The sequence below is a fragment of the Bartonella schoenbuchensis R1 genome, assembly GCF_002022685.1.
Classification (GTDB): domain Bacteria; phylum Pseudomonadota; class Alphaproteobacteria; order Rhizobiales; family Rhizobiaceae; genus Bartonella; species Bartonella schoenbuchensis.
In genome coordinates this window covers 980,416-1,038,086 of record NZ_CP019789.1, presented here as the reverse complement: position 1 = coordinate 1,038,086, position 57,671 = coordinate 980,416, and the positions used below count along the sequence as shown (strand labels likewise).

At 37.9% G+C, this 57,671-nt stretch carries 54 protein-coding genes, 2 tRNA genes and 4 pseudogenes (2 of these 60 only partly in view); 48 read left to right on the top strand and 12 right to left on the bottom strand.

Annotated features, from left to right (window positions below; genetic code table 11):
* Nucleotides 1-618, top strand: a pseudogene (locus BscR1v2_RS04560) (DEAD/DEAH box helicase) (it extends 746 nt beyond the left edge of the window).
* Nucleotides 619-1,922: 1,304 nt separating this feature from the next.
* On the opposite strand, the gene BscR1v2_RS04555 reads toward BscR1v2_RS04560, so the two are convergent.
* On the bottom strand, nucleotides 1,923-2,750 hold the full coding sequence (locus BscR1v2_RS04555) for an outer membrane protein (protein WP_078689905.1): 828 nt from the start codon (nucleotides 2,748-2,750) through the stop codon (nucleotides 1,923-1,925).
* A gap of 819 nt (nucleotides 2,751-3,569) precedes the next feature.
* Between BscR1v2_RS04555 and BscR1v2_RS04550 the strand changes: the two genes are divergently transcribed.
* The gene (locus tag BscR1v2_RS04550; protein ID WP_236828979.1) at nucleotides 3,570-4,913 is read left to right on the top strand and encodes an AAA family ATPase; all 1,344 of its coding nucleotides are present in this window, start codon (nucleotides 3,570-3,572) and stop codon (nucleotides 4,911-4,913) included.
* A gap of 97 nt (nucleotides 4,914-5,010) precedes the next feature.
* Here BscR1v2_RS04550 and BscR1v2_RS04545 read toward each other — a convergent pair.
* A tRNA-Asn gene (locus tag BscR1v2_RS04545) sits at nucleotides 5,011-5,085 on the bottom strand.
* A 185-nt stretch (nucleotides 5,086-5,270) separates the two neighbouring features.
* Between BscR1v2_RS04545 and BscR1v2_RS04540 the strand changes: the two genes are divergently transcribed.
* The 6 genes and pseudogenes from BscR1v2_RS04540 (at nucleotide 5,271) to BscR1v2_RS04515 (ending at nucleotide 12,229) form a co-directional block, all read left to right on the top strand.
* A tRNA-Cys gene (locus BscR1v2_RS04540) sits at nucleotides 5,271-5,344 on the top strand.
* Between the two features lie 198 nt (nucleotides 5,345-5,542).
* Entirely contained in the window at nucleotides 5,543-6,217 is a 675-nt protein-coding gene (locus BscR1v2_RS04535) for a protein-L-isoaspartate O-methyltransferase family protein (RefSeq protein WP_078689904.1), read from the top strand.
* 58 nt (nucleotides 6,218-6,275) lie between these two features.
* Nucleotides 6,276-7,568, top strand: coding sequence for a TolC family outer membrane protein (locus tag BscR1v2_RS04530; RefSeq protein WP_194284939.1), 1,293 nt, complete (start codon nucleotides 6,276-6,278; stop codon nucleotides 7,566-7,568).
* 222 nt (nucleotides 7,569-7,790) lie between these two features.
* Nucleotides 7,791-8,357: a DUF2497 domain-containing protein gene (locus BscR1v2_RS04525; RefSeq protein ID WP_078689902.1), complete on the top strand. Its 567-nt coding sequence runs from the start codon at nucleotides 7,791-7,793 to the stop codon at nucleotides 8,355-8,357.
* A 174-nt stretch (nucleotides 8,358-8,531) separates the two neighbouring features.
* Nucleotides 8,532-11,246 (top strand): annotated as a pseudogene (locus tag BscR1v2_RS04520) (valine--tRNA ligase); the annotation flags it as partial.
* Between the two features lie 194 nt (nucleotides 11,247-11,440).
* The gene (locus BscR1v2_RS04515; protein WP_078689900.1) at nucleotides 11,441-12,229 is read left to right on the top strand and encodes a tetratricopeptide repeat protein; all 789 of its coding nucleotides are present in this window, start codon (nucleotides 11,441-11,443) and stop codon (nucleotides 12,227-12,229) included.
* Between the two features lie 100 nt (nucleotides 12,230-12,329).
* Here the strand turns inward: BscR1v2_RS04515 and BscR1v2_RS04510 are convergent, their stop codons facing one another.
* The 5 genes from BscR1v2_RS04510 to xth all read right to left on the bottom strand — a co-directional run bounded on the left by BscR1v2_RS04510 (nucleotide 12,330) and on the right by xth (nucleotide 16,525).
* The gene (locus tag BscR1v2_RS04510) at nucleotides 12,330-13,076 is read right to left on the bottom strand and encodes an amino acid ABC transporter ATP-binding protein (protein ID WP_078689899.1); all 747 of its coding nucleotides are present in this window, start codon (nucleotides 13,074-13,076) and stop codon (nucleotides 12,330-12,332) included.
* Nucleotides 13,077-13,088: 12 nt separating this feature from the next.
* A complete protein-coding gene (locus BscR1v2_RS04505) occupies nucleotides 13,089-13,805 on the bottom strand; it encodes an amino acid ABC transporter permease (RefSeq protein ID WP_078689898.1) in 717 nt (238 codons plus the stop codon).
* 2 nt (nucleotides 13,806-13,807) lie between these two features.
* Nucleotides 13,808-14,560: an amino acid ABC transporter permease gene (locus BscR1v2_RS04500; protein WP_010703888.1), complete on the bottom strand. Its 753-nt coding sequence runs from the start codon at nucleotides 14,558-14,560 to the stop codon at nucleotides 13,808-13,810.
* A gap of 140 nt (nucleotides 14,561-14,700) precedes the next feature.
* Entirely contained in the window at nucleotides 14,701-15,609 is a 909-nt protein-coding gene (locus tag BscR1v2_RS04495) for a transporter substrate-binding domain-containing protein (protein WP_078689897.1), read from the bottom strand.
* Between the two features lie 124 nt (nucleotides 15,610-15,733).
* Nucleotides 15,734-16,525 carry an exodeoxyribonuclease III gene (xth, locus tag BscR1v2_RS04490; protein ID WP_078689896.1) on the bottom strand — a complete coding sequence of 264 codons (792 nt, stop codon included), beginning with the start codon at nucleotides 16,523-16,525 and terminating at the stop codon, nucleotides 15,734-15,736.
* A gap of 516 nt (nucleotides 16,526-17,041) precedes the next feature.
* On the opposite strand from xth, the gene rpsL reads away from it, so the two are divergent.
* The 35 genes and pseudogenes from rpsL to alaS all read left to right on the top strand — a co-directional run bounded on the left by rpsL (nucleotide 17,042) and on the right by alaS (nucleotide 43,197).
* A complete protein-coding gene (gene rpsL / locus BscR1v2_RS04485) occupies nucleotides 17,042-17,413 on the top strand; it encodes a 30S ribosomal protein S12 (protein ID WP_007477052.1) in 372 nt (123 codons plus the stop codon).
* Between the two features lie 19 nt (nucleotides 17,414-17,432).
* Nucleotides 17,433-17,903 carry a 30S ribosomal protein S7 gene (gene rpsG, locus BscR1v2_RS04480; RefSeq protein ID WP_007477054.1) on the top strand — a complete coding sequence of 157 codons (471 nt, stop codon included), beginning with the start codon at nucleotides 17,433-17,435 and terminating at the stop codon, nucleotides 17,901-17,903.
* A gap of 27 nt (nucleotides 17,904-17,930) precedes the next feature.
* Nucleotides 17,931-20,015: an elongation factor G gene (fusA, locus tag BscR1v2_RS04475; protein ID WP_078689895.1), complete on the top strand. Its 2,085-nt coding sequence runs from the start codon at nucleotides 17,931-17,933 to the stop codon at nucleotides 20,013-20,015.
* Between the two features lie 63 nt (nucleotides 20,016-20,078).
* Nucleotides 20,079-21,254, top strand: a complete 1,176-nt coding sequence (tuf, locus tag BscR1v2_RS04470; RefSeq protein ID WP_007477058.1) for an elongation factor Tu — start codon at nucleotides 20,079-20,081, stop codon at nucleotides 21,252-21,254.
* A 65-nt stretch (nucleotides 21,255-21,319) separates the two neighbouring features.
* Nucleotides 21,320-21,628 (top strand): 30S ribosomal protein S10, encoded by a 309-nt coding sequence (gene rpsJ / locus BscR1v2_RS04465; protein WP_007477064.1) that lies wholly within the window; start codon nucleotides 21,320-21,322, stop codon nucleotides 21,626-21,628.
* A 27-nt stretch (nucleotides 21,629-21,655) separates the two neighbouring features.
* Nucleotides 21,656-22,396: a 50S ribosomal protein L3 gene (gene rplC, locus BscR1v2_RS04460; protein WP_078689894.1), complete on the top strand. Its 741-nt coding sequence runs from the start codon at nucleotides 21,656-21,658 to the stop codon at nucleotides 22,394-22,396.
* Nucleotides 22,396-23,016, top strand: a complete 621-nt coding sequence (gene rplD, locus BscR1v2_RS04455) for a 50S ribosomal protein L4 (RefSeq protein WP_010703883.1) — start codon at nucleotides 22,396-22,398, stop codon at nucleotides 23,014-23,016. The genes rplC and rplD overlap by 1 nt, the downstream gene beginning before the upstream one ends.
* Complete coding sequence (locus BscR1v2_RS04450; RefSeq protein WP_078689893.1) at nucleotides 23,013-23,306, top strand: 50S ribosomal protein L23; 294 nt, start codon at nucleotides 23,013-23,015, stop codon at nucleotides 23,304-23,306. Before rplD ends, BscR1v2_RS04450 begins: the two co-directional genes overlap by 4 nt.
* Nucleotides 23,307-23,327: 21 nt before the next feature.
* The gene (gene rplB, locus BscR1v2_RS04445) at nucleotides 23,328-24,161 is read left to right on the top strand and encodes a 50S ribosomal protein L2 (RefSeq protein ID WP_078689892.1); all 834 of its coding nucleotides are present in this window, start codon (nucleotides 23,328-23,330) and stop codon (nucleotides 24,159-24,161) included.
* Nucleotides 24,162-24,176: 15 nt separating this feature from the next.
* Entirely contained in the window at nucleotides 24,177-24,455 is a 279-nt protein-coding gene (gene rpsS / locus BscR1v2_RS04440; RefSeq protein ID WP_007477069.1) for a 30S ribosomal protein S19, read from the top strand.
* Nucleotides 24,456-24,457: 2 nt separating this feature from the next.
* Nucleotides 24,458-24,847, top strand: coding sequence for a 50S ribosomal protein L22 (rplV, locus tag BscR1v2_RS04435; protein ID WP_010703880.1), 390 nt, complete (start codon nucleotides 24,458-24,460; stop codon nucleotides 24,845-24,847).
* Nucleotides 24,847-25,557, top strand: a complete 711-nt coding sequence (gene rpsC / locus BscR1v2_RS04430) for a 30S ribosomal protein S3 (RefSeq protein WP_078689891.1) — start codon at nucleotides 24,847-24,849, stop codon at nucleotides 25,555-25,557. Before rplV ends, rpsC begins: the two co-directional genes overlap by 1 nt.
* A 36-nt stretch (nucleotides 25,558-25,593) precedes the next feature.
* The gene (rplP, locus tag BscR1v2_RS04425) at nucleotides 25,594-26,007 is read left to right on the top strand and encodes a 50S ribosomal protein L16 (protein WP_007477072.1); all 414 of its coding nucleotides are present in this window, start codon (nucleotides 25,594-25,596) and stop codon (nucleotides 26,005-26,007) included.
* A gap of 12 nt (nucleotides 26,008-26,019) precedes the next feature.
* Complete coding sequence (rpmC, locus tag BscR1v2_RS04420; RefSeq protein ID WP_007477073.1) at nucleotides 26,020-26,220, top strand: 50S ribosomal protein L29; 201 nt, start codon at nucleotides 26,020-26,022, stop codon at nucleotides 26,218-26,220.
* 11 nt (nucleotides 26,221-26,231) lie between these two features.
* Nucleotides 26,232-26,471 carry a 30S ribosomal protein S17 gene (gene rpsQ / locus BscR1v2_RS04415; RefSeq protein ID WP_010703878.1) on the top strand — a complete coding sequence of 80 codons (240 nt, stop codon included), beginning with the start codon at nucleotides 26,232-26,234 and terminating at the stop codon, nucleotides 26,469-26,471.
* A 150-nt stretch (nucleotides 26,472-26,621) separates the two neighbouring features.
* Nucleotides 26,622-26,990 (top strand): 50S ribosomal protein L14, encoded by a 369-nt coding sequence (gene rplN / locus BscR1v2_RS04410; RefSeq protein ID WP_010701323.1) that lies wholly within the window; start codon nucleotides 26,622-26,624, stop codon nucleotides 26,988-26,990.
* Nucleotides 26,991-27,002: 12 nt separating this feature from the next.
* Nucleotides 27,003-27,317, top strand: coding sequence for a 50S ribosomal protein L24 (rplX, locus tag BscR1v2_RS04405; RefSeq protein ID WP_078689890.1), 315 nt, complete (start codon nucleotides 27,003-27,005; stop codon nucleotides 27,315-27,317).
* Entirely contained in the window at nucleotides 27,310-27,867 is a 558-nt protein-coding gene (gene rplE / locus BscR1v2_RS04400; protein ID WP_007477077.1) for a 50S ribosomal protein L5, read from the top strand. Before rplX ends, rplE begins: the two co-directional genes overlap by 8 nt.
* 24 nt (nucleotides 27,868-27,891) lie before the next feature.
* The gene (rpsN, locus tag BscR1v2_RS04395) at nucleotides 27,892-28,197 is read left to right on the top strand and encodes a 30S ribosomal protein S14 (RefSeq protein ID WP_078689889.1); all 306 of its coding nucleotides are present in this window, start codon (nucleotides 27,892-27,894) and stop codon (nucleotides 28,195-28,197) included.
* A 14-nt stretch (nucleotides 28,198-28,211) separates the two neighbouring features.
* A complete protein-coding gene (rpsH, locus tag BscR1v2_RS04390; protein ID WP_010703876.1) occupies nucleotides 28,212-28,610 on the top strand; it encodes a 30S ribosomal protein S8 in 399 nt (132 codons plus the stop codon).
* Between the two features lie 38 nt (nucleotides 28,611-28,648).
* A complete protein-coding gene (gene rplF, locus BscR1v2_RS04385; RefSeq protein ID WP_010703875.1) occupies nucleotides 28,649-29,182 on the top strand; it encodes a 50S ribosomal protein L6 in 534 nt (177 codons plus the stop codon).
* A gap of 12 nt (nucleotides 29,183-29,194) precedes the next feature.
* Entirely contained in the window at nucleotides 29,195-29,557 is a 363-nt protein-coding gene (gene rplR, locus BscR1v2_RS04380) for a 50S ribosomal protein L18 (RefSeq protein WP_078689888.1), read from the top strand.
* Between the two features lie 113 nt (nucleotides 29,558-29,670).
* Nucleotides 29,671-30,231, top strand: a complete 561-nt coding sequence (rpsE, locus tag BscR1v2_RS04375) for a 30S ribosomal protein S5 (protein WP_078689887.1) — start codon at nucleotides 29,671-29,673, stop codon at nucleotides 30,229-30,231.
* 31 nt (nucleotides 30,232-30,262) lie between these two features.
* Nucleotides 30,263-30,469: a 50S ribosomal protein L30 gene (rpmD, locus tag BscR1v2_RS04370; RefSeq protein ID WP_078689886.1), complete on the top strand. Its 207-nt coding sequence runs from the start codon at nucleotides 30,263-30,265 to the stop codon at nucleotides 30,467-30,469.
* A 26-nt stretch (nucleotides 30,470-30,495) separates the two neighbouring features.
* Nucleotides 30,496-30,963: a 50S ribosomal protein L15 gene (gene rplO / locus BscR1v2_RS04365; RefSeq protein ID WP_078689885.1), complete on the top strand. Its 468-nt coding sequence runs from the start codon at nucleotides 30,496-30,498 to the stop codon at nucleotides 30,961-30,963.
* 169 nt (nucleotides 30,964-31,132) lie between these two features.
* Nucleotides 31,133-32,478 (top strand): annotated as a pseudogene (gene secY, locus BscR1v2_RS04360) (preprotein translocase subunit SecY).
* Nucleotides 32,475-33,053, top strand: a complete 579-nt coding sequence (locus tag BscR1v2_RS04355) for an adenylate kinase (protein WP_078689884.1) — start codon at nucleotides 32,475-32,477, stop codon at nucleotides 33,051-33,053. The pseudogene secY and the gene BscR1v2_RS04355 overlap by 4 nt, the downstream one beginning before the upstream one ends.
* A 179-nt stretch (nucleotides 33,054-33,232) precedes the next feature.
* Entirely contained in the window at nucleotides 33,233-33,601 is a 369-nt protein-coding gene (gene rpsM / locus BscR1v2_RS04350) for a 30S ribosomal protein S13 (protein WP_078689883.1), read from the top strand.
* A 109-nt stretch (nucleotides 33,602-33,710) separates the two neighbouring features.
* A complete protein-coding gene (rpsK, locus tag BscR1v2_RS04345) occupies nucleotides 33,711-34,100 on the top strand; it encodes a 30S ribosomal protein S11 (protein WP_010703867.1) in 390 nt (129 codons plus the stop codon).
* A 95-nt stretch (nucleotides 34,101-34,195) separates the two neighbouring features.
* Nucleotides 34,196-35,209 carry a DNA-directed RNA polymerase subunit alpha gene (locus BscR1v2_RS04340; RefSeq protein WP_010703866.1) on the top strand — a complete coding sequence of 338 codons (1,014 nt, stop codon included), beginning with the start codon at nucleotides 34,196-34,198 and terminating at the stop codon, nucleotides 35,207-35,209.
* A 24-nt stretch (nucleotides 35,210-35,233) separates the two neighbouring features.
* On the top strand, nucleotides 35,234-35,662 hold the full coding sequence (gene rplQ / locus BscR1v2_RS04335; RefSeq protein ID WP_078689882.1) for a 50S ribosomal protein L17: 429 nt from the start codon (nucleotides 35,234-35,236) through the stop codon (nucleotides 35,660-35,662).
* Nucleotides 35,663-35,916: 254 nt separating this feature from the next.
* Nucleotides 35,917-37,311: a Do family serine endopeptidase gene (locus tag BscR1v2_RS04330; RefSeq protein ID WP_078689881.1), complete on the top strand. Its 1,395-nt coding sequence runs from the start codon at nucleotides 35,917-35,919 to the stop codon at nucleotides 37,309-37,311.
* An 8-nt stretch (nucleotides 37,312-37,319) separates the two neighbouring features.
* Nucleotides 37,320-38,651, top strand: a complete 1,332-nt coding sequence (locus BscR1v2_RS04325) for a replication-associated recombination protein A (RefSeq protein WP_078689880.1) — start codon at nucleotides 37,320-37,322, stop codon at nucleotides 38,649-38,651.
* Nucleotides 38,652-39,287: 636 nt separating this feature from the next.
* Nucleotides 39,288-40,331 carry a recombinase RecA gene (gene recA, locus BscR1v2_RS04320; RefSeq protein ID WP_078690323.1) on the top strand — a complete coding sequence of 348 codons (1,044 nt, stop codon included), beginning with the start codon at nucleotides 39,288-39,290 and terminating at the stop codon, nucleotides 40,329-40,331.
* A 196-nt stretch (nucleotides 40,332-40,527) separates the two neighbouring features.
* Nucleotides 40,528-43,197: an alanine--tRNA ligase gene (gene alaS, locus BscR1v2_RS04315; RefSeq protein WP_078689877.1), complete on the top strand. Its 2,670-nt coding sequence runs from the start codon at nucleotides 40,528-40,530 to the stop codon at nucleotides 43,195-43,197.
* Nucleotides 43,198-43,294: 97 nt separating this feature from the next.
* Here the strand turns inward: alaS and BscR1v2_RS04310 are convergent, their stop codons facing one another.
* Nucleotides 43,295-45,082 (bottom strand): glucan ABC transporter ATP-binding protein/ permease, encoded by a 1,788-nt coding sequence (locus BscR1v2_RS04310; protein ID WP_078690322.1) that lies wholly within the window; start codon nucleotides 45,080-45,082, stop codon nucleotides 43,295-43,297.
* Nucleotides 45,083-45,354: 272 nt separating this feature from the next.
* On the opposite strand from BscR1v2_RS04310, the gene BscR1v2_RS04305 reads away from it, so the two are divergent.
* The gene (locus tag BscR1v2_RS04305) at nucleotides 45,355-46,293 is read left to right on the top strand and encodes an RluA family pseudouridine synthase (RefSeq protein WP_078690321.1); all 939 of its coding nucleotides are present in this window, start codon (nucleotides 45,355-45,357) and stop codon (nucleotides 46,291-46,293) included.
* Nucleotides 46,294-46,948: 655 nt separating this feature from the next.
* Nucleotides 46,949-47,731, top strand: coding sequence for an ATP12 family chaperone protein (locus tag BscR1v2_RS04300; protein WP_078689876.1), 783 nt, complete (start codon nucleotides 46,949-46,951; stop codon nucleotides 47,729-47,731).
* A gap of 42 nt (nucleotides 47,732-47,773) precedes the next feature.
* Here the strand turns inward: BscR1v2_RS04300 and BscR1v2_RS04295 are convergent, their stop codons facing one another.
* The 4 genes from BscR1v2_RS04295 to uvrA form a co-directional block, all read right to left on the bottom strand.
* Entirely contained in the window at nucleotides 47,774-48,319 is a 546-nt protein-coding gene (locus BscR1v2_RS04295) for a hypothetical protein (RefSeq protein WP_078689874.1), read from the bottom strand.
* A 151-nt stretch (nucleotides 48,320-48,470) separates the two neighbouring features.
* Nucleotides 48,471-49,880, bottom strand: a complete 1,410-nt coding sequence (glnA, locus tag BscR1v2_RS04290) for a type I glutamate--ammonia ligase (protein ID WP_078689872.1) — start codon at nucleotides 49,878-49,880, stop codon at nucleotides 48,471-48,473.
* Nucleotides 49,881-49,918: 38 nt separating this feature from the next.
* On the bottom strand, nucleotides 49,919-50,257 hold the full coding sequence (locus tag BscR1v2_RS04285; RefSeq protein WP_010703855.1) for a P-II family nitrogen regulator: 339 nt from the start codon (nucleotides 50,255-50,257) through the stop codon (nucleotides 49,919-49,921).
* A 287-nt stretch (nucleotides 50,258-50,544) separates the two neighbouring features.
* Nucleotides 50,545-53,460: an excinuclease ABC subunit UvrA gene (gene uvrA, locus BscR1v2_RS04280; protein ID WP_078689870.1), complete on the bottom strand. Its 2,916-nt coding sequence runs from the start codon at nucleotides 53,458-53,460 to the stop codon at nucleotides 50,545-50,547.
* Nucleotides 53,461-53,681: 221 nt separating this feature from the next.
* Here uvrA and ssb point away from each other — a divergent pair, with 221 nt between their 5' ends.
* The 3 genes and pseudogenes from ssb to coaD all read left to right on the top strand — a co-directional run.
* The gene (ssb, locus tag BscR1v2_RS04275) at nucleotides 53,682-54,191 is read left to right on the top strand and encodes a single-stranded DNA-binding protein (RefSeq protein ID WP_078689868.1); all 510 of its coding nucleotides are present in this window, start codon (nucleotides 53,682-53,684) and stop codon (nucleotides 54,189-54,191) included.
* 520 nt (nucleotides 54,192-54,711) lie between these two features.
* On the top strand, nucleotides 54,712-57,495 hold the full coding sequence (gyrA, locus tag BscR1v2_RS04270) for a DNA gyrase subunit A (RefSeq protein ID WP_078689865.1): 2,784 nt from the start codon (nucleotides 54,712-54,714) through the stop codon (nucleotides 57,493-57,495).
* Nucleotides 57,496-57,518: 23 nt separating this feature from the next.
* Nucleotides 57,519-57,671 (top strand): annotated as a pseudogene (gene coaD / locus BscR1v2_RS04265) (pantetheine-phosphate adenylyltransferase) (it continues 353 nt past the right edge of the window).

Here is a 57,671-nt window from a genome sequence, read left to right as displayed (position 1 = left end):
GCTTCGGTTATTATTTTTACGCGAACTAAACATGGTGCTGATGCTGTTGCACGCAGTTTGACGAAGGCGGGATATTCTGTTGCAGCAATTCATGGAAATAAATCGCATGCTGCACGACAGCGTGCCTTGAAAGCTTTTCGTGAAGGGTCGGTAGGGATTCTTGTTGCAACTGATATTGCTGCACGTGGTATTGATGTGCCTGGAGTCAGCCACGTTATTAATTATGATTTACCGGATGAAGCTGAAAATTATGTGCATCGTATTGGCCGTACGGGACGAAATGATACGTCTGGCAACGCTATTACACTTTTTGATGAAAAGGTAGAACAAGTACGTTTACGTGCTGTAGAACGTGTTATTCGAATGAAATTGACGCGCGAAGATATTCCACCACAAATTGCAGCACTTCCAGAGAAATCCCTTATACCAGAAAATGATAAGAAACATTGTTTTAAGAAATCTCAGTGTCAGAAGCAGGCTTTTGATCATATAGATCAAATTAAACAATCACATGTCAAAAATTCTTCATCTAAAAATAAAAGATGTAAGAAAGCAAAAACCACAACAAAACGTGCTAAATCATTTCGTTTTCGTAAGTCAATAAAGCAGGTGGCTTAAATAAAACATTTGGAAAAATAACAAAAATAACTAGGTTATATCAGAGGAAACCTGGCAAAATCCTTTTAAGCTGTAGCAACAGATTTGGTGGTTGTGTTTTTAATGTATTTGGTGCTTTTAAAGTGCTCTAACCATATATTGATTATCTGTTATAAGAAAATACAATGGAACACTTAAAAAAGCACACAAATAGCGCTATTCTAGCTGTAAGGTTGCGAAGTTGTAGTACGAAACAATATGTTTACGTAATGTATGAGATAGTTAGTGTATTTTTGAAGCAATTTAGAAATAAATCCAAAAGCGTATCGATTAATTTTAGTAATAATTAACCTGATAAAAAGGCTGGTTTTTCGTTATTTTTCAAACATGATGGATCTCATTTATTGTAAGTTATATAGCTCTAGTGGTTACGTACTAAAATACTAATCAACTCAATTACTTACAGTTCAATGATGAGCGCATGCTTTAATTCAAAAGCAAAATATTTTTAAACTGATTTTTCAGTATAGCTTAGATCATTTACTTTAATTTATGAGTATCATTTTCGTTTGTTTGGTAAAAAGCGATGAATTCAAAAAAGAATTTGAGTTCTGTAAGCTAATATAAAAAAGAAATGAAGCATTGTTAATAAATTTTGTTGCTAAAACTGTTTAGCCTTAGCCTAATATACATTTTTATCACTTTTAAATCGGGCAAAGGTTGAAAGAAAACTTTTTGCAAGAAGTTTGGATATTTCATCTTATAGAAGATATTAATCCGGATAAAAAATATTCAAAACAAAAAGCAAATAAAGGAATGCTTCAAAGAGTGTGAAAAACCAATTATTGTAACAATAAATGAAATATTTTTAATGAGTTAAAAAGCATCTTTAATTTAAAAGATGAATTATATTATGTTGTTTTAAAATTGAGAACCATAATGTTTCAATTATTTTTTATTTTCAATAAATTGCAGCTATCTTTTAATTAAAAGAATGAACTAAATTGGTTTATATTAAGCTGAACTTAAAAACTTTCTTAAAAAGCTTTGAAATTTACATAAATGCCATTACAAATTTGAGATGGAAGAAAATAACCCGAAAAAGAGAGGAAACTGCGAAAAGTAAGAACCCTGTTCAAAAATAACTTCACTTCTATTGCTTTTAAATACAGCTCATTACAAGCTTATTCTGCTGCTTTAGAGGTTACATTTTGTAATTAGAACACCATTTACAAAAGCATGAATCATGTAAATCTTTAAAAGATATTCATAGAATTCTGAGCAAAAATTAACAGAGCTTCTTAACCCAATTACATTTATAAAGATCAGAATTTATAAGACACACCAACACGGAAATCATTGGTTTTATAATCAATTTCAAATTTATCTTTAATAAATTTCTTTTTACCAAAATTTGAGAAACGATATTCTGCACGTAAAATAAGATCATTCATCATTGCAAAATCAATACCACCACCAAAAGTATAACCAATCATTGCTTTGGTTTCATCCACTATTTTATCTTTTTTTATTCCAGTTGAGACCAGAAGGATGTCTTGAAGCTGCGTATAAGCAACACCACCAGCAATATAAGGCATAATATGATCAACAGCAAAACCTACACGCATTCGTGTAGCACCAGCCCATTTTTGTTTTAAAGTATGGCTTACAGTTACAATAAATTTTTCTAATAATTCATCGCTTGACACTGCTTCTTGCAAATGGTGTTGCCTCTGTACGCCATGTCCCCCATCTTTCGTTTTATATCCACTATGTCTGATAACTTTTGTATCTTTTTTATCAGACCAAATTACATCTGTATCAACACCTAGAACAAGGCTATTATTAAGGTCAAAATTAGCCCCCGCGTAAAGACCACCCATAAAGCCCGAAAGTTTGGGTAACAAGTCTTTCTCAATCGATGATAATTTTGTAGAACCAACACCTTTTAAATTTAAATTTAGATCAGTCTTACTCGAAAAACCGCCAATTTGGCCACCGAAATAAAAACCTGTCCAAGAAAAAGAAGGAGCAACGACATTTGGTAGAACAACAGACATTGATTCTTGAGAAATTCTACCACTTTCTGCTTGTGCTACAGAAGATGCAACCAAAGTAAAAATAGATGCGGTGATTAAATATTTAGTATTCATATGTTGCTCCAAAGTTACACACTAAACTACATAATGATACATTTTTTTCCATAAAAAATCTGTAGTAAAAATGATACAAGTATAGGCAAAAATGAAGTTCCACACAAAAAGCAATAACCTCTTCTCATGCTTCAAAAATAAAACAAATATCAAACGTTTTGTATTTTTTTGTTTGCTCAAAATTTGTCTATTATATTACGTTAATATGATGAGCAAAACTCTATTGTAATATGTCTTTAAATTAAAACTTTTTCTTCCCTAAAATTTTTCTAATCTGTGCAAGAAAAATAGACATTTACTTTGATATTTCATTCAAAGGCATAATTATACATTAAACGTGAACTTGGATAGCATCAGTTCAGGCTTAACAAGAGGCATTTTAAAATTGATGCACATGGAAAACGTTTGTGTGGGTGGAAACAAATTCAGAAGAAAAACTGAAAAACAGACAGAACTTACAGAAGCAGAAAAAAAATGCTTCAAAAGTGATCATTACTCACCAAAGTATGAAAATCTATCAAAGTGTGAAAGCAAAGTGATGTCTCGTTTTATGAAGTAGATAGCATTTATCACTTTTTACTGATCCTTATTTTGCATGTTTTATGGATGCAATGTATAATTATAATATATTTCCACATTTAAAACAGTAGTTTTCAAGAAAATTAAGTATTTTTGTATTGAATTACTTTAAAATATACTAATAAAATACTCTTATTCTATAATAACAACCATAAAACATTGTTTTTTAAAGATACACTGAAGGGTATTATGATATTTATTTCATTTAAATTAGAAAATTTCAAAGGGATAGGCTAACCTGTGGAAATAGATCTCTCAGGGGGAGATAGACGTTTTCCTTTTATTCTGATGGGGAATAATGAATCAGGAAAAACAACAACTTTGCAGGGTGTTTACCTATTATCACAGTTATGTTTAGGGAAACAATTAACAGATGAAGAGCTTGCTTCTATACGTCCTAAAATAGGTTATTTTAATAAAGGTATTATCTTATCTGCCACAATTTTAGTAGATGAAGCGGAGATTGAAAAATTAGCTAAGCTTAACACACTGAAAAAAATCAAAGATGATTTCTCTGAAAATAACCAACTAAATTTATCTTTTGCATATTCATTTGTTAATAGTTTTTGCACAGAAAAGCGTGTAATGATCAACAATAAGGATTATGGAGATAAAACAGTAACAACTCTTTTAGATTATATACAGAACCATATTCCTGAAATCGTCTATTATGATGATTTTATGTTTGATGTGGCTAATAAAATTAGGTTTTTAAAAACTGCAGCTCAAGATTCAAATAAAGAATTAACACAGGACAGTTTGTTGAACGATAAAAAAAACCTTTTATGGCATAATATTTTTAATGATTTACTGATTGGTGCTCATAAACATCAAACTGGGGGGAAAACTGAATTGGATATTAATTTTCAACGTGATGTCGTTGATTGTGATGATGAAGACGTAGTTGATCAACGTCTATCTTCTATGAATAATTATCTTAATAGTGTTGTTACCAAAGATTGGGAAGACATTACAGGAGGAAAAACTGTATTTGATAGCTTTAGCATAAAAACAGTAACAGGATCAAATCCCAATTTTCTAGATTATTGTTTAAAGGTCAAAGCTAACGGTCGCACTTTTTCTTTACATGAAAGAAGTAAAGGGTGCCGTTGGTTCTTTTGTTTTAAAGTGCTTACAGATATTCGTACCAATAGGAGCAAAAATGGAACAATTTTCTTGTTGGATGAACCTGCAAGTAATCTACATATCCATCCCCAAGAAAAAATATTACAATCTTTGCAGAAATTATCAGGGTCTGACAACAATAGCGTGATTTATTCTACTCATTCTCCTTATTTGATTGAGGAGACTAAAGTGGATAATTTATTTATTGTTCGCAATGAAGCGTCTGATTGCGATCATCCTAAAATTCTATGCAGCAAAATTTCTCAATTGGATAACAGCAGCGACGAAGTGTCGAGATCAGTTGAGCCTTTTTTACAGAAACTTGTGATGAATTGCGTTAAACATCTTGGTAATAACCGGAAAGAAAGATTTTCACGACTTTATAATTTTATTAAAGAGACTGGTCCTCTTGCTGATTCTATCGAAAAAGCCATTAATTTAATACAGAAAATTCTCTGACAAGCTATATTAGAAAATCTTATTTCCTAGCCTTATTGTTTTGTCTCTAACTTCAATAAATATCAATAAAATCAATAGGTTATAGAGGAAAAATAAATGGCTCCCCGGGCCGGATTCGAACCAGCGACCAACCGGTTAACAGCCGGTTGCTCTACCACTGAGCTACCGAGGAATAACACCAATTTATTTTAGTGCAAGGGCTATAGCAAAGCAATATTCATTTGCAAAGGGTAAAATTACTTTTTTTTAAAAAAATCAAAAATTGTATAAAAAGAATAAAAAGGATCCAAGAAAGATTACTGTATCTTGACGGATGCATTGCCTTCCCTTATTGACAATTTTGATATTTATTGACGAGGCCTCGTGGCGGAATGGTTACGCAGAGGACTGCAAATCCTTGTATCCCGGTTCGATTCCGGGCGAGGCCTCCACTTAATTTTGATTAAAATAATTTTTATTGAATAGTATTCTTAATTTTTTGAGTGAAGTTACCTTTATATGGAAAATTAGCGCAATTAGAATCTTATTATTGACTGTAACATGCTTTTTTGTCACATTCACAATAAAGGACATTTATTACCGCCATTTTGATTGTGGTTTTTGTTATGCATTAGGAGAAAAAACTGGTTATGGTTGCAGATTTTGCAGAACTTCGCCGCAAAATGGTTGACAATCAAATTCGTACAGTAGATGTAACGGATTTATCGATTCTTGAGGCATTTTTAACGGTGCCGCGTGAAGATTTCGTGTCAGAAGACGTTAAAGATTTAAGTTATCTTGATGGAGATATCGTTGTTTTTCCAGCGCAAGATGATTTGCGTGCATGCTATTTGATGAAGCCTGCCTCTTTAGCAAAATTGCTACAACTTGCAGCTATAAAGCCATCAGATAGCGTGCTAAATATTGGTGCAAATAGTGGTTATTGTGCAGCATTATTTTCAAAGATTGCTGGGTCTGTTGTTGCGTTGGAAAGTAATAAAACGCTTGTAGAACAAGCAGATAAACTTTTAAAATATCATCAGTGTGATAATGTGGTTGTTGTCCATGGACCGTTAGAACAAGGTTATGCTGCTAAGGGGCCTTATGATGTGATTTTTATCGAAGGTGCTGTTGATTTTATTCCTGATGGTATCTTTGATCAAATGAAAGAAGGTGGGCGTCTTGTTGTGGTTGAAGGGCATGGTGGCGCGGGTGTTGCACAAATTTACATAAAAGAAGACAAGGTTATTTCAGTTCGTCGTAGTTTTAACCTTGCTGTCAAACCCCTTCCTGGTTTTTTAAAGACATTCGATTTTATGTTTTAATATTTAATTTCATCCATGAATATGCAAAGAGTTATGTGGTAAGTTTAGGATTTATAGTGTGCTTAAAATAAATAAAAAACTTCAGGCATGTTTGTTGCTAGTACTGGATGTTTTTATATCAGGATCTGCTCATGCTGGTACGTTGAAAGATGCTTTAGCTGAAGCTTATGTGTATAATGCCAAGTTAAATAGCGAACGTGCTGGTGTACGTATATCAGATGATGATATGGTCATTGCACGCTCAAATTTTTTACCACAAATTGAAGGGATTGGGACCTATGTCCGGAATAAGCTTGTAATGGGTTCTCATAATGTTTCTGGATCTGTAGGAATAAGGTTAAGTCAAAGATTATTTGACGGTTTTGTGACACAAAATACATTTTTTTCAGCTCAAGTTAAAACAAAAGCGCAACGTGAATATCTTCGCAATGCTGAACAAAATATGTTTTTGGATGCTGTAACAGCATATGCTAATGTGTATAAAGCACGTCGTATTGCTGATCTTCGTCGAGAAAATTTGGCTGCTCTTGAAGAACAAGTTCGTTCAAATGAAGCAAGGTTAAATGTAGGGGAAGGGGCTCATGTAGATTTTGCTCAAGCACAGGCAGCGCGTTCTGTAGCTGTTTCTGAATTTAGTCTCGCTCGTGCTGATGTGAAGGCAATGGAAGCCATTTATCGTCAAATCATTGGTTCAGATCCTACACAGTTAGAACGCCCACCAGTGGCGACAGAGCTTCCGGAGAATCTTGATGTTGGTTATCGAGTTGGTGATATCATGCATCCAGCGATTCTTTATGCAAGATATTTGACTGATGCCAGTTCTTATAATGTAAAAGCAAAAGAGGGGGCTTTGCTTCCTAAAGTAGATTTTTCCACAACAGTATCTTATAATCGAATTTATAGTGGCCCTGGTGAGAATGGGGTTTCTCAATCGGTCGGGGTTTCATTGAGTGTTCCAATTTTTGAAGGTGGACGTACATCTGCGCAGGTTCGTCAATCAAAAGAGCAGTTTGAACAGGCTCGTCTCCAACTTACTGTAGCTCAAAATGGTGTAAGACAAGCATTAACTGCTGCCTGGTTTCAATTAGAGGGTGCGCGTGCGTCTGTTATTGCTTATCGTGAGAGTGTTCGTGCTGCTGAAATTGCTCTTAAAGGTCGTATTCAAGAAAACCGAGTGGGGCAAGCAACTACATTAGATGTTTTGAACTCTCGAACTCAGTTGATTAATGCTCAAATTGCACTGGCAATTGCAGAACGGGATGTTGTGGTTGCAAGCTATAGTGTTCAATCTTCTATTGGAAAATTGACTGCAAATTATTTAGGTTTGAGGACGGTTAAATATACTCGCTGAAACTATAAGCTATGTGTGTATAGTGATTAGCATTTAGGGGGTAAACAAATCAAAATGCTAATCATATTGAAAAATATATTGTTTACATGTAGTTTCTTTTAAGTGGGGAAATTCACTTAACTAAGGAAAGAAAGTTGTGTGTGGCATCATATTTCGTATGGCAATCTTATAATTCTTTTATTACACTGATGCATTGTTTTGCGTTTTTAAGAGGTTTTTAATATGGTACAGAGTTCAAATGCGTTACGTGAGCCAAGTATGGATGAGATTTTAACATCTATTCGTGAAATCATTGAAGAGAATGCAGTTCAGGCTGATCATTTTGTAAATGAGACCCTTGCTGATGCTTCTTCTGAAAAACACTCAGAGGTATCTTCAGAAGATGTTTGTGAAACCACTTTGTCAGTTGATGATGCAATGAAAGCTTTGGCTGACCGTATTGGCTTTTCCTCTGATAACCAAGATTTTTCTCTGTCTCAAGTGCAAGATAACACAAATGTAGAGGATAATACAGTTAGTATGAGTGTACAAGCAACGAAACTTTCTTCCGAAGAACAGGCTTCTGTTCATAAAACAAAACAGTATAATACTAAGGCATTTGTATCGCAGCAAGAAAATACAGTTTCTGATTGTATAGAACTATCTCCATATTTTATCTCTTCTGCAGAGAGAATGGCAGAGGATATTTTACGCCCGGCTATAGCGGAGTGGTTACAGCGTCAATTGCCTGTTTTTGTTGAAAAGATTTTGCGTGAAGAAATCGTCAAGACAATTAAGAAATTACCTTAAGTGTTTGTTTGTTACTTTTAGTCATTTGGTATTTTCCTTTTATTGTAAAAATTGGTTTGTAATTTTATAAGGCCATTTTAAGTGGGTGACGTTTGCGAATAATGTTTGCTGGGTATTAGGTGTAAGTTACGTTTTTTAGTGGTGTTATGAGTAAGTGGGTAAAAGAATGATAGAAAAAACTATGATGCCGCTTCCATAGAGCCACAGATCGCAAAAGAGTGGGAGGCTCATGGTGTTTTTAAGGCGGGGGCTGGTTCAAAACCAGGTTCAGAGCCTTTTTGCGTTATGCTTCCCCCACCGAATGTAACGGGCTCACTTCATATGGGTCACGCTTTAAATACGACAATCCAAGACATTATGGTACGTTTTCAGCGAATGAGGGGTAAAAACGTATTATGGCAACCTGGTTTGGATCATGCAGGGATTGCCACGCAAATGGTTGTTGAACGCCAATTGGCAGAACATCAAGAACCAACACGTCAAGAAATGGGTAGAGAAAAATTTGTCGAACGTGTTTGGAAATGGCGTCGTGAGACGGGGGGCATCATTGTTAATCAACTACGGCGTCTTGGTGTTTCATGTGATTGGTCGCGTGAACGATTTACAATGGATGAGGGGCTGTCTCAAGCTGTTTGTGAAGTGTTTGTTACACTTTATAAGCAAGGGTTGATTTATAAAGACAAGCGTTTGGTTAATTGGGATCCCAAGTTATTAACGGCTATTTCAGATCTTGAAGTGGATTCGAAAGAAGTAAAAGGTCATTTGTGGCATTTTAGATATCCGCTTGAAGGTAAAGTTTTTGATCCAAATGATTCAACAACTTTTATAACAGTTGCGACAACGCGGCCTGAAACAATGCTTGGTGACACAGGCATTGCGGTTAATCCTGAAGATGATCGTTATAAAAATCTTATAGGTCAAAATGCTATATTACCACTTGTTGGTCGCAAGTTATTAATTGTTGGTGATTCTTATGCTGATCCTGAAGAGGGAAGTGGTGCTGTAAAAATTACACCAGCGCATGACTTTAATGATTTTGAAGTAGGGCAGAGAAATGGCTTGCGCTTAATCAATATTTTAACGCAAAAGGCTGAAGTTTTTTTGCGTGATAATGAAGCGTTTTTTGATGGTTTAGTCTTATCGGACGAATTGAAAGCATTGGTGGAGGATTTGGATCGGTGTGATCGTTTTGTTGCGCGAAATCGGATCATATCTTTAATGAAGGAACGGGGTTATTTTGTAAGTGTTGATGATCATCTGCACACCGTTCCTCATGGTGATAGGAGTGGAGTGCCTATTGAACCATTTTTAACTGATCAATGGTACGTTAATGCTGCAGAATTAGCAAAACCGGCAGTAGAGGCTGTTCGTCAAGGCAAAACACAATTTGTTCCAGCCAGTTGGGAAAAAACCTATTTCAATTGGATGGAGAATATTCAACCTTGGTGTATTTCTCGCCAATTATGGTGGGGACATCAGATTCCAGCTTGGTATGGCCCTGATGGTGTGATTTTTGTTGAAAAAAGTGAAGAAGAAGCTTTAGTTTCAGCTTTATCTCATTATGGTAAAGAGGTTCAGCTAACGCGTGATCAGGATGTCTTAGACACCTGGTTTTCATCAGCTCTGTGGCCTTTTTCGACGCTAGGTTGGCCAGAAAAGACGACAGAATTAAAAACGTTTTATCCAACATCTCTATCGGTTACTGGGTTTGATATTATTTTTTTCTGGGTTGCCCGTATGATGATGATGGGTATTCACTTTATAGGTGAGGTACCTTTTCCAACTGTTTATGTACATGCTCTCGTACGGGACCATACGGGTGCAAAGATGTCAAAGTCGAAGGGAAACGTTATTGATCCACTAGAACTTATTGATCAATATAGTGCAGATGCATTACGTTTCACTTTAGCTATTATGGCAGCGCAGGGGCGTGATGTAAAACTTGATCCTTCGCGCGTTGCAGGTTATCGCAATTTTGCTACAAAATTATGGAATGCCACTCGATTTGCAGAAATGAATGGGGTTAGGCATGGTTTGCCTTTTAAGCCGGAAGAAGCAAAACTTACTTTTAATCGTTGGATTGTAACAGAATTATCCAAAACTGTTTCGGCAGTGACTGCTGGTATTGAGAGCTATAAATTTAATGAGGCTGCTAGCGCACTTTATCGATTTGTTTGGAATACATTATGCGATTGGTATCTTGAATTTCTTAAACCTGTATTTCAAGGTTCAGACGAAGATTCCAAAAAAGAAGCGCAAGCATGTACTGCTTGGGTTCTTGATGAAGTTTATAAACTACTGCATCCTTTTATGCCTCATATGACGGAAAAATTGTGGTCTCTCACAACAATGTCGGGCACAAAACGTGAAAATATGTTGGCATTGACGCAATGGCCACAGATAACATTTGTAAATGAAGAAGCTGCAATCGATGTTAATTGGCTCATTGATGTTATTAGTGAAATTCGTTCTGTGCGCTCTGAAATGAATGTTCCAGCGGCTGCACAAGCACCTCTTATTATTATAGAGGGGGAGGGGACAATACAAGAACGTGTGCAGCGTTATGATACTATTCTTAAAAGATTAGCACGTGTTGAGACGATTTGTTTCTCTGATAAAATTCCATCTGGATCTGCGCAAATTGTTTTAGGAGAGGTGACTTTTTGTTTATCGCTGGAGCAGTTAATTGATTTAAATGCTGAACGTGCCCGTTTGATGAAAGATATTAATAAAATTGAACAAGATATTGAAAAAATATCAGTTAGGTTAAATAACCCAAAGTTTATAGAGAATGCAAAACCAGAAGTTGTTGAAATTGAACGTAAAAGAATCATAGAACTGCGTGCTGCAAAGAACAAAACATCGCTTGCTTTAGAGCGCTTGGTTTAATTAAAATTTTTCATTTTTATGAAAGTCAAAAATTATTTAAATGTGATACATTTAATATTTTTTTCATTACGTGTTTTTAAAATTGAAATTATATAATACTTTATTTTTATTTTAAAAAGGTAATGCATTTTAAATACATGTTTTTTTAAGACTTGTAGTGGCACCGATGGCGTAATGAGATTGGATAACTTTTAATGATAAATAGCTTTAAAATGTTCAAAATAGCTACGATGGCTATTACTTTAGGGGTGCTTTCTACTGCTTGTGCAGCGGATGTAAGCGTTTCCCAGAAAGTAACTAACCGTTCATCTGATTTTTTTAAGCGTGGTATGTCTGCTTATAAAAATGGACAAACAGATCAAGCTATTTCAGCTTTACATTATGCCGCTAATATGGGCCACATTGGTGCAAATTGGAAACTTGGTTATATTTATGCAAATGGCGATGGTGTGCCTGAAAATGATTATAAGGCATATAATTTTTTTGCATATATCGTTGAAAAAGGTGCTGATCCTGGCTCGGAAAATGAAAGTTATGTTTCTGATGCATTAGTTAAGCTTGCGGGATATCTTAGAAAAGGTATTCCTGATTCGCCTGTAAAAGCTGATCCTTCTTATGCAGTTGATCTTTATACGCAGGCTGCAACGAATTATAGAAATCCTCAAGCTCAATATTATCTAGGTAGCATGCTTTTAAAAGGTGAGGGTGGGGAAAAAAATCCTGTACAAGCAGCTCGATGGTTTCAGCTTTCAGCTAAGAAAGGAAATTCTTCTGCTCAGGCTATGCTCGGAAATATGTTGTTTCAAGCAGGGGAAACAGTTCGTGGTGTAGCAATGTTAACTGCAGCTTATGAAAAGGCTAACACAAAAGACAAAAGTTGGATTCGTCCTATGCAAGAACGAGCTTTTGCTATTTGTGATGAATTTGAACGGCGTACAGCGATGTCGTTAGCTATTGATATTCTTGAAAAAGATAATTCTTAAGTAATTTTATTTGCGATAATATACCTCTAATGTCTATACATAAAATTTTGGTTTTATGTATAGACTCACAATAAAATGACTTAGATACACAATGTAACAGTTAATGATTGAGAATTTTTGATAAAAATTCTTGTGCACGTGGTGTTCTAGCTTGTGGATCAGAGAAAAATTCTTCTGAAGAACAATCTTCAAAAATTGTTCCTTGATCCATGAAAATTACGCGCTTTGATACTTTTTGCGCAAAACTCATTTCATGGGTTACGCAAATCATTGTCATACCTTCTTCTGCTAAGTTGATCATAACGTCTAACACTTCGCCTACCATTTCGGGATCCAAGGCAGAGGTTGGTTCATCAAAAAGCATAACAAGTGGGTCCATAGTTAAAGCTCGTGCAATAGCAACACGTTGCTGTTGGCCTCCTGAAAGCTGACCGGGGTACTTATTTTTATGTTCGATAAGTCCAACACGTTCAAGATACAATAAACCACGCTCAAGTGCTTCTTTTTTACTGCGTTTTAGAACTTTAATTTGCGCAATTGTTAAGTTTTCCGTGACAGACAAATGTGGGAAAAGCTCAAAATGTTGAAATACCATTCCCACATGGCTGCGCAATTTAGGTAAATCTGTTTTTTTTGAGTGTACTGGTACACCATTAATCCAAATTTCGCCTTTTTGAAAAGGTACTAAGGCATTGATGGTTTTAATGAAGGTTGATTTCCCTGAACCTGATGGTCCACAAACTACCACAACCTCCCCTTTATTAATATTGGTTGTGCAATTTTTAAGAATATTAACTTCGCCGTACCAATTGGAAACGTTTTTCATTTCGATCATATGAGTAGACATTTTTTTTCCTTATTAGCGAATGATGGATATTTTTTTCTGGAGGTATAAGACTACCTGCGACAATGTAAAACAGATAGCAAAATAGAAAATGGCTGCTAAAATGTAAGCTTCTTGTTTTACGCCAAAATTGTTAGAAACAATATCAAAACCGTTTAAAAGACTGTTACCACTAATTGCATAAACAAGTGTTGTGTCTTGAAACAGAATAATAACCTGTGTCAAAAAAACAGGAAGCATGTTTCTGAAGGCTTGGGGAAGAAGTACAATATACATGTTTTGCCAATACGTCATTCCAAGAGCTTGTCCTGCATATTTTTGCCCTTGCGGTATTGAAGAAAGGCCAGCGCGCATAATTTCAGCAAAATAAGCAGCTTCAAATGCAGTAAAAGTAATTAATGCTGATTTATTTGCGCCGATTGACGTTCCCGTTAGGAAAGGTAAGAGCACAAAAAACCACAAGATAACCATAACAAGTGGTATTGAGCGCATGGCAGTTATATAAATTACGGCAAGCGAGGAAAAAAGTTTAATAGAAGAAAGCCGCATCATTGCTAACAATATGCCGAAGATAAGCCCAAATATCGTTGCAAAAAGTGTTAGAAAAACACTAAAGAGCAGACCTGGCAGAATATAAGAAAGGAATATATCAAAAGTAAAAAATGAAAAATCAAAGTCTGAAAAATTGAAAGAAAGATAAGGCCAAAAATAAGAATTCATAAAATCTTTCATATTCAACGCCCCCCCGTTTGAAGATTAGGAATTTTAAGCATTTTCTCAATGATTGTCATCATAATAAAAATGAATAAAGCTATAACAATATAAAGAATAGTAACAATCAAATAGTTTTCATAGACATGACTTACTTCTTCAATTGTTTGGTATTGGAACTGCATTAGTTCATTAATAGAAACGGCAAATGCTATAGATGAATTTTTTACAATCCCCATTGCCTCTGAAGTTAATGGTGGCAAGATTGTACGAATAGCACGTGGCAATATGATATAACGATAACTTTGACCAGTAGTAAATCCCATTGCCATGGCTGCATAACGCTGCCCAGAAGAAATAGATTCAATACCTGAACGAACTTGCTCTGCAACACGTGCAGATGTGAAGAACCCCAAAGCGCAGGTTATTAATACAATAGGTGAAAAATTTATTGCTGGTGGATAAATTTTAGGGACAACGAAATACCACAAAAACACTTGTACAAGCAGAGGGATATTGCGCATAATTTCTACCCAAACACGACCAATAGCACGAAGTACGCGGTTGATGATGGAAGTGTGGGGTAGAGTGCGTATCGTCCCTATAATGACACCGACAAATACAGCTAATATTAATGAAGAGACAGATAATATAGCGGTATTTTTAAAGCCATCGAGCAGTGTGTCCAAGTAGGTATGAGTTATACCAGGAGTTCCAAGGCACCCAATCACTGGTGTTTGATTAAGATCATCTATACAAAGGAAAGAAAAGTCCATTAGTCAACATTTCCTAAAGTTGTCCATCCCTTAGTAGGGTGGATAAATCAGCTGCATTACACATGCTAAATTTATTGAAAAGTTAAAAAAGTACAACCACACTCGATTTTTAGAGAGTGTGGTTGCTCTTTATTCAAATACTACAAGTTGTTTTCTATATAATGTTCCCGAGGTTTATTGTTAGGGTTTTCCCAAGCGGATTTTGTTGATTGGGACAAGGGAAGATTGACAACAGTATTTGTAGGAGGAATTGGTTCCATAAACCATTTATTGTAAAGCTTTTCAAGTGAACCATCTTTAATTTGCCGCATAATACTATTATTGATTTCTTGCTCGAGGTTTTTATCATTTAATCGAAGCATACAGGCAATAGGTTCAATTGAGAGCACGGTATCAAGAATTATATAATCGGATGGATTTTTTGATTTAGAAATATGCCCAGAGAGAATTGAAGCATCCATCACAAATGCATCAGCACGACCAGATTCTAACAACAAAAAGCTATCTCCGTGATCTTTACCTGTTACAACTTTGAAGTTAATGTTTTTTGCACGTTTATTTTTACGGATAAGCTGAACAGATGTTGTACCGGTGGTGGTTGCAACTGTTTTACCATTTAAATCTTCAATAGATTTAATACCAGAATTTTTCTTCACAGCAATTCGAACTTCTTCAACATAAGTGGTATAAGCAAACGCTGCCTCTTTATTGCGAGAAGAATCATTTGTTGTAGAACCACATTCGAAATCATAGGTTCCGTTTTGTAAAAGAGGAATTCGATTTTGTGACGTAATAGGAAGATAATGGATTTTAATTGATTGGCCAATTTTTTTTGAAATATCATCAATAATATATTCCGCCATTTCTGTATGAAAACCTGTATATTTACCATTACCAATAGCATAGGCCAAACCTATAGATGATTCGCGAACACCTAAAGTAATTTCTCCTGTTGTTTTAATTTTCTCCAACGTGTCATTTTGAGCTTGCACCATACTTGTTAGCCCAATAACAATCGCCGCACTAAATGCCAACAGTGATTTTTTCATTATTTCCTCCATTTATTTTATAATTTTTTGTTCTTAATTATTATATTTAAAAATCTTTTGCACGCAATGTAACATGTTTATTATTCGAAGTGGGTATTTTTTTTAAATTATCCTCATAACAGGGTTAAATTTTTAAATTAGAGTTGAGCTCAATCCAAACGGGAACATGGTCTGAAGGCTTTTCATATCCTCTTACTTCTGTTTGGCTGTAGGCACAAACAAGTTGATCTGCAGCTTCTGGGGATAATAATAAGTGATCAATACGAATGCCATTGTTTTTTCGCCATGCACCAGCTTGAAAATCCCAAAAACTGAAAGAAGAGTCATCTGTAACGTTACGAATAGAATCATAAAAACCTAAATAAATAATGCGCTGGAATGCTTGTCGTGTTTGTGGAAGAAATAAAGCGTCATTTTTCCACTCTTCAGGTTTTTTTGCATCTAATGGGGTTGGGATGACATTATAATCACCAGCTAGAATAAGGGGATCTTCATATGCAAGTAATGATTTTGCATGTGTATACAATCTCTCCATCCATCTCATTTTATAAAGATGTTTTTCGCTATTGATGGGGTTACCATTCGGAAGATAAAGGGAAGCGACACGAACAACCCCTTTATTTGTTGAATAAACGGCTTCAATATAACGTGCTTGCTCGTCATTATCATCACCTGGCAATTGACGGATGAGCTCATCAGGTCTTTTTTTAGAAAGAAGTGCAACGCCATTGAAACTTTTTTGTCCATGTGTTTCTATATGATATCCTAAAGTTTCAATTTCATCACGTGGAAAATTTGCATCAATACATTTAATTTCTTGTAAGCAAACTATATCAGGCTGATTTTTCTGCAGCCATTTACATAGTGTGTCATGTCGTGCTTTTATTCCAGCAATGTTCCATGTTGCAATTTTCATAGTATTAACTTTTAAGCATTATATATACAATTAGCAAGTGATTACAGAATAGTATGTTGAAAACTCTCTAATATATTGCAGTTGTTTTTGTTGGATGGAATTATTACAGCAGCAACTTTCTTTACAATAGTTTCTTTAGTTTCTTTAAAAACCAAATTTGTAAAAGTGCCGTAATGTTACTTTATTTTCATTTTTACAAACTTTCTGCTGTTTAATACTTGACGAATGTATATGTTCTCGTTATTAAAAATCATCATGACCGATGTGAGAGTGATTAATATCTTAGGGTTTTACCCTGAGAGTCATCTTAAACAGAGTTTGTTTTAAAAAATTTAAAAACCAATACTAGTGCAAGAGGCTAATGCCTCCTCTGCTTTTAGTCGGGTAAGCTATCTATATAAGCATGCCCGGCTTTGTGTGTAAGCTTAAGTCTTTATTCCAATTGTATCGGGATAGGTATTAAAGTAAAGAAGCCCAAGTGGGTGAGATGAACGTAGATTGAAAGAGGAAGGTTGTATGCCTACCGTAAACCAGTTGATTCGCAAACCACGTGTAGCGCCGGTTAAGCGTAATAAGGTTCCTGCCCTTCAGGCGAACCCGCAAAAACGTGGCGTTTGTACTCGTGTCTATACAACAACACCGAAGAAGCCTAATTCTGCTCTTCGTAAAGTTGCTAAGGTTCGTTTAACAAATGGATTTGAGGTTATCGGTTATATTCCTGGTGAGGGACATAATCTTCAAGAACACTCTGTTGTGATGATTCGTGGTGGTCGTGTAAAGGATTTACCTGGGGTTCGTTATCACATTATTCGTGGTTTGCTTGATACACAGGGTGTTAAAAATCGTAAACAGCGCCGTTCAAAATATGGCGCGAAACGTCCGAAATAAATACTGAGAGACAAAGCCAATGTCCCGTCGCCATAGAGCAGAAAAACGTGAAATTAATCCAGATCCTAAATTTGGTGATTTGGTCATTACAAAGTTTATGAATGCCATTATGTTTGATGGTAAAAAATCTGTTGCTGAGCGCATTGTTTATGGTGCGCTTGATGCGGTTGAGAGTAAAGTAAAAACAGATCCTGTGGCGTTGTTTCATCAGGCATTGGAAAATGTTGCTCCACATATTGAAGTTCGTTCGCGTCGTGTTGGTGGTGCTACTTATCAAGTTCCGATAGATGTTCGTCCTGATCGTCGTCAGGCTCTTGCTATTCGTTGGTTAATTGTGGCGGCGCGTGGGCGTAATGAGACGACAATGATTGATCGTCTTTCTGGAGAGTTGGTGGATGCGGCTAATAATCGTGGTTCTGCAGTGAAAAAGCGTGAGGATGTGCACCGTATGGCTGAGGCTAACCGTGCGTTTTCTCATTATCGCTGGTAGGTATATTGTAAATCTAAGGCAAATAGAATGGCTCGCGAATATAAAATCGAAGACTATCGTAATTTTGGTATTATGGCGCATATTGATGCGGGTAAGACCACGATGACTGAGCGTATTTTGTTCTATACTGGTAAAAACCATAAGATTGGTGAAACTCATGATGGCGCTTCTACAATGGATTGGATGGAGCAAGAGCAAGAGCGTGGTATTACAATTACATCTGCTGCGACGACAACTTTTTGGAAAGGGCGTGATGGCCGGAGTAGACGTTTTAATATTATTGATACGCCAGGGCACGTTGATTTTACAATTGAGGTTGAGCGTTCTTTACGTGTTCTTGATGGTGCGATAGCTTTACTAGATGCTAATGCTGGTGTGGAGCCTCAAACGGAAACGGTTTGGCGGCAGGCTGAGAAATATCATGTGCCACGCATGGTTTTTGTTAATAAAATGGATAAAATTGGGGCTGACTTCTATCGTAGTGTAGAAATGGTTGGTTCGCGATTGGGTGCTAAGGCGCTTGTTATTCAGTTACCAATTGGTTCTGAGAATGATTTTGAAGGCGTTGTTGATCTTATTGAGATGAAGGCGTTGAAGTGGGATGGTTCTATTGGTGCTTCGGCTACAGTAGGTGAAATTCCAGTCGAATTGAAGGAAAAAGCAGAGGAATATCGTGAAAAATTAGTTGAAATGGCAGTTGAAGTTGATGAAGCTGCTATGGAGGCTTATTTGGATGGTGTCATGCCAACTGATGAACAGCTTATGGCTCTTATTCGTAAGGGAACAATAGAGGTTCAATTTCACCCAGTTCTTTGTGGTACTGCCTTTAAAAATAAAGGGATTCAACCACTATTAGATGCTATTGTTTCTTACCTTCCTTCTCCGATTGATGTTCCGGCTATTAATGGTATTGATGTTAAGACTGAAGCTGAAACAACACGTGAGTCTTCAGATGATGCCCCGCTTTCTATGCTTGCTTTTAAGATTATGAATGATCCATTTGTTGGGTCATTAACTTTCTGTCGTATTTATTCTGGTAAGGTTCAGAGAGGTATTTCTCTTGAAAATACAGTAAAAGGAAAAAAAGAACGTTTAGGGCGTATGCTTCAGATGCACTCAAATTCTCGTGAAGATATTGAGGAGGCATTTGCGGGTGATATTGTTGCTCTTGCGGGTCTTAAGGAAACAACGACAGGTGATACTCTTTGTGATCCTTTGAAGCCTGTTATTCTGGAGAGAATGGAGTTTCCTGAGCCTGTTATTGAGATTGCGATTGAACCAAAAACAAAAGCAGATCAAGAAAAAATGGGTATTGCGCTTAATCGTTTGGCTGCGGAAGATCCTTCATTTCGTGTTAAATCAGATGAAGAATCTGGTCAAACAATTATAGCTGGAATGGGAGAGTTGCATCTTGATATTATTGTTGATCGTATGCGGCGTGAATTTAAGGTTGAGGCTAATGTAGGTCAACCACAGGTTGCTTATCGTGAAACAATTACGAAAGTTGCAGAAATTGACTATACTCACAAAAAGCAGTCTGGTGGTGCTGGGCAGTTTGCTCGTGTGAAGATTATTTTTGAGCCTCATGACGGTGATGATTTTGTATTTGAATCAAAAATTGTTGGTGGTGCTGTTCCTAAAGAATATATTCCAGGTGTTCAGAAGGGTATTGAAAGCGTTATGGGATCAGGGCCTCTTGCAGGTTTTCCCATGCTTGGTGTGAAGGCTACTTTAATTGATGGTGGTTATCATGATGTTGATTCTTCTGTTTTAGCTTTTGAAATTGCTGCGCGCGCAGCTTTTCGAGAGGGGGCGCAAAAAGCAGGTGCACAGCTTCTTGAACCAATCATGAAGGTGGAGGTTGTGACTCCAGAGGATTATATGGGAGATGTAATTGGTGATTTAAATTCTCGCCGAGGTCAAATTTCAGGTACTGAGGTGCGCGGTATTGCGACAGTAGTAAATGCAATGGTTCCTTTGGCGAATATGTTTGGTTATGTAAACACGCTTCGTTCAATGAGTCAGGGGCGTGCTCAATATACAATGCAATTTAATCATTATGAGCCTGTTCCTTTAGCTGTGGCGCAGGAAATTCAGAAAAAATACGCGTGATCTTTTGATTACGTATTAACTTTAAACTTAGTCCTTGATTTGGACAGAAAATGGAGAGCTCAAATGGCAAAGAGCAAATTTGAACGTACGAAGCCGCATGTTAATATAGGAACGATAGGTCACGTTGACCACGGTAAGACGTCATTAACAGCTGCGATTACGAAATATTTTGGTGAATTTAAAGCGTATGACCAAATTGATGCGGCGCCTGAGGAGCGTGCTCGTGGAATTACCATTTCAACAGCGCATGTTGAATATGAGACAGAGCAACGTCACTATGCGCATGTTGATTGTCCAGGCCATGCGGATTATGTGAAGAACATGATCACAGGTGCTGCACAAATGGATGGGGCGATTTTGGTTGTTTCAGCAGCTGATGGCCCGATGCCTCAGACACGTGAGCATATTTTGTTAGCACGTCAGGTTGGTGTTCCTGCGATTGTAGTTTTTTTAAATAAGGTTGATCAGGTTGATGATGCTGAGCTTTTAGAGCTTGTTGAGCTTGAAGTTCGTGAGCTTCTTTCGAAATATGACTTCCCTGGTGATGATATACCGATAATTAAGGGTTCTGCGTTAGCAGCTCTTGAGGATTCAGATAAAAGTATAGGTGAAGATGCAGTTCGTCGTTTGATGAATGAGGTTGATAATTATATCCCAACGCCTGAGCGTCCGGTTGATCAACCATTTTTGATGCCTATAGAAGATGTTTTTTCGATTTCTGGACGTGGAACGGTTGTAACGGGTCGTGTTGAGCGTGGAATTATTAAAGTTGGTGAAGAAATCGAGATTATAGGTATTCGCCCGACTTCTAAGACGACGGTTACAGGTGTTGAAATGTTCCGTAAGCTTTTAGATCAAGGTCAGGCAGGTGATAATATTGGTGCATTGCTTCGTGGTATTGATCGTGAAGGTATTGAGCGTGGACAAGTTTTGGCGAAGCCTGGTTCTGTTACGCCGCATACCAAGTTTAAAGCTGAGGCTTATATTTTGACGAAAGATGAAGGGGGTCGTCATACACCGTTTTTCACGAATTATCGTCCACAGTTTTATTTCCGCACCACGGATGTGACAGGAATTGTTACGCTTCCGGAAGGTACGGAAATGGTTATGCCGGGTGATAATGTTGCAATGGATGTTTCTTTGATTGTTCCGATTGCAATGGAAGAGAAGCTTCGTTTCGCTATCCGTGAAGGAGGGCGTACTGTCGGAGCTGGTATCGTTTCTAAGATTATTGAATAATATCAATAAATTATGTGAAGTATCTTTAGTGTTAGAGTTGCTCCGTATGACAGGGAAATAAGAATATGAATGGTCAGAATATCCGCATTCGCTTGAAAGCGTTTGATCACCGGATTCTTGATGCGTCGACGCGTGAAATTGTGTCGACCGCCAAGCGTACTGGCGCCAATGTCCGTGGTCCCATTCCGCTTCCGACGCGGATTGAGAAGTTTACGGTCAATCGTGGGCCGCACATTGATAAGAAAAGTCGTGAGCAATTTGAGATGCGCACACATAAGCGTCTTCTTGATATTGTTGATCCCACACCGCAAACGGTGGATGCTCTTATGAAGCTCGACCTTTCTGCTGGTGTGGATGTAGAAATTAAGCTCTGAGGTTTGAAGACAGAAGGAACAAACCCGATGCGTTCAGGTGTAATAGCACAAAAACTGGGTATGACCCGTATATATAATGAGGCTGGTGAGCATGTACCAGTGACAGTACTTCGTTTGGAGAATTGTCAGGTTATTGCTCAGCGTACAGTTGAGAAGAACGGTTATACTGCTGTTCAATTAGGTGTGGGGTTTGCGAAAGTTAAAAATGTTTCGCGAGCTCTCCGTGGGCATTTTGCTAAGGCTGTAGTTGAGCCAAAAGCTAAGGTGGCGGAATTTCGTGTTAGTCCCGATAATTTACTTGATGTAGGTACTGAGATTACAGTGGAACATTTTATTCCAGGACAAAGAGTTGATGTAACGGGTACAAGTATCGGTAAAGGTTTTGCCGGCGTTATGAAGCGGCATAATTTTGGTGGCCATCGTGCTTCACATGGTAATTCAATTACACATCGTGCTCATGGTTCAACGGGGCAATGTCAAGACCCGGGTAAAGTATTTAAAGGCAAAAAAATGGCTGGTCATATGGGGCAAGTACGTGTGACAACGCAAAATATCGAAGTTGTTTCTACTGATATTGATCGTGGCTTAATTTTGGTGCGTGGTGCTGTCTCTGGTTCTAAAGGGGCTTGGATTTTAGTGCGTGATGCTGTAAAGAAGCGTCTTCCTGATAATGTGCCAAAGCCTGCTGGGATTCGTCGCTCTGTAGAGAAAAAGACTGAATCATCTACTCCGGTGGTAGAGGCCTCTAAAGTTGAGGAGGCTGAATAATGGATCTTGTAATTAAAACTCTTGACGGCAACGAAGCTGGTAAGTTAAAAGTTTCTGAACATATTTTTGGCCTCGCTCCGCGTGAAGATATTCTCCAGCGTGTTGTTCGTTGGCAGCTTGCGCGTCGTCAGCAAGGAACGCATCAGTCACAGGGGCGCTCGGATGTGGCTCGGACAGGTGCAAAAATGTTTAAACAAAAAGGAACTGGGCGTGCTCGGCATTCATCTGCTCGCGCACCGCAGTTTCGAGGTGGTGGTAAAGCACATGGTCCAGTGGCTCGTAGTCACGTGCATATTCTTCCTAAAAAGAGTCGTGCGCTTGGGTTATGTCTTGCTTTGTCAGTAAAACTAAAGACAAATGATTTGATTGTAGTTGATGAACTTAATGTTCAGGATGCTAAAACTAAGGTACTTGCTAAGAGTTTTTCTAAGCTTGGTTTTAATAATGCCCTATTAATTGGTGGAAAAGAAATAAATATGAATTTTTCTCGTGCAGCATCTAATATCCCTAATATTGATGTTTTACCGGTTCAGGGGATTAATGTTTATGATATTTTGCGTCGCAATAAGCTTGTTTTATCGAAGGCAGCTGTTGAGGCTCTTGAGGAGCGTTTCAAATGACGGATCTTCGCCACTATGATGTAATTATTAGTCCGGTTATTACTGAGAAATCGACTATGGTTTCTGAATATAATCAAGTTGTTTTTAATGTTGCACCAAAAGCAATGAAACCTGAAATCAAAGCAGCCATTGAGGCGCTTTTTAATGTTAAGGTTAAGGCGGTTAACACAACGATTCGTAAGGGTAAAGTGAAGCGTTTCAAAGGTGTTGTTGGTCGACAGAATGATGTTAAAAAAGCGATTGTGACATTGGCTAAAGGTTACTCAATTGACCTTTCGACAGGTCTTTAGTAAGGCTCGGAGATAAGAATAATGGCACTTAAGCACTTTAATCCAACAACACCCGGGCAACGTCAGCTTGTTATTGTGGAGCGTTCTGATCTTCATAAGGGTAAATCTGTAAAGACGCTGACTGGGGGGTTGTCGTCAAAGGGTGGGCGTAATAATCATGGTAGAGTTACAGCTCGTTTTCAAGGTGGGGGGCATAAGCGTAGCTATCGGTTTGTTGATTTTAAGCGCCTTAAGCGTGATATGTCTGCAAAGGTTGAGCGTTTGGAGTATGATCCAAATCGTACTGCTTTTATCGCATTGATTCGTTATGAAGATGGTCAATTAAGTTATATTCTTGCGCCTCAGCGTCTTGGTATTGGTGATGTGGTTATTACTGGTTCAAATGTTGATATTAAGCCAGGTAATGCAATGCCTCTTTGTAATATGCCAGTGGGTACGATTATCCATAACGTTGAGATGAAACCTGGTAAAGGTGGTCAGATTGCACGTTCAGCAGGGGCTTATGCACAGCTAGTTGGGCGAGATCAGGGGATGGCTATTCTTCGTCTTAATTCTGGGGAGCAGCGTTTGGTTCCTGGTGGTTGCTTTGCAACCATTGGTGCTGTTTCAAATCCTGATCACGGAAATATTAATGATGGTAAAGCTGGTCGGTCGCGTTGGCGTGGAAAGCGTCCTCATGTTCGTGGTGTCGCTATGAATCCAGTGGATCATCCACATGGTGGTGGTGAGGGGCGTACATCGGGTGGTCGTCACCCTGTATCTCCTTGGGGTAAGCCTACGAAAGGTAAGCGTACACGCTCCAATAAAGCTACTAGCAAATTTATTATGCGTTCGCGTCATCAACGTAAGAAGTAAGAGAGGTAGTCTAAAGTGGTTCGTTCAGTTTGGAAAGGTCCGTTTGTTGACGGCTATCTTCTTGGGAAAGCAGAGAAGGTACGTGCAAGTGGGCGTAATGAAGTTATTAAAATGTGGAGTCGTCGTTCTACCATTCTGCCGCAATTTGTTGGTTTGACTTTTGGTGTTTACAACGGCAATAAACATATTCCTGTTTCTGTTTCTGAAGAAATGGTTGGGCATAAATTTGGCGAGTTCGCTCCCACTCGAACCTATTATGGTCATGGTGCGGATAAGAAAGCAAAAAGGAAGTAGTAATGGGCAAAGCTAAAGTTCCGCGCCAACTTAAGGACAATGAAGCGAAGGCTGTTGCTCGAACGATTCGTGTTAGTCCACAAAAGCTTAACCTGGTTGCTGCGATGATTCGTGGTAAAAAGGTTAATACAGCGTTGGCTGATTTGACATTTTCACGTAAACGTATCGCTCAGACAGTTAGAAAAACTCTTGAGTCAGCGATCGCGAATGCGGAAAATAACCATGATCTTGATATTGATTCGTTGATTGTTTCAGAAGCGCATGTTGGTAAATCTATAGTAATGAAACGTTTTCATGTTCGTGGTCGCGGGCGTTCTAGTCGAATTGAGCGTCCATTTTCGCATCTTACTATTATTGTTCGTGAAGTTACCGAAAAAGAGGAGGCTGCGTAATGGGGCAGAAGATCAATCCAATAGGGCTTCGTCTTGGAGTTAATCGAACTTGGGATTCACGTTGGTATGCTGATAGTGGTGAATATGGACGTCTCCTTCATGAAGATTTAAAAATTCGTTTATATGTGATTGAAGAACTGAAGCAAGCAGCTATTTCTAAGGTTGTTATTGAGCGTCCTCATAAAAAGTGTCGTATTATAATTCACTCAGCACGCCCTGGTCTTATTATTGGTAAAAAGGGTGCTGATATTGAAAAGCTTCGTTGTAAACTTTCAGAAATGACGAATGCTGAGACTTCACTAAATATTGTTGAGATTCGTAAGCCGGAAATTGATGCGACAATCATTGCGCAATCAATTGCTCAGCAGCTTGAACGTCGTGTTGCTTTTCGGCGTGCAATGAAGCGTGCTGTTCAATCTGCTATGCGTCTTGGAGCGGAAGGTATTCGTATTAATTGTTCTGGTCGTCTTGGTGGTGCTGAAATTGCTCGTATGGAATGGTATCGTGAAGGTCGTGTTCCACTTCATACTTTGCGTGCCGATGTGGATTATGGTACAGCAGAGGCTAAAACGGCGTATGGTATTTGTGGTGTTAAAGTTTGGGTTTTTAAAGGCGAGATCCTTGAACATAATCCAATGGCTTCGGAAAATCGTGCTATGGAAAGTGATCATTCAGGAGTTTCGTCGAGTCGCCGCCGTGAAAATACTTGATTTTTATGGTTGAATTGAGATTTGGAGTAAAGAGTAATGTTGCAGCCAAAGCGCACAAAATTTCGTAAGCAATTCAAAGGCCGTATTCACGGTGTTGCGAAAGGTGGTACGGATTTGAACTTCGGTGCTTACGGTCTGAAGGCTATTGAGCCAGAGCGTATTACTGCGCGCCAAATTGAAGCGGCGCGTCGTGCTATTACACGTTACATGAAGCGTTCTGGTCGTGTATGGATTCGGATTTTTCCAGATCTTCCGGTTACATCTAAGCCGACTGAAGTTCGTATGGGTAAGGGTAAGGGAAGTGTTGACTATTGGGCAGCACGTGTTTCTCCTGGCCGCGTTATGTTTGAGCTTGACGGGATTCCTGAGGATGTTGCACGTGAAGCTCTTAGATTGGGTGCTGCAAAGTTGCCTGTTAAGACTCGTTTTGTTCAACGAATTGCTGAATAAAGAGGTTAAGCGATGAAAGCCGAAGAATTACGGGCGCAAACGCTCGACCAAATGAAAGATGAATTGGCTAAGTTAAAGAAAGAGCAGTTTAATCTGCGTTTTCAGAAAGCGACAGGTCAATTAGAAAAAACCGCACGTGTTAAGCAAGTTCGTCGTAACATTGCGCGTATTAAAACTTTTCTTCGTCAGAAGATGGATGGAAACAAGGTTTAAGGAAATAAGAGATGCCTAAACGCATTTTGCAAGGCGTTGTCGTTAGCGACAAGAATGATAAAACTGTAGTTGTCAAAGTGGAGCGTCGTTATTCTCATCCGCTTCTCCAAAAGACGGTTCGACAGTCTAAAAAATACAAGGCGCATGACGAGAACAATCAATTCAAAATCGGAGATCAGATTTCTATTCAAGAATCTAAACCGATTTCGAAAGATAAACGTTGGATTGTTGTTGTAGACAGTGTAACGTGATTAACCAGGCTAATTGTTTTAAAATTTAACATTGGTTTTTTCCATTGGGTAAATTTTGATAACCATAGCTTCATTATTGTTTGACAGGCAAGTCCGGATGTGCCAAAGGCATCGTCGGATTTAAACATTAAGAAAAGGTGGTGGCCAGTCATGATTCAGATGCAAACAAACCTCGACGTTGCTGATAATTCTGGTGCTCGTCGTGTCATGTGCATCAAGGTGCTGGGCGGTTCAAAGCGGAAATATGCTTCGGTCGGTGACATTGTTGTTGTTTCGGTTAAGGATGTTATTCCCCGTGGACGTGTTAAAAAAGGTGATGTGATGAAAGCTGTGGTAGTTCGTACTGCCAAGGATATTCGTCGTGCGGATGGTAGTGTAATTCGTTTTGATAGAAATGCTGCTGTTTTGGTGGATAATAAAAAAGAGCCTATTGGTACACGTATTTTTGGGCCTGTTCCTCGCGAACTTCGTGGTAAAAACCACATGAAGATCATTTCACTCGCTCCTGAAGTGTTGTAAGGAGTAAATATCGTGCAAAAGATTCGAAAAGGTGATAAAGTTATCGTTTTATCTGGGAAAGATAAAGGTCGTAGCGGTGAAGTTATTAAGGTGAATCCCAAAAATAGCAGCGCTCTTGTTCTTGGAATTAATGTAGTTAAACGTCATCAGCGTCAAACACAAACACAAGAAGCTGGAATTGTTTCTAAGGAGGCACCTATTCATTTGTCTAATTTGGCGGTTGTTGATCCTAAAGATGGTAAACCTACACGTATAGGTTTTCGTGTAAATGCAGATGGTAATAAAGTTCGTGTTGCCAAACGGTCGGGAGAACTGATTAATGGCTAAAGAAAAACAGAAGCCGCGTATGAAGACGCATTATCTTGAAGTTGTTCGTAAAATGCTTCAAGAGAAGTTTAACTATAAAAACGAAATGCAAATTCCACGCGTTGATAAAATTGTGATTAATATGGGGATTGGTGAGGCGACTGCTGATTCCAAAAAACCATCTATTGCAGCTGAAGATCTGACATTAATAACAGGTCAGAGAGCTGTAGTTACCTATGCGCGTAATTCTATTGCGAGTTTTAAGGTTCGTGAAAAAATGCCGCTTGGGGCTAAGGTTACATTACGTAAAGATCGTATGTTTGAGTTTTTGGATCGTCTTATTACGATTGCCCTTCCACGGGTTCGTGATTTTCGTGGTTTGAATCCAAAAAGCTTTGATGGTCATGGCAATTTTGCTATGGGTATTAAAGAGCACATTGTGTTTCCAGAGATCAATTATGATAAAGTTGATCAGATTTGGGGCATGGATATTATCGTTTGTACGACAGCAAAAACGGATGATGAAGCGCGTGAATTATTGCGTGCTTTTAATTTTCCATTTCGCTTGTAACGGCAGACGTAGTGAGGTGAGATTATGGCCAAAGTAAGTGCCGTTGAGAAAAATAAGCATCGTGTTGTGATGGCAAAGCGTTATGCTGCACGTCGTGCGCGTTTGAAAGCAATTGTGATGGATCAGAAGATTTCGCTTGAAGAGCGTTTTAAAGCTTCTATTCGGTTGGCGGAACTACCACGTAATTCTGCAAAGGTTCGTATTCGTAATCGTTGTGAAGTTTCGGGGCGTCCAAGAGCTTATTATCGTAAATTAAAAATGTCGCGGATTGCGCTACGTGAACTTGGTTCTCTAGGCCATATTCCTGGTATTGTTAAATCTAGTTGGTAAGAGGAGATAACAAGATGTCTATGTCAGATCCTCTTGGTGATATGTTAACACGTATTCGTAATGCGCTTAGTCGTAAAAAGGGTAAAGTGATTACGCCTGCTTCTAAGCTTCGTAGGCGGGTGCTTGATGTTTTGCAGTCTGAAGGTTATATTCGTGGGTACAATCAGGTTGATTTTGGTAAAGGGAAATCCGAAATCGAGATTGAATTGAAGTATTTTGAAGGTTCAGCTGTTATTCGTGAGATTTCACGTGTTTCAAAACCTGGTCGTCGTGTGTATGTTTCTGCTAAGTCTATTCCTCAGGTAGCAAATGGTCTTGGTATTTCAATTTTGTCGACTCCTAAAGGGGTAATGGCAGATCATGAAGCGCGTGAACAAAATGTCGGTGGAGAAATTCTCTGTCGTGTTTTCTGATTGATTGTAAGCAAACGAAAGTAAAACAGGTTAAAACAATGTCTCGTATTGGAAAAAGGCCTATTCCGGTTCCTCTTGGAGTTACTGCTACTGTTGAAGGTCAGTTGATTAAGGCAAAAGGTCCAAAAGGTGAACTGAGCTACGTCGTTAATGATGAAGTTTTGGTTAAGCTTGAGGAAAATGTTGTGTCGGTTTTACCGCGTGATCAATCAAAGGATGCGCGCTCTAAATGGGGTATGTCACGTTCAATGATTGAGAATATTTTTTGCGGTGTGAAAGATGGTTTTGAGAAGAAACTTGAGATCAACGGCGTTGGTTATCGTGCTGCTTTACAGGGTAAGGATATTCAATTATCATTAGGTTTTTCCCATGATGTTATTTATAAAGTGCCGTCTGGTGTTACTGTAACAGTTCCTAAGCCAACAGAAATTGTTGTTTCTGGAATTGATAAGCAGCAAGTCGGGCAAGTTGCGGCAGAAATTCGTGAATATCGTGGACCCGAGCCTTATAAAGGTAAAGGTATTAAATATGTAGATGAACGTATCGTTCGTAAAGAAGGTAAAAAGAAGTAAGGGTTTTGCGTTATGGTTTCATCTAAAAAGATTATTCAGCGCCGTGCGCAGCGTGTTCGTCGTCAAATTAGAGCTGTCGCTAATGGTCGTCCGAGACTTAGTGTTTACCGCTCAAATCAGAATATTTATGCACAAATTATTGATGATTTACGTGGGTGTACACTTGCTTCTGCATGTACTCTTGAAGGAGAATTGAGAAAATCTTTAAAAAGCGGTTCTGATAAAGCGGCCGCTTTTGCTGTTGGTAAATTAATTGCTGAACGTGCAAAAAAAGCTGGTGTTAATGAGGTTGTTTTTGATCGTGGGGCATATGTTTATCATGGTCGAGTGAAAGTTTTAGCTGAAGCTGCTCGTGAGGGCGGTTTGATTTTTTAAAATATCTTGTTTAGAATTCTGTTAAAAAGATATTTTTAGTGTTTCATATGAGTTCCTTAATTTAATGTTGAGGATTCGTTAAGGTGCTTCCGGAAAAGAAAAAGGAATGAGGAATGGCACAAAAAGAACGTAATGATCGCGATGAGCGTCGAAATGAAAATAGTAGTGAATTTGTTGATAAACTTGTGCACATTAATCGTGTTGCTAAAGTTGTAAAGGGTGGACGACGTTTTGGGTTTGCTGCTCTTGTTGTTGTTGGAGACCAAAAAGGACGTGTTGGTTTTGGTCATGGTAAGGCGCGTGAAGTGCCTGAAGCAATTCGTAAGGCTACGGACTCTGCGAAGCGTGAAATGATTTATGTTCCGCTTCGATCTGGGCGCACATTACATCATGATGTTGAAGGTTGTCATGGAGCTGGTCGTGTGTTATTGCGCTCAGCTTCTGCTGGTACTGGTATTATTGCTGGTGGGCCAATGCGTGCTATTTTTGAAACTCTTGGTGTGCAAGATGTCGTTGCTAAATCATTGGGTTCATCAAATCCGTATAATATGGTTCGTGCAACTTTTGATGCTTTAAAGCGTCAGGTGCACCCTAAAGATATTGCGGCGCAACGTGGTATTAAATATTCAACTTTACAGTCGCGTCGCCAGCATTTGATTGGTTCAGAGGAATAATTTCTGAGGTTTGTCAGAAAAGGAATTTAAAATGGTTCAAAAAAAATCTCAGATTGGTAAAACTGTAACGGTAGAGCAAGTTGGAAGTCCGATTCGAAAGCCACAAACTCAGCGTGCAACGTTAAAGGGACTTGGATTAAATAAGATGCGTCGTCGTCGCACTTTAGAGGATACACTTTGTGTGCGAGGTATGATTGCTAAGGTTTCCCACCTTGTTCGGATTGTGGATGAAGGTTAGAATAGAAGGTCGCAGGAGTATAGAATATGAAACTCAACGAACTGCGTGATTGCGAAGGCGCAACAAAGAATCGTAAGCGTATTGGACGTGGTATTGGTTCGGGTAGTGGTAAAACTGGTGGTCGCGGTGTTAAAGGGCAAAAATCGCGTTCTGGTGTAGCGCTTAATGGTTTTGAAGGTGGGCAGATGCCTATCTATCGTCGTTTACCAAAGCGTGGATTTAAAAATTTCTCTGCCAAGATTTATAATGAAGTTTCATTAGGTCGAATTCAGCAAGCGATTGATACGGGAAAGTTAAATATTGAAAAACCGGTTGATGTATTTGTACTAAAAGAAGCTGGTATTATTCGTCGTGTAAAAGATGGTGTTCGTCTTCTTTCTGATGGTGAGTTAAAAGCTAAGATTGTGTTTAACGTTTCTGGTGCTTCTAAGATTGCTTGTGTAAAGATTGAAAAAGTTGGTGGTCAGATTAATCTTCTTGAATCTGTCCAGTAAAGTTCATTTTGATAAATAGTGGCTGGCCTGGAAAGGAGTATCTATAACTCATTCTAGGCCATTATTTATGAGAGACCATTTAAGTTTTGCGTTTATTCTTATATAACATATGAATGTTAGGGTTATTGTTGTGTAAGCAACGAGTTGGGGTATAAACTGGAGAGATTTTATGGCATCAGCTGCAGAACAACTTGCTTCCAATATAAATTTTGGTACTTTTTCACGTGCGACTGAATTAAAAAAACGTATTTGGTTTACTCTAGCTGCGCTTCTTGTGTATCGTTTTGGTACCTATATTTCTTTGCCTGGCATTAATATTGATGCTTTACGGCAAACGTTTGAACAGCATGCGTCTGGTGTATTGGGGTTGGTGAATATGTTCGCTGGAGGTGCTGTTGGGCGGATGGCGATTTTTGCGCTAGGAATTATGCCTTATATATCAGCATCAATTATTGTACAGTTGCTAACTTCAATTATTCCTTCATTAGAATCTCTTAAAAAGAGGGTGAATTAGGCCGTAAAATTATCAATCAATATACTCGTTATGTAACGGTAGTGTTAGCTATTCTGCAGGCTTTTGGTGTTGCGGTTGCGCTTGAAACTGGTATAGGAACGGGACTTCAAATTGTTTTGGAGCCAGGTATAATGTTTCGTGTTTCTGCTGTCATTACGCTGGTTGGTGGGACGATGTTTTTAATGTGGCTTGGCGAGCAGATTACATCACGCGGTGTTGGTAATGGGGTTTCTCTCATTATTTTTACAGGTATTGTGGCTAATTTTCCTTCCACTTTTGCTCAACTTTTGACTGCACATAGTCAAGCTGATTTATCAACTTTTTTATTGATAGGAATTGTCCTTATTATTATTTTTGTTGTTGGGTTTATTGTTTTTATAGAACGTGCTCAGCGACGGATTCTTATTCAATACCCAAAACGTCAAGTTGGTAATCAGATGTTTCAGAGTGATATGTCACACCTTCCTTTAAAGTTGAATACTGCTGGAATTATTCCTCCAATTTTTGCTTCATCTTTGTTGTTGTTACCTGCAACTATTAATAATTTTTCTGATAAAATGCCGCAATGGATTCAGACTATTTCTTTTTCTCTTGGTCATGGGCAACCACTTTATATGATAATTTATGCGGCTTTGATGGCATTTTTTTGTTTTTTCTATACAGCTATTGTATTTAATCCTAGTGATACAGCAGATCAATTAAAAAAGCATTCGGGTTTTATTCCTGGAATTCGCCCTGGTGAACGTACAGCTGAATATATTGATTATGTTTTAACACGTATCACTGTTGTCGGTGCGATTTATATTATTCTAGTTTGTTTGCTGCCGGAGTTTATGATATCAGCACTGCATGTTCCTTTTTATCTTGGGGGCACATCCTTGCTTATTGTCGTTACTGTTACACTTGATACAGTTGCTCAAATTCAGGGGCATCTTGTTGCACATCAATATGAAGGGTTGATTAAAAAATCAAAACTCCGTGGAGGTAAAAGGAATCGATGAGAGTTATTTTTTTAGGACCTCCTGGGGCTGGTAAGGGCACTCAAGCTAAAATATTAGGTGAGCATTATAATATTCCTCAATTATCAACAGGTGATATGCTTCGTGAAGCTGTTATAGCAGAAAAAGAAATTGGTAAAAAAGCTAAAGCCATTATAGAAAGTGGTGCTTTGGTGTCTGATGATATTGTTAATCAAATTGTATCAGATCGTATTGATGAGAATGATTGTGTAAACGGTTTTATATTGGATGGATATCCGCGCACTGTCGGGCAAGCAGAGGCATTACAACAAATTTTGCAATCAAAAAACGTGCAGCTTAATGCCGTTATTGAATTTATTGTTGATGAAAAGGCTTTGATTGAGCGCATGAAGAAACGTGTTGAGGAAACGATAGCTGTTGGTGGACAAGTCCGTTCAGATGATAATTCTGATTCTTTTGCAAAACGATTAGTTGAATATCGTGAAAAAACAGCTCCTTTATCAGAATTTTACTTAAAAACGGGTTTGTTAAAAAAGGTTGATGGAATGGCTGGTGTTACTGATATATCATGTGCAATTAGAGAGTTCCTTAAATAAGAAAATTTTTTAAAAATAAATGAAAAGAGTTGACTTTTATAGTAAAATCTATCAAAAGCTGCTTTATTTCAGTAAAAAATGGGATTTGGGGTATGTTGGAGCCGAGATCATTTCTTTGTTTCTATAAAGTGCTTCAAGTATTTTATGGTTCATTGTTAACATAATCAAGGAGAATAAGTGTGGCTCGTATTGCTGGCGTCAATATCCCAACAAATAAGCGTGTAGTTATTGCGCTTCAATATATCCACGGGATTGGACGGAAATTTGCTCAAGAAATTGTCGAGAAAGTTGGCATTCCTTCGGAACGTCGTGTACATGAACTTTTAGATGCGGAAGTGTTGCAAATTCGTGAAACGATAGATCAAGGTTATCAAGTTGAAGGGGATCTTCGTCGTGAAGTTGCGATGAATGTTAAACGTTTAATGGATCTTGGTTGTTATAGGGGGTTGCGCCATCGTCGTTCTTTACCTGTTCGTGGGCAGCGTACACATACTAATGCGCGTACGCGTAAAGGTCCAGCTAAAGCAATTGCTGGTAAGAAGAAATAATAGTAATCTTTATTTTTATATTCTTCTTTTTATGGGAAGTTTTGAATAAAGGTAAATAAGGTGGAGCTGCTGGTGTTACGGCAGTGGAGAGATCGTTGAAAGGAAAGTTATGGCCAAGGAAGCCACACGTGTTCGTCGTCGCGAACGTAAAAATATTTCATCAGGTGTTGTGCATATCAATTCAACATTTAATAATACGATGATTACTATTACTGATGCTCAGGGGAATGTGATCGCATGGTCATCTGCTGGTGCTCAGGGGTTTAAAGGTTCTCGTAAATCTACACCTTTTGCTGCGCAGGTTGCAGCAGAAGATTGTGCTAAAAAGGCGCAAGAACACGGTATGCGCTCATTGGAAGTTGAAGTTTGTGGTCCTGGGTCAGGTCGTGAATCTGCTTTACGTGCGTTGCAATCTGTTGGTTTTGTAATTACTTCCATTCGAGATGTAACGCCAATTCCTCATAATGGATGTCGTCCCCGAAAGAGACGGCGTGTTTGATTAGGTATTGTTTTTCATAATCGGAAACTTTTTCCGATGTTCACACTGGCCGTTGCGATTGAATGGTAGCGGAACTAAAGAACAGGAATAAAAATATGATCCAGAAAAACTGGCAGGAGTTAATTAAACCCAATAAGGTTGAGTTTCATGCAGATGGTAATTCAAATGTTGTGAGTGTTGTTGCAGAGCCGCTTGAGCGTGGTTTTGGTTTAACATTAGGAAACGCACTTCGTCGTGTATTATTGTCATCACTGCGTGGCGCTGCTGTTACTGCTGTGCAAATTGATGGTGTGTTGCATGAGTTCTCATCAATTCCAGGTGTTCGTGAAGATGTTACAGATATTATTTTAAATATCAAAGAAATCGCTATTCGCATGGAAGAGGAGGGTCCTAAGCACGTTATCATTTGTAAAGAAGGGCCTGGTGTTGTTAGAGCTGGAGATATACGTACTGTTGGGGATATGGAAATTCTTAATCCTGAGCATGTTATTTGCACGCTAGATGAGGGTGCGGAAATTCGTATGGAATTTATTGTGAATACGGGAAAAGGTTATGTTCCATCTGATCGTAATTGTGTAGATGATGCGGTTATAGGTCTTATCCCAATCGATAGTCTTTATTCTCCAGTTCGTAAGGTGTCTTATAAAGTAGAAAACACACGCGAAGGGCAGGTCCTTGATTACGATAAGTTGACGTTAACGATTGAAACTAATGGTGCTGTTAATGGTGAAGACGCTGTCGCTTTTGCGGCGCGTATTCTTCAAGATCAGCTTTCGGTATTTGTCAATTTTGAAGAGCCACAAAAAGAACTTGTTGAAGAACCAGCTTCTGAACTTTCCTTTAATCTTGCACTTCTTAAAAAAGTGGATGAGTTGGAGCTTTCAGTTCGTTCAGCAAATTGTCTTAAGAATGATAATATTGTTTATATTGGTGATCTTATTCAAAAAACAGAAGCTGAAATGCTTCGGACGCCAAATTTTGGACGTAAGTCATTAAACGAGATTAAAGAGGTTCTTGCATGTATGGGGCTCCATCTTGGTATGGAGATTCCTGCGTGGCCGCCTGAGAATATTGATGATCTTGCTAAACGTTATGAAGATCAGTATTAAGAATTAAATTTAAGGAGAAAGCTCATGCGTCATGGTAAATCAGGTCGCAAGCTAAACCGGACTGCCAGTCACCGTAAAGCGATGTTTGCCAATATGGCAGCTTCATTGATCGGGTATGAGCAGATCGTGACGACGCTTCCAAAGGCTAAAGAAATTCGCCCTATTGTTGAAAAGTTGGTTACACTTGGTAAACGGGGCGATTTGCACGCGCGCCGGCAAGCAATTTCAGCTATTCGTGACACTAAAAAGGTTGCAAAGTTATTTGATACACTTGCACCACGTTATGCATCACGCAAAGGTGGTTATTTGCGCATTATGAAAGCAGGTTTTCGTACTGGTGATAATGCACCTATGGCTGTTATAGAATTTGTTGATAGGGATATTAATGCAAAAAATTCTGTAAATCATAAACACATAGAAGGGGTTGCCAATGAGGAAAAGGCCTCTTCGTAAGGAGCTTTTTCTTTTTTTGGAGAATGAAAAACGCCTTTCTGAGGCGTTTTTTAATTTGTGCTTCAGAATAAATGTTGTTCAATAATGGGTGAAGAAAGAAGATTGTTCTCATTGTTGATTTTGCAATATTACTTGCCAAAGTGAGACATTTTTGATTTAAATATCAAATAAATGGAGATGATAAATGGAGATGAATAATAAAATTTCCATGTTCTATTAAATGGGGGCTGTTTTAGTTTTTGAGGGAGTGGATAATGAAGCGTTCTATTTTAATAGGGCTTTTTTTTGTGATTATGACATTAATATCGTTTCATTCCACGAATGCTCAAGTTCCATCAACACAGTCAAAAACCACTTTTTCATTTGCTCCTTTAGTTAAAAAAACTGTACCGTCTGTTGTAAATATTTACGCTGCTCGACAAGTTAAAGTGCGTTCTCCTTTTGAAGATGATCCATTTTTTGAGCAATTTTTTGGTCGTTATCAAGATAACAGACCTTTACGCACGCAATCATCATTGGGGTCTGGGGTAATTGTTGATGTACGTGGTTTGGTTGTTACGAGTTACCACATTATTAAAGGTGCTTACGAGATTAAAGTTGTTCTTTCTGATGGAAGAGAATTTGAAAGCGCAGTTATATTAAAAGATGAAGCAACTGATATTGCAATACTTGAAATTAATTCAAAAGATACTCAGTTTCCTGTTCTTCCTTTAGGAAATTCTGATGCAGTTGAAGTTGGCGATCTCGTTCTTGCAATTGGTAATCCTTTTGGTGTTGGACAAACAGTTACAAGTGGCATTGTTTCAGCGCAAGCGCGTAGACGTGTTGGTATTTCTGAGTTTGATTTTTTTATTCAAACGGATGCTGCTATCAATCCGGGTAATTCTGGTGGGGCTCTAATTGACGTGAATGGCCGATTGATTGGGATTAATACAGCTATTTATTCGCGTTCCGGCGGTTCTACAGGAATTGGTTTTGCTATTCCAGCTAATCTTATTAAAGTAGTTCTTGATACAGTTAAACGTGGTGAAAAGTTTTTTGTGCCGCCTTATATTGGTGCATCCTTTCAAAGGGTTACACCTGATGTTGCAGGTGGTTTGGGTTTAGAACGTCCCTATGGAGCTCTTGTTATTGAAATTGTTCAAGATAGTCCTGCTGCAAAAGCTGGTTTAAAAGTGGGTGATGTTATTTTAAGTGTGCAAGATGTACAAATTGATAGCCCAGATGACCTTATATATCGTTTGATAACAACTAGTGTTGGGCAAAACCTTAATTTAGAATATTTACGAGATGGAAAAACTTTAAAAACAAAGATAACTGTCTCATCAATGTCTAATTCTTCATTTGTAAAATCTGAAAAAATTATTGATAAAAGTCCTCTTTCTGGGGCTGAAGTGCTAGATTTAACACCGCAAAATAGCCAGCGTTTTCATCTTCCTGCGACTGTAAAAGGTGTTGTGATTGCCAATCTCGATAACATGAGTAATGCTGCAGAGATTTTCCGCTCAGGAGATATTTTGCGTGCTGTTAATGGTCATCAAATTCAAACTGTGAACCAATTAAAAAAGATTCTTATGCAGGAACATCCGCGTATTTGGCAACTGGAATATGAACGCAATGGTGTCTATATTCGCCAATTTATCCGCTGAGGGGCACTTTGAATAAAGATTTTTTTACTTCATCTTTTGATTCTCATGTCAGCGCAAATCGTCCACTTGCTGAAAGAATGCGTCCTCGTTCTTTGAGTGAGGTTGTTGGGCAAGATCATTTGATTGGAACGGAAGGCTTTCTTTCACGTATGATAGAAAGTGGTTCGTTTGGTTCGATGATTTTTTGGGGACCTCCAGGAACAGGTAAAACAACAATTGCACGTTTATTGGCATTAGAGACGAATTTCGCTTTTGAGCAAGTTTCTGCTATTTGTACTGGTGTTACAGAGCTAAAGAAAATTTTTGAAGTAGCTCAAGCTCGTTTTATATCTGGATGTCGGACACTTTTGTTTGTTGATGAAATTCATCGATTTAATCGTGCTCAGCAGGATGTTTTTCTTCCTTTTATGGAAGATGGTACAGTGGTTCTTGTAGGGGCAACAACTGAAAACCCTTCATTTGAACTTAATAGCGCCCTTCTTTCACGTGCACGTGTTTTGACGTTTCGTTTACATGATAGTAAAAGTTTGAATATGCTTTTAAAGCGCGCTGAGGAAGTGGAGGGCAAATCTTTACCTTTGGATGATCACGCTAGAGACCTCTTGATAAGGATGTCTGATGGTGATGCACGAGCGGCACTAACACTAGCAGAGGAAATTTGGCGTGCTGCACGCCCAGAAGAAATCTTCAATGCTAAAGTTTTACAAGAAATCATTCAGCGTAGAGCTCCGATTTATGATAAAGGTCAGGATAGTCACTATAATCTTATTTCAGCATTACATAAATCAGTTCGTGGATCTGATCCTGATGCTGCTCTTTATTATCTTGCACGTATGTTTGATGCGGGTGAAGATCCTCTATATATTGGACGCAGATTGGTACGTATAGCTGTTGAAGATATTGGTTTGGCAGATCCGCAGGCTCTTGTAATCTGTAATGCAGCAAAGGATGCTTATAATTATTTAGGGTCGCCTGAGGGTGAATTGGCTTTGGCGCAAGCATGTCTTTATATTGCTACGGCACCAAAGTCGAATGCAGTTTATCTTGCTTATAAAGCAGCAATGCATTGTGCGCGTAAAAATGGTTCTTTACCTCCTCCTAAGCATATCCTTAATGCTCCTACAAAACTTATGAAGGAAAATGGATATGGGGAAGGCTATCGTTATGACCATTCTGAGCCAGATGCTTTTTCAGGGCAGGAGTATTTTCCTGAAAAACTTGGACGTCAAATTTATTATCAACCACAAGAGCGTGGTTTTGAGCGTGAAATTGTGAAACGTCTTGAATGGTGGAAAAAGTTACGACAAAAACGGGGTAGTCAAAAACAAGATTGCGACTAAATCATTTTCTGTTTTTTCTATAATAGATTTCAATTCAACCACAACTTATTGTAGCTTTATTAATAAGCTAAATCATGTGCGAAAATTTGACATTCCTTACATATTAAAAAATTTCTCTTTTTGAGTAAGGGAAAATTCAAACCTAGATGACAACTAAGTTTTGAAAATTTTATGGAAACTGTAATTGGTATGGTTGTTAGTGTGTTTAATGATTAGCTGATTGGTGTGCTTCAAGTTATTTCTCAAATATTATGGTGATTTTGATCAATATTAGCTTTGGGCCATTTGCGGTAAATTGGTAATTATGGGTCCGTGTGCTCAGTTGCTTCATTTATTATATTGTAAAAGTGTGTGCCCAAAACATTGTCTTAAAAATTGGGGCGTTTTCTTTATGGATGAGATAGATTAACGATATAAACTTAATATAATAAGCTGCTATTTTTCGATGCATTTTTTTTGAAATATGCTTTGTGTTAGCAAAAAAGTATAATTTTTTACAACATTGATTAAAAATTGTTGGTGCAACGAAGATAGAGATGAAATAGTCTGTGAAAATCTAAACTCCAGACTTTAATTAAGTTAATAGAGCAGTATATATTGTATAAAAAATTATTCTGACTTACTAAGGATATGATTGTGGATAAAACAAAAGCTCTAGATTCTGCTCTATCACAAATCGAACGTTCTTTCGGTAAAGGCTCAATTATGCGTCTTGGGCAAAAGGAGCAGGTTGTTGAAATTGAAACAATTCCCACTGGCTCATTATCCTTAGATATTGCTTTGGGTGTAGGTGGATTACCAAAAGGGCGTATTATTGAGATTTATGGGCCAGAAAGCTCCGGAAAAACGACGCTGGCTCTTCATGCTATTGCTGAAGCTCAGAAAAGTGGTGGAGTTTGTGCTTTTGTTGATGCAGAACATGCTCTTGATCCTATTTATGCACGTAAACTTGGTGTTAAATTAGAAGATCTGCTCATTTCTCAACCAGATACCGGTGAACAGGCTTTGGAAATTGCAGAAACGCTAGTTCGTTCTGGTGCGATTGACGTACTTGTTGTTGATTCAGTAGCAGCTTTAACACCACGTGCGGAAATTGATGGTGAAATGAATGATTCTGTTCCTGGGTTGCAAGCTCGATTAATGAGTAAAGCTTTGCGTAAATTAACGGCATCAATTTTTCGCTCTAACTGTATGGTTATTTTCATCAATCAGATTCGCATGAAAATTGGTGTAATGTTTGGTTCTCCTGAAACGACAACAGGTGGGAATGCTTTAAAGTTTTATGCTTCTGTCCGTTTAGATATTCGTCGTGTTGGTGCTATTAAAGACCGGGATATGGTAATTGGTAATCAAACGCGTGTTAAAGTGGTGAAAAATAAATTAGCTCCTCCATTTAAACAGGTGGAATTTGACATTATCTATGGTGAAGGTATTTCCAAAGTGGGGGAATTGATTGATTTGGGTGTTAAAGCTGGTATTGTAGAGAAATCTGGTTCATGGTTCTCTTATAATTCTCAACGTTTAGGGCAGGGGCGTGAGAACGCAAAGCAATTTTTACACGAGAATGCAGAAATAGCAACAGAGATTGAATCGGCTTTACGTCAAAATGCTGGTTTGCTTGCAATTGAATTATTAGAAAATGCAGGATTAGAAAATACAGAAAGCGAAGAATCAATTTGATAAATGATCATTAATTGCAATTTAGTTCTTTCTGTTTTTGTTTGTTAGATTTTTTGAGTGTAAAATCTTTTATTTTCAAATTTTTATGAAAAAATATTTCTATTTTAATTAAGTTACTCTAAAAGCGATAAGGAGAGTATTTAATTAAAATGGGTTTTATCTTTGCAGTTTTGTGCTGTATTGTGCGGGTGTAAATATGAATAGCGTTAATAAGATCCGGTCAACATTTCTGGATTATTTTCATCGTAATGGACATAAAGTTCTTTCTTCTAGCCCACTTGTTCCACGCAATGATCCCACATTAATGTTTACAAATGCAGGAATGGTGCAGTTTAAAAATGTTTTTACTGGACTTGAGCAGCTTTCCTGTAGCCGGGCAACAACCGCACAAAAGTGTGTACGTGCGGGTGGAAAGCATAATGATCTTGATAATGTTGGTTATACTGCACGTCATCATACTTTTTTTGAAATGCTTGGTAATTTTTCTTTTAGCGATTACTTCAAGGAAGAAGCAATTTTTTTTGCATGGAACCTTCTAACAAAGGAATTTTGTCTTTCGAAAGATAAGTTGTTGGTTACAGTTTATCATAGTGATGATGTAGCTGCTCAGTTATGGCGTAAAATTTCAGGTCTTCCAGACGAAAAAATTATTCGGATTGCAACAAATGATAATTTTTGGATGATGGGGGATACAGGACCTTGTGGTCCATGTTCAGAGATTTTTTATGATCATGGCGATAAAATTTTTGGGGGACCTCCTGGAAGTGCTGATGAAGATGGCGATCGCTTTGTTGAAATTTGGAATCTAGTCTTCATGCAGTATGAGCAGGTGAGTAAAGACAAGAGAATTGAATTGCCTCATCCTTCTATTGATACGGGGATGGGATTAGAACGTATCGCTGCTGTTTTGCAAGGTGTGCACGATAATTATGATATTGATCTTTTTTCTGCATTAATTCGTGAGTCACAAAGGATAACAGGAGTTGAGGCGACTGGTGACTTTGTTGTTAGTCATCGTGTTATTGCTGATCATCTACGTTCCTCTGCATTTTTGATTGCAGATGGTGTTCTGCCTTCTAATGAAGGTCGGGGATATGTTCTACGTCGTATTATGCGTCGTGCTATGCGTTATGCTCATTTTCTTGATGCAAAAGAATTATTGATGTGGCGTCTTGTGCCTGCTTTGATACGCGAAATGGGGCAAGCCTATCCTGAATTAGTGCGTGCCGAATCTTTAATTTCAGAAATTTTAAAGTTGGAAGAAACGCGTTTTAGAAAAACTCTTGAACGGGGTCTTCGTTTGTTGAATGAAGAAAGTGTTCATCTTAAAGAAGGTGATTGTTTTAATGGTGAAGTTGCTTTTAAACTTTACGATACATATGGTTTTCCACTTGATTTGACGCAAGATGCTCTTCGGCACCGTGGAATATCTGTTGATGTTAACGCTTTTAACAAAGCGATGGAACACCAAAAAGCGGAGGCTCGTGCTAATTGGTCTGGTTCTGGTGAGTCTGTAACGGAAACGGTTTGGTTTTCTGTTCGTGATCAAGTAGGTACTACAGAGTTTTTGGGTTATGAAACAGAAAAAGCAGAAGGTGTTATTACTGCCCTTATCTGTGACGGTGAGATTGTTGATAAAGTTTCTTCAGGGCAAAAAGCTATGCTTGTCGTTAATCAGACACCTTTTTATGGCGAATCTGGTGGGCAAATTGGGGATAGCGGTATAATTTCTGGTGAGAATTTTATTTTTGAAGTACATGATACCCAGAAAAAGGCTAAAGGCGTTTTTGTTCATATTGGTGAGGTTAAAAGTGGTCAAGCAAAAACACATGATTGTGTGGAATTAGCAGTTGATTGTGTTCGTCGTAGAAAAATTCGTGCAAACCATTCTGCTACCCATATATTACATAAGGCTTTGCGTCAAACATTGGGGGATCATGTTGTACAGAAGGGTTCTTTTGTATCACCCGATCGGTTACGTTTTGATTTTTCTCATTCAGGACAAATTTTATTAAAAGATTTGAAAAAAATAGAAGATTTAGCCAATGAAATTGTGTTGCAAAATAGCGAAGTAATAACACGTCTGATGACAGTGGATGATGCAATTTCTGAAGGGGCAATAGCATTATTTGGTGAAAAATATAGTGATGAAGTTCGTGTTGTTTCTATGGGAAAAAGGCATGAAGAGATAGGGGAAAAAGACTATTGGTCAATTGAGCTTTGTGGGGGCACGCATGTGCACAGAACAGGTGAAATTGGCTTGATTCATATTGTTTCTGTAAGTTCTGTAGCGGCTGGAGTTCGCCGTATTGAAGCATTAACGGGCACTGCTGCGCGTCTTTACTTCCGTAACCAATATAAGCAACTTTATGACATTGCTGCTCTTTTAAAAATGCCCTCTGTTTTTAATCTAAGCAAAAATATTCAAGGTTTACTAGATGATTATCGTAGGATTGGAAAAGAATTAAGTAATTTACGTACGAAAATTGCTTTTAATGATGGAGCTACAAAAGATAATAAAGCAGATATAAAAATTATTAATGGCATTTCTTTTATGGGGCGTGTCATTCAAAATATTTCACCAAAAGATCTTAAGACATTAGTGGATTCTGGAAAAAAGCAGATTGGATCTGGTGTTGTAGCTTTCATCGGTATTTCAGAAAATGGCAAGGGAAGTGTTGTTGTGGGTGTAACTGATGATTTGGTTGATAGACTGAGTGCTGTTGATTTAGTACGTATTGTATCAGATACTCTTGGTGGTAAAGGTGGTGGTGGGCGCCCTGATATGGCGCAAGCCGGTGGCCCGCAAGGGGATAAAGCTTATGATGCTATTGCAGCATTAGAAGTTTTTCTTGAAAACTTGTAATTTATCTTCGTGTTACTTAAACTTAGGTCTTGTAAGAAGCTAGAAAACTGTACTTTAGATAAAGTTGGCGTTTGAAGATATAGAAAAATAACTGATTTTACGATGCAATAGATTCATGTAGAGGAATTACATTTTCACCTTCTACTTTTATCATTGGTTGATCGTTTGTTAACCCGCCGGCTTTTAATAGTTTATAAAAACGTCCACCTTTTTTAGTCAATTCTTGAAAACTACCTTTTTCAATTAAGCGACCATGATCTAGAAAAAGTATGAGATCAGCATTGCGGATTGTTGAAAGACGATGCGCTATAATAAAAGTTGTACGATTTTGGCTTACATAATCGATAGCGTCTTTAACGCGTGCTTCTGTTTCAATATCAAGAGCGCTGGTTGCTTCATCTAAAATGAGAATAGGTGCATTTTTTAAAACAGCACGTGCAATTGCTAATCGTTGCCTTTCTCCACCTGATAATTGGGAGCCCCGTTCGCCAATTAATGTATCATACTGATCATTTTTATTCAAAATAAAGTCATGAGCAGCAGCTGTTTTTGCAGCTTTATAAAGTTCTTTATCTGTTGCAGTCGTTCTACCTATTGCAATGTTATCACGAATGCTACGGTTGAAAAGGCCAGCATCTTGAAATACTGTTGCAAGAGCTTTGCGTAAAGATTCACGGTTAATGGAGCGTATATCTATTCCATCAATTTTGATATGTCCAACTGTAGGGTCGTATACGCGTTGTAACAAATTGATTAGTGTTGTTTTTCCAGCACCTGTTGGTCCTACAATGGCGACAGTTTGTCCTGTTTTGACTTCGAATGAAATGTCAAAAACACCTTGAGAAGAATTTGGAAATGCATAAGTCACGTGATGAAATTGAATCGCACCTTTAACATTTTGGAGAGAAGGAAGATTATCGGGTTCTTTCATATTAAAAGTTGAGTCTTCCATTTCAAAGAATTCTTGTAATTTTGCTTGTGAGGATACAGCTAAATTAATAAAACCGCTAATTTGATCAAGACGACCAATCATTAATTGAGCAAATCCGACGAAAGAGACGACTTCACCTACACTTAGTTGACCTTTTGTCACAAAAAAAGCACCAAGAAGAAATACACACACTATTGAAATGGTTGAAGCCATTCTATTTAAACCACTGGCAAGTGCCCACCAGTTTAGAACAGGGTTTTGTGCTTTAAGAAGATCACTGGTGTATTGATGAAGCTCTGATGTTTCTTCTGCTATTCGGTTATAGCTTTGTACAATTGAAACGTTAGAAATTGAATCACTGATATGTTTAAAAACACTATGATGATAACGTTCTACAGCGGCTTGTCCGTCTTTTGTTTTTTGCATTACTAAGCGTGCAATTAATACATAGATAATGGCAAGAACCACTAAGACTATTGAAAGGCGCCAGTTCATATTAAAAGCTATGGGCACTAGAACAAATAATGCGACAAAAGTAGAAAGGTGTTGGCGCATAAAATCAAGCCATATAGCTGACATGGAATCTGTAGCGCGCAATAGCGTATGAAGGGCATTAGAAGTTCCACGTTGTTGATGCCAAATTAATGGCATGGTAATGATACGCTCAAAAGATTCTGTTAAAACACTTAAACGTCGTCTGTGCACTAAGCGATCCGCGCCACGAGCTACAAGGATATAAGCAATAATATTAAAAACACCAAAGCACACCCAGAGTGTGAGGTTAAAAATGATACCTGATTTGTCTGCAATTGCATCAATGACGTGACCAAACAAGATAGGTTCTGCTATCGTAATGATAGCTAGTATAACATTAGCAGCACAGATTAAAAAAAATGCGCTTTTTTCTCTATCTAAATAAGAAAGAACACGCGCGTATGTTTTTAATAAAAGCACGGGATGGTTATCTCCAACAGCTATTACAGTCACAAAATTAGGATTACTAGTTCTTTATGTAGTTGTTTTCTTTGAAGTAATGAAATTTATACAGAAAGGAAATGCAATTTTGGATACTGATTGTAATGCAATGTGATAAAGTCTAATTTTAAAAGGATGTAGTTTTTGCGTTTATAAAGACGAGAAAATACAATTGGTAAACAAAGAAATTGTATAGCAAGAGGGTCACAGTGGGTGTAGAAATCAAAAAGGTTGAGGAAGGTGAAAGCGGAATGCGCTTAGATCGTTGGTTTAAGGTGCATTATCCAGGGCTTGCGTTTGGGTATCTACAAAAACTGCTGCGTTCTGGTCAGATACGCGTTGATGGCAGGCGTGTTAAAACTGATATACGTCTTATTGTAGGGCAGTCTATTCGTGTGCCGTTTTTATCTGTTGATAATAAGAAAAATCTTTCTGTAACGGATAAAACTATTCATGATCAAGCCAAATTGGCCATTTTAGAAAAAATGCTTCTTTATAAAGATCCAAAAATCTTTGTATTAAACAAACCTGCAGGTTTGGCTGTACAAGGTGGCTCTGGTTTAACGTGCCATATTGATGGTATGCTTGAAGTATGGCGTAATAAAAAAGGGGAAAAACCACGGTTAGTTCATCGTCTTGATCGTGAGACATCAGGTGTACTTATTATTGCTCGATCAAGAGGGGCTGCACAAGCTTTGACTGCCGCTTTTCGAGCACGAGAAACGAAAAAAACTTATTGGGCATTGGTACGGGGAGTGCCTAGAAAAAAGCAAGATAAAATTTCAACATGGATGGTAAAGGAAACGACTGCACAAGGCGATAAAATGCGTGTTTGTGAACATGGGGAACCAGATTCTAATCACGCGGTTTCTTACTATCGTGTTCTAGATACACGAGGGCGGGCTCTGTCTTGGTTAGAAATGGAGCCTTATACTGGCAGAACACATCAACTACGTGTTCACGCAGCTTATATGGACCATCCAATTATTGGTGATTCAAAGTATTTTTTTTCTGATAATAATTGGGAATTACCTGGCGGCATTCAAAATCGTCTTCATCTTCATGCGCGCCGTATTCGTATTCCTCATCCTTCAGGTGGCATATTGGATATTATAGCTCCTTTACCACCCCATATGGTACAAAGTTTTAATCTTTTGGCTTTTAATGAAAATGATGGTGATACAGAGTAATAAAAAACTTCAGCTTAATTTTATAATTGTAGTAACACAGTTTATTAGCAGTGTTTAATTACTTATTATTATAAAAAGGCATTTGAAAAATTTGGTTATAAACTGCCAAATTATGAATGGGTCGAAATATCACTAGAGTTTTATTTAGTAAAAAACGATAGCAACTTTATGCCTTAAACTGTCAGTAATGAAATGTAAGAAATAGTTTGAGTTTATAAGTGGGTATTGTTTTTAATCTGTAATAAAACAATATTTAAAGTTTACTTTGTTTAAGAATGAAAATTTTAGCAAATTTAATTCATATAAGCTAGATATCCTACCTTTTCTTGGTGTGGTGGTTGGAAAATTACGCTGTATTTTCAATTAGGTATATCAGTTTTATTATTTAATTGTTTTATTGGTAATGCAAACGGTTAATGATTACCTTCTTAATCACCCCTTTATAATTTTGTTTGAGTCTCATGGAGAGATTGGTATGAAAGTGAAAGAATGCTACGCTAAAAATTCAATCTTGGATATCAATAGTGAAATCAGCTAACTATAAGTACAATTGGTCTTTCCTAAGCTTTTCACATGGTATCTGATGTACGAGAAGTGTGTGGATTCTATTCTAGAAATTCAGTGGATTAATTGAACATATTAGAAGTAGAACAATATGCGTAAAATTTTAGATGATTTTAATATGCCGTTAGACGACGATAATCCTGTTTACAAAGTACAAAAGCTTTCATGTCAGCCACTACCTAAGCGATTTTATAAGGAAGTAAGTATTGCGCATGAAGAGGGAGGTTTTTCCATATTATTAGATGGAACCCCAGTAAAGACACCTGCGAGACGCTGTCTTCTCATGTCAACAGAAGCACTTGCTGCATTAGTAGCACAGGAATTTACTGTGCAAGAAGAGAGCATTGATCCCGGAAAAATGCCAATTACGCGTCTTGTTAACACTGTTGTTGATGGTATAGCCGATAATATGCAAATTATTTTTGAAGATTTATTGCGTTTTGTTGCGTGTGATATGATTTTTTATCGTGCACAAACACCAAAAGAACTTGTAGAACAACAATGTGAGCAATGGGATTTTTTACTTGATTGGGTAGAGGAAAAACTTGGTGCACGTTTTAATATAGCAGCAGGAGTTATGCATATTGAACAACCATGGGAAGCTATTCAAGCGGTGAGTAATTATTTACGCAAGATAGAATCCCCTTATATACTTGCTGCACTTCATGCAATGACTACTTTAACGGGCTCTGCCCTTATTGCTTTTGCTGTAGCTGAAAAGAAAATTAATTTGGATAATGCTTGGGATATTGCTCATTTAGATGAGAACTGGACGAAGAAACAATGGGGTGTTGATAAGGAAGCGATGATGCGGCGAGCTTACAAAAAGAGTGAGTTTAATGCAGCAGCTGCAATCATTACTGCCTGCGCGTAAGTGGAACCTTCTTCTGCTCATACATGAACATGAAATTTCCAATTACGATATTTTTATAATTTTAGTTGAATTAATTTTTATTTTTTCAAGTCCAGGGAAAGCTTCATTGGTTATGTTTAAAGCTGTGTCGTCATTGCCACGAATAAAATACCACTGATTATTTTCGAGAAGGGCAATAATCTCACTTTTAATACAAGACTTTTTTCCACTATTTATCGTAATTGCAATTTCTAAAGGCATAATAAAATAAGGAATGCCGTTATCGAGTTTTCCTTCACGTTTTTGTGTTTGGTCGATTTTTATATTCTCGATTTTATAATTTTTCGCTAGCTGTTCTATGTGGCTTTTTATTATTTGTTGAAATTGTGCTTTATTGAGATTTTTTTTGACAGCTAAACTCTCAATAATTTTTGGGGGAATAGCATTTAAGATAGCATCTGAATCAATTTCTTTAAGTGCTTTATTATAAATGGAAATTTCCTTTTGTAGATTTATCAATTCTTCATCGGTTACTCCATTGGCTTGCACTGTTGATATAATAGAAGCAAGGCATAAAAGAATAAAAAAAGATCGATAAATCTGCAGCATTAGAGACCCTAATTATTGATTCGAAAGGATTCAATCTCTTTTATAAAGGAAAAGTATCTCAATAAAAGGGTAGTAATGCTCTTTAGAAAAAAACATCACAACAAATGGAGGTTAAACCTCCATTTTTAGATTAAACAATGTGACTTATTCTTTAAACAGAATAATACATATCGAATTCAATAGGATGCGGAGTCATTTCATAACGCAAGATTTCTTGCATTTTCAATTCAATGAAAGAATTGATTTGGTCGTCATCAAAAACATCTCCTGCTTTAAGAAAGCTACGATCTTTATCAAGAGCTTCAAGCGCTTCCCGCAAGCTACCTGAAACTGTAGGGATGTCTTTAAGTTCTTTAGGGGGCAGATCATAAAGATCTTTATCCATAGCTTGTCCAGGGTGAATTTTATTTTTAATGCCGTCAAGGCCAGCCATTAAGAGCGCTGAAAATGCTAGATATGGATTTGCTGTTAGATCTGGGAAACGGATTTCTACGCGTTTTGAATTTGGTGAGGAACTGAATGGAATACGACAAGATGCCGAACGATTGCGTGCAGAATAAGCAAGAAGAACAGGTGCTTCAAACCCAGGAACTAAACGCTTATAAGAATTAGTAGATGGGTTTGTAAAAGCGTTGATTGCTTTTGCATGTTTAATGATACCACCGATAAAAAATAAGCAGGTTTCTGATAATCCGGCGTATTCATTTCCTGCAAAGGTTGGTTTTCCATCTTTCCAAATTGATATGTGAACATGCATGCCTGAGCCATTATCACCAAAAATTGGTTTTGGCATGAAAGTCGCTGTTTTTCCATAACTGTTTGCAATTTGATGCACAGCGTATTTAAAAATTTGCATTTTATCAGCTTCTCGAACTAATGTATCGTATTGAATACCCAATTCGTGTTGAGCTGCAGCTACTTCATGATGATGTTTTTCAACATTTACGCCCATGTCTTTTAGTGCAGTGAGCATTTCAGAACGCATGTCTTGACAAGAGTCAATAGGAGGAACTGGAAAATAACCACATTTCATACGTGGTCGGTGCCCGAGATTACCCATTTCATATTCAGTGTCATCATTTGATGGAAGTTCACTTGAATCAACCTTAAAGCCTGTATTGTATGGGTCATTTTTATAACGTACGTCGTCAAAAATAAAAAATTCTGCTTCTGGGCCTATATTAACTGTATCACCTATACCTAAGGATTTCATGTAAGCTTCTGCTCTTTTTGCGATAGAACGCGGATCTCTACTATACAATTCTCCAGAAACAGGATCGAGTACGTCACAAAGTATGACTAAAGTAGACTGAGCAAAAAAGGGATCCATATGAGCTGTTTCTGGATTTGGCATCAACACCATGTCAGATTCATTAATTGTTTTCCATCCAGCAATTGAAGAGCCATCAAACATGACGCCATCAGTAAATGTATCTTCACTGATTGCGGTAACATCTATTGTGACGTGGTGTAATTTACCCCACGGGTCAGTGAAACGTAAATCAACAAAGCGTATGTCATTATCTGCAATCTGTTTAAGTATGTCTGATACGGTCGTCATATGCAATTTCCTTATTGGACTAAAAATTTTTGTAAATGTTAAAGAGCATCAATGCCAGATTCACCAGTACGAATACGAATAGCATCATCAATGGATGAAACAAATATTTTTCCATCGCCGCTATGTTTTGTTTGAGCTGCTTTACGTATTGCTTCAATAGCTTGTTCTAAAATTTCGTCTGCAATAACAACTTCAATTTTTACTTTAGGTAGAAAATCAACAACATATTGAGCACCACGGTACAGTTCTGTATACTCCTCTTGATTGCCAAAACCTTTTGCTTCTGTTACAGTAATCTCCTGTAAGCCAACTTTTTGAAGTGCTTCTTTCACTTCATCCAGTTTAAAAGGTTTTATAATAGCTTCAATTTTTTTCATGTTGAAATGATCTCCAACGTTATTTTATCTTTTTAGGCTACTATACATTATATTGGCAAGCACGAGATGTGCCAACAAATAGTTTCTATACGAAAAAATCAAAAATAATATAATTGTGTGTTTTTTTGGCAAACAATTCCAACATAACATATGAAGTAAAATATTATTGTATTATAGCATAAAATGGCTTGTGAAGAATAAAAACGGTACAATTATGAGTTACAAACCTTATTTTGTACATCAATATCATTAGGTGCATAAAGTGCATAAATTATTTTCGACTTATTTTAAGAGTCTGAATTATGCAAAGGTCGGCGTAACAAAAGCTCTTTTAGAAATTTTCCAGTATAGGATTCAGGAATATTTATAATATCTTCAGGGCGACCAATTGCAACGATTTGACCACCACCATCTCCACCTTCTGGTCCTAGATCAATAATCCAATCAGCTGTCTTAATGACTTCAAGATTATGCTCGATAACTACAACTGTATTGCCTTGCTCGACGAGTTCATGCAAAACTTCAAGAAGTTTTGCAACATCATGGAAATGTAAACCAGTTGTTGGTTCGTCTAAAATATAGAGTGTGCGACCTGTTGTTTTGCGTGAAAGTTCTTTGGCAAGTTTTACGCGCTGAGCTTCACCACCAGAAAGCGTTGTAGCTTGCTGCCCAACTTTGATATAGCCAAGGCCAGTTTTGACAAGAGTCTTCATTGTGTTGTGAATAGCAGGAACAGCTTGGAAAAATTTTTCAGCCTTTTCGACTGTCATATCAAGTACGTCAGCAATGGATTTTCCTTTAAATTTTACTTCTAGCGTTTCTCTATTATAGCGTTTTCCTTGGCATATATCACATGTAACATAAATATCAGGTAAAAAGTGCATTTCAATTTTAATAACACCATCGCCTTGGCATGCTTCACAACGCCCCCCTTTGACATTAAATGAAAAACGTCCTGCTTGATAACCACGAGCCTTTGATTCAGGAAGTTCAGCAAACCAATCGCGGATTGCAGTAAAAGCACCAGTATAAGTTGCTGGATTAGAGCGTGGGGTGCGCCCAATAGGTGATTGATTAATATCAATGACCTTATCAAGTAATTCTAGTCCTTCAATTTTGGTATAGGGTGCTGGATTTTGATGACTTCCCATAATGTGGCGCGATGCAGCTTTAAACAGAGTTTCAATGAGAAATGTTGATTTTCCTCCACCTGAAACACCAGTTACACAAGTGAAGGTTCCAAGAGGGATGTCGGCATTGATATTTTTAAGGTTATTACCTTGAGCACCAATCACTTTAAGTACTTTTGATTTTGATATTTTACGTCGCTTGGCAGGCATAGTAACTGCCATTTTTCCTGAAAGATATTGGCCTGTAAGCGAGGATGGATTGTTCATGATTTCCTGCGGTGTACCTTGAGCAATAACTTCTCCACCATGAACACCTGCAGCAGGGCCAATATCCACTACATAATCTGCAGTAAGAATGGCATCTTCATCATGTTCAACAACGATAACTGTATTGCCAAGATCACGTAAATGGCACAGCGTTTTTAGAAGAAGTCCATTATCGCGTTGGTGTAAGCCAATAGATGGTTCATCTAAGACATAAAGCACACCTGTGAGACCAGAACCAATTTGAGATGCTAGCCGAATACGTTGACTTTCTCCACCTGAAAGTGTTCCTGAATTTCGAGATAAGGTAAGATATTCAAGTCCCACATGATTTAAAAATTCTAAACGTTTACGGATTTCTTTTAAAATACGTGCTGCAATACTACGTTGTTTTTTATTAAGATATTGATCAATATTAGCAAACCAATCATTTGCTTTTAGGATAGAGAGTTCTGATACTTGCCCAATGTGCATTTCGTGAATTTTAACACAGAGTGCTTCTGGTTTTAACCGATAACCATTACAAGCTCGGCAAGGTGAAGAAGACATGTAATATTCGATTTCTTTATATGAACCAGCGGAATCAGTTTCTTTCCATTGCCGTTCCATATTTGGAATAACGCCTTCAAAATATTGGGTTGTTGTGTTAGAGCAACTTTCATCTTCATGGATAAGGGGGATTTCTTTTGTTTTTGTACCATATAAAATAGCACGCCTGGCTTCATCTGAAAGTTCACACCATTTATCTGTGAGTTTAAATTCATAGGCTTTGCCTAACGCTTTTAGTATTTGGTTGTGGTAAGGTGAGGGTGATTTAAACCAAGGGGCAATAGCTCCAGATTTTAAAGTAAGATTTTCATTGGGTACAATTTTTGCTGGATCGATTGCTTTTTGAATGCCAAGCCCATCACAAGTGGGACAAGCACCAAAAGGGTTGTTGAATGAAAAGAGACGTGGCTCAATTTCAGGAATAGAAAAGCCAGATATAGGGCAGGCGAATTTTTCTGAAAAAATGAGTCGTTTATGTGTTTCATTTTTTGATTTATTGGCAGATTCCTTTGAGGTTTCCTTTATTGTCAAAGGTTGATCTGCCATTTCAGCAATCGCAAGTCCATTTGCAAGCTGCAGACAGGTTTCTATACTATCAGCCAAACGAGAAGTAATATCATGACGCACAACAAGGCGGTCTACCACTACATCTATATCATGTTTGTATTTTTTGTTAAGAGGAGGGATATCAGGAATTTCATAGAATTTGCCATCAACTTTGGCACGTTGAAATCCTTTTCTTAAAAGTTCTGCTAGCTCTTTTCTATATTCGCCTTTTCTTCCTCGTACTAAAGGCGCCATAATAAAAATCCGCGTACCCTCTGGTAAGGCCATAATTTGGTCAACCATTTGGCTGATTGTCTGATTTTCAATAGGAAGGCCTGTAGCAGGTGAATAAGGAATACCGATACGGGCAAAGAGAAGGCGCATATAATCGTAAATTTCAGTTACAGTACCAACTGTTGAACGAGGATTGCGGCTAGTGGTTTTTTGTTCAATAGAGATAGCAGGGGAGAGACCATCTATTTGATCAACATCTGGCTTTTGCATCATTTCCAAAAACTGGCGTGCATAGGCAGAAAGGCTTTCAACATAACGACGTTGGCCCTCAGCGTAAATTGTATCAAAAGCTAAGGATGATTTACCTGAGCCAGAAAGTCCTGTTATAATAATTAATTGATTACGAGGGAGGTCAAGATCGATGTTTTTAAGATTATGTTCACGTGCGCCGCGAATAGAAATATATTTTTGGTGAGGCATGCTGATCCTTGGCGTATGAACAAAAATTTTACACTATTATGTGAAATAAGACCTTTTCTTTGAAATTACAATGTGTTCCATTATTATAATGGGAAAGAAGAGTGTAAATTCTTTTGGAAAAAGGAGTAAAAACACAGCTTTTTTCCTTTATAATGAACATAGTTATATGTTTTTATCATCTTTTACTATATAAAGTGGTTTAAAATTTTGGAGTTTGTATAATGGCTGGTAGCCTTAATAAAGTTATTTTGATTGGTAACCTTGGTGCTGATCCTGAAATCCGTCGTTTGAACTCTGGTGATCAAGTGGCAAATCTACGTATTGCCACCTCGGAAAGCTGGCGTGACCGTAATACGAATGAACGTAAAGAACGCACTGAGTGGCATAGTATTGTTATTTTTAATGAAAACCTTGTAAAGATTGCGGAGCAATATCTAAAAAAAGGCAACAAAATTTATATTGAAGGTCAATTGCAAACACGCAAATGGCAAGATCAAAATGGTAATGATCGTTATACGACAGAGATTGTTTTACAAAAATATCGTGGTGAATTACAAATGCTTGAAGGCCGTGGCGCTATGGATGGTGGCGAGAGAATGCAAGACACAAGTCCGTTAGGCGGTGGTGACTTTGGTGATAGTAGTTTTGATCGCAAAGAGGATTTTAGTCAGAACAGTAATTATTTGGAAGGGAATTTCTCACACCAATTGGATGATGATGTGCCGTTTTGATAATCTATGAAATGATATTATTATTGCTTTTTCATTTTCAAGTAAGAAGGGTAAATTTCTAATTTGAAGCTTATTTTTTTATAAGAAAAATAGAAAAATTTATTTTGTATCATGCAGTTAGACTGATCAGTAAATGTAGTAGAAGATATTGTGATAGGTTATAACATAGGGCGCTTGTGTCGTGCCCTCATGTCAAAAAGTATGTAAGTAGACTGAAGATGATGAAGATTGTTTGTAAAGGCAATGGTCTATTTTTAAAATCTTTATTTTAGTGTTTTTATTGAAAAGATTGCTTAAAATACGCGGGGAATTTGAAGAGATTCATTGGGTATTGTTTATTTCGTTTTTTAACTCAGGGGAGTGAGTTATATTCATTTTATTTCTGATTTTTCATATAAACAAATAATATGTTGGAAATTATTGTTCAATTCTCACTCTCTTGTGGGCAGGGGAGTTAGCATTTTAAAATATTTTTCGATATAAACGATCAAAATGATTCTTTTTTGAAAGTATTGAAACTGTGACCGATCTTACTCCACTGACAGAACGTGATGTGCTGACCGGTATTGAGCCAGTTAGTATTATTGAAGAAATGCAACGCTCTTATCTCGATTATGCGATGAGCGTGATTGTGTCACGTGCATTACCTGATGTGCGTGATGGGTTAAAACCTGTTCATCGTCGTATTCTTCATGCGATGAATGAAATGGGCCTTTCTTTCAACAAATCTTATCGTAAATCAGCGGGTGTTGTCGGTGAAGTGATGGGGAAATTTCATCCCCACGGTGATGCTTCGATTTATGATGCATTAGTGCGTATGGCACAGGATTTTTCTTTGCGAAATCCGCTGATTGACGGGCAAGGAAATTTTGGTTCCATTGATGGTGACCCACCTGCAGCGATGCGTTATACAGAATGTCGTTTAGAGAAAATTTCAGAAGAACTTTTAACTGATATTGATAAGGATACTGTTGATTTTCAAGATAATTATGATGGGCGTGAACGTGAGCCTATGGTTTTACCAGCACGTTTTCCTAACCTTTTGGTAAATGGATCGGGTGGTATTGCTGTAGGAATGGCAACAAATATTCCTCCACATAATCTTGGTGAAGTTGTTGATGGGTGTATCGCTTTAATTGATGACCCCAGTATAACGCTAGATGAGATGATTAAAATCATTCCTGGTCCTGATTTTCCTACAGGGGGTATTATTCTTGGCAGTTCGGGTATTCGTTCAGCGTATGAAACAGGGCGGGGTTCAATTATTATGCGTGCTAAAGTCGATATCGAAGAAATTCGTAATAATCGGCAGGCAATTATCGTAAGCGAGATACCTTACCAGATTAATAAAGCTACAATGATTGAAAAAATAGCTGAATTAGTTCGTGATAAGCGCATTGATGGAGTTTCTGATTTACGTGATGAATCTGATCGTGATGGGTATCGGGTTGTTATTGAGCTTAAGAGAGAAGCTGTTGCGGATGTTGTTTTAAATCAACTGTATCGTTATACGCCACTGCAGGCCTCTTTTGGTTGTAATATGGTTGCGTTGAATGGCGGCAAACCTGAGCAGATGACGTTGCTTGATATACTCCGTGCATTTGTTTCTTTCCGTGAAGAAGTGGTGAGTCGGAGAACAAAATATCTTTTACGTAGGGCGCGTGAGCGTGCGCATGTTTTAGTTGGGCTTGCTATTGCTGTTGCTAATATTGATGAAATTATAGCATTAATTCGCAAAGCATCTGATCCACAAATAGCGCGCGCGCAATTAATGGAGCGGCGTTGGTTGGCTGTTGATATAGCACCTTTAATTAAGCTTATTGATGATCCTCGTCATATTATCCATGAGGATAATACATATCATTTATCGGAAGAACAGGCACGAGCTATTCTAGAGTTGCGTTTGCAAAGGTTAACAGCACTTGGTCGCGATGAGATTGCTGATGAATTAAATAAAATTGGTGTAGATATTACCGATTATCTCGATATTTTGGCATCGCGTTCACGAATTATGGGTATTGTTAAAGATGAACTAAACGCTCTTCGTGAAGTATTTGCAACTCCTCGGCGCACTGTTTTTGGTTTCGGTAGTGCGGATATGGATAGTGAAGATCTGATCGCACCAGAAGAAATGGTGGTGACGGTTAGTCATAGTGGCTATATTAAACGTGTGCCTTTAAATACGTACCGTGCCCAACGTCGTGGAGGTAAAGGGCGTTCTGGTATGGCTACAAAAGATGAGGATTTTGTAACTCGTTTATTTGTAGCTAATACACATACGCCGGTTCTTTTCTTTTCATCACGTGGAATTGTTTATAAAGAGAAGGTTTGGCGTTTGCCTATTGGTACGCCGCAATCGCGTGGGCGAGCTTTAATTAATATGCTGCCCTTGCAACAAGGTGAGCGTATAACAACAATTATGCCTTTACCAGATGATGAGAAAGATTGGGGCAAACTTGATGTTATGTTTGCAACAATGCGTGGGACTGTACGTCGCAATAAATTATCGGATTTTGTTCAAGTTAACCGTAATGGTAAAATTGCAATGAAATTTGGTGAAGAAGGAGATGAGATTCTTTCCGTAGAGACCTGTACAGAGTATGATGATGTTGTCCTTACAACGGCGAATGGACAATGTATTCGTTTTCCTGTGAGTGATGTTCGTGTGTTTGTTGGGCGTCATTCAATGGGGGTACGTGGTATCAATATGGGTGATAGTGATAAAGTCATTTCTATGACTATTTTAAAGCATGTTGAAGCTACGTCGACTGAGCGTTCTGCCTATATTAAACGCGTGATCAGTGAACGGCGTGCAGCTGGTGCAGATGATGAAGATATTGTCATTGGTGATGAAGAGTCAGAAGCAACCGTAACAGAATTAACAGATGAACGTTATATGGAACTTAGTGCCCATGAACAAATGCTCTTAACAGTTAGTGAGTTTGGTTATGGGAAACGGTCTTCCTCTTATGATTTCCGTATTTCAGGACGTGGCGGAAAAGGGATTCGCGCAACCGACCCATCTAAAACAGCTGAAATTGGTAAGTTAGTGGCAGCCTTTCCGGTGGAAGCACAAGATCAAATTATGCTTGTCTCAGATAAAGGGCAGCTTATTCGTGTTCCTGTTAATGGTATTCGCATAGCTGGTCGTTCAACCAAGGGGGTAACGATCTTTAATACAGCAAAAGGTGAGAAGGTTGTATCTGTTGAGCGTATTTCTGAGCCTGAAGTTAATGCTAGCGAACCAGATGAGGAAGAAAGTGAGCAGCATTGCAATGCGGTTGATGCGAGCGACGAAATATAATTGTAAAAACATTGGAGTAAATGATGACCATTGCTCTTTATGCAGGTTCTTTTGATCCTATTACAAATGGTCACCTTGATGTTTTGCAAGGCAGTTTATTATTGGCTGATGAAGTGGTGGTGGCTATTGGTATACAAAGTGGAAAACAATCACTTTTTAGTTTTGAAGAGCGTGTT

Bases quoted from the DNA above. Each gene is read 5' to 3' on its own strand.
- BscR1v2_RS04555 (WP_078689905.1), bottom strand. From the start codon at position 2,750: ATGAATACTAAATATTTAATCACCGCATCTATTTTTACTTTGGTTGCA.
- BscR1v2_RS04535 (WP_078689904.1), top strand. From the start codon at position 5,543: ATGGTTGCAGATTTTGCAGAACTTCGCCGCAAAATGGTTGACAATCAA.
- BscR1v2_RS04525 (WP_078689902.1), top strand. From the start codon at position 7,791: ATGGTACAGAGTTCAAATGCGTTACGTGAGCCAAGTATGGATGAGATT.
- BscR1v2_RS04515 (WP_078689900.1), top strand. From the start codon at position 11,441: ATGATAAATAGCTTTAAAATGTTCAAAATAGCTACGATGGCTATTACT.
- BscR1v2_RS04510 (WP_078689899.1), bottom strand. From the start codon at position 13,076: ATGTCTACTCATATGATCGAAATGAAAAACGTTTCCAATTGGTACGGC.
- BscR1v2_RS04505 (WP_078689898.1), bottom strand. From the start codon at position 13,805: ATGAAAGATTTTATGAATTCTTATTTTTGGCCTTATCTTTCTTTCAAT.
- BscR1v2_RS04500 (WP_010703888.1), bottom strand. From the start codon at position 14,560: ATGGACTTTTCTTTCCTTTGTATAGATGATCTTAATCAAACACCAGTG.
- BscR1v2_RS04495 (WP_078689897.1), bottom strand. From the start codon at position 15,609: ATGAAAAAATCACTGTTGGCATTTAGTGCGGCGATTGTTATTGGGCTA.
- xth (WP_078689896.1), bottom strand. From the start codon at position 16,525: ATGAAAATTGCAACATGGAACATTGCTGGAATAAAAGCACGACATGAC.
- rpsL (WP_007477052.1), top strand. From the start codon at position 17,042: ATGCCTACCGTAAACCAGTTGATTCGCAAACCACGTGTAGCGCCGGTT.
- rpsG (WP_007477054.1), top strand. From the start codon at position 17,433: ATGTCCCGTCGCCATAGAGCAGAAAAACGTGAAATTAATCCAGATCCT.
- fusA (WP_078689895.1), top strand. From the start codon at position 17,931: ATGGCTCGCGAATATAAAATCGAAGACTATCGTAATTTTGGTATTATG.
- tuf (WP_007477058.1), top strand. From the start codon at position 20,079: ATGGCAAAGAGCAAATTTGAACGTACGAAGCCGCATGTTAATATAGGA.
- rpsJ (WP_007477064.1), top strand. From the start codon at position 21,320: ATGAATGGTCAGAATATCCGCATTCGCTTGAAAGCGTTTGATCACCGG.
- rplC (WP_078689894.1), top strand. From the start codon at position 21,656: ATGCGTTCAGGTGTAATAGCACAAAAACTGGGTATGACCCGTATATAT.
- rplD (WP_010703883.1), top strand. From the start codon at position 22,396: ATGGATCTTGTAATTAAAACTCTTGACGGCAACGAAGCTGGTAAGTTA.
- BscR1v2_RS04450 (WP_078689893.1), top strand. From the start codon at position 23,013: ATGACGGATCTTCGCCACTATGATGTAATTATTAGTCCGGTTATTACT.
- rplB (WP_078689892.1), top strand. From the start codon at position 23,328: ATGGCACTTAAGCACTTTAATCCAACAACACCCGGGCAACGTCAGCTT.
- rplV (WP_010703880.1), top strand. From the start codon at position 24,458: ATGGGCAAAGCTAAAGTTCCGCGCCAACTTAAGGACAATGAAGCGAAG.
- rpsC (WP_078689891.1), top strand. From the start codon at position 24,847: ATGGGGCAGAAGATCAATCCAATAGGGCTTCGTCTTGGAGTTAATCGA.
- rplP (WP_007477072.1), top strand. From the start codon at position 25,594: ATGTTGCAGCCAAAGCGCACAAAATTTCGTAAGCAATTCAAAGGCCGT.
- rpmC (WP_007477073.1), top strand. From the start codon at position 26,020: ATGAAAGCCGAAGAATTACGGGCGCAAACGCTCGACCAAATGAAAGAT.
- rpsQ (WP_010703878.1), top strand. From the start codon at position 26,232: ATGCCTAAACGCATTTTGCAAGGCGTTGTCGTTAGCGACAAGAATGAT.
- rplN (WP_010701323.1), top strand. From the start codon at position 26,622: ATGATTCAGATGCAAACAAACCTCGACGTTGCTGATAATTCTGGTGCT.
- rplE (WP_007477077.1), top strand. From the start codon at position 27,310: ATGGCTAAAGAAAAACAGAAGCCGCGTATGAAGACGCATTATCTTGAA.
- rpsN (WP_078689889.1), top strand. From the start codon at position 27,892: ATGGCCAAAGTAAGTGCCGTTGAGAAAAATAAGCATCGTGTTGTGATG.
- rpsH (WP_010703876.1), top strand. From the start codon at position 28,212: ATGTCTATGTCAGATCCTCTTGGTGATATGTTAACACGTATTCGTAAT.
- rplF (WP_010703875.1), top strand. From the start codon at position 28,649: ATGTCTCGTATTGGAAAAAGGCCTATTCCGGTTCCTCTTGGAGTTACT.
- rplR (WP_078689888.1), top strand. From the start codon at position 29,195: ATGGTTTCATCTAAAAAGATTATTCAGCGCCGTGCGCAGCGTGTTCGT.
- rpsE (WP_078689887.1), top strand. From the start codon at position 29,671: ATGGCACAAAAAGAACGTAATGATCGCGATGAGCGTCGAAATGAAAAT.
- rpmD (WP_078689886.1), top strand. From the start codon at position 30,263: ATGGTTCAAAAAAAATCTCAGATTGGTAAAACTGTAACGGTAGAGCAA.
- rplO (WP_078689885.1), top strand. From the start codon at position 30,496: ATGAAACTCAACGAACTGCGTGATTGCGAAGGCGCAACAAAGAATCGT.
- BscR1v2_RS04355 (WP_078689884.1), top strand. From the start codon at position 32,475: ATGAGAGTTATTTTTTTAGGACCTCCTGGGGCTGGTAAGGGCACTCAA.
- rpsK (WP_010703867.1), top strand. From the start codon at position 33,711: ATGGCCAAGGAAGCCACACGTGTTCGTCGTCGCGAACGTAAAAATATT.
- BscR1v2_RS04340 (WP_010703866.1), top strand. From the start codon at position 34,196: ATGATCCAGAAAAACTGGCAGGAGTTAATTAAACCCAATAAGGTTGAG.
- rplQ (WP_078689882.1), top strand. From the start codon at position 35,234: ATGCGTCATGGTAAATCAGGTCGCAAGCTAAACCGGACTGCCAGTCAC.
- BscR1v2_RS04330 (WP_078689881.1), top strand. From the start codon at position 35,917: ATGAAGCGTTCTATTTTAATAGGGCTTTTTTTTGTGATTATGACATTA.
- alaS (WP_078689877.1), top strand. From the start codon at position 40,528: ATGAATAGCGTTAATAAGATCCGGTCAACATTTCTGGATTATTTTCAT.
- BscR1v2_RS04305 (WP_078690321.1), top strand. From the start codon at position 45,355: ATGCGCTTAGATCGTTGGTTTAAGGTGCATTATCCAGGGCTTGCGTTT.
- BscR1v2_RS04300 (WP_078689876.1), top strand. From the start codon at position 46,949: ATGCGTAAAATTTTAGATGATTTTAATATGCCGTTAGACGACGATAAT.
- BscR1v2_RS04295 (WP_078689874.1), bottom strand. From the start codon at position 48,319: ATGCTGCAGATTTATCGATCTTTTTTTATTCTTTTATGCCTTGCTTCT.
- glnA (WP_078689872.1), bottom strand. From the start codon at position 49,880: ATGACGACCGTATCAGACATACTTAAACAGATTGCAGATAATGACATA.
- BscR1v2_RS04285 (WP_010703855.1), bottom strand. From the start codon at position 50,257: ATGAAAAAAATTGAAGCTATTATAAAACCTTTTAAACTGGATGAAGTG.
- uvrA (WP_078689870.1), bottom strand. From the start codon at position 53,460: ATGCCTCACCAAAAATATATTTCTATTCGCGGCGCACGTGAACATAAT.
- ssb (WP_078689868.1), top strand. From the start codon at position 53,682: ATGGCTGGTAGCCTTAATAAAGTTATTTTGATTGGTAACCTTGGTGCT.